The organism is Auritidibacter sp. NML120636, from assembly GCF_003185945.1.
In the GTDB taxonomy this organism is placed as follows: domain Bacteria; phylum Actinomycetota; class Actinomycetes; order Actinomycetales; family Micrococcaceae; genus Auritidibacter; species Auritidibacter ignavus.
In genome coordinates this window covers 1-56,409 of record NZ_QHLO01000011.1, presented here as the reverse complement: position 1 = coordinate 56,409, position 56,409 = coordinate 1, and the positions used below count along the sequence as shown (strand labels likewise).

The window sequence follows — 56,409 nt, the reverse complement described above, 5'->3', positions numbered from 1 at the left end:
GCGGGCGGGGACGTGAACCACGACGAGCCCCGGTTCGTCCTGCAGCGCACCAAGCACCGCGCCGTCGGGACCGGCCACTACGCTGCGTCCTTTAAAGTCCCATCCGTCTGCAGTGCCCACGTGATTGGCGTAGGCGACCGTCATCCGGTTTTCGAGCGCTCGGGTCGGAATCACCAGGTGCGGGATCTCCGGAAAATCACCGGCCAAAGCGGTGGGTACCAGCAAAACATCCGCGCCGGCGGCGGCCACCGCCCGGGCCATCTCGGGGAACTCAATGTCGTAGCACACGGCCAACCCCACCTGTCGTCCGTCGAACTCCACCACCGGTGGGGCTTGGGTTCCGGCCTGGAACGCGGCGTTCTCCTCCGGGCCGAAGAGATGAACCTTCTGATAATGCGCGCGCCGGGTGCCGGTGGCGTCCACCAGGGTGGCGGTAATTCCCCGACAGGCGGGGTCTTCATCCCCGGGCAGGCTGTAAACGAGTCCGATGCGATAACGGCGAGCAATGTCTGCCAGCTCACCGTGGGCGAAGGCAACGTCTGCGGGGCTGATCTGGTCGCGGATGCGCTGCGGTGCGTATCCGACCACGAATAATTCCGGGGTGAGTAGTAGCGCGGCATCCTGGGCTGCGGCGGTGTCGGCAGCGATCTCAATCAGTGCGAGATTGTGCTCGATCTGTCCTGGCTTAGCGGTCTGCTGGAACACGGCGATGCGCATGGTCCCATTATGCCTACCGACCGCTATAGTGCTCAGAACCCGATCATCCAACACGCCGAATTCGGCGCAGACGAGCCTCAAGGTGAACACATCGTGCGTGAAATGTCTCTGAACCGGTGCTTTGGTGCGCACTATCGTGGGATATCGTGTCACATCCGCGCTCTAGCACGCGGATCGTACCCGTTTGTCACATTGCTGAGGCCAGAAACTGCGCTTAGTATTCGAGGGAACATATCTGTGCCACACATCACACCTGCAGCTGAGGAGACGCTATGGCGACGTCGCACCATTTTGAACCGATCGGCCCCCGTGACTCATCGCAGACCCCGCGCTACGCCGGAGCGGCCAACTTCGCCCTGTTACCCACTCTCGACGAGGTCGGTCACGCCGACATCGCGGTGGCCGGGGTACCCTTCGACACCGGTGTCAGCTACCGTCCCGGTGCCCGCTTTGGGCCCTCACACGTGCGTGAGTCCTCTCGCCTATTGCGTCCGTATAACCCGTCCCAAGATATCTCCCCGTTCGCTGTGGCTCAGGTCGCCGATGCTGGGGACATTGTGGCCAACCCGTTCAATCTCGACGAAGCCGTCGCCCAGGTGGCTGATGGTGCCCGCGAACTGCTCGAGCGCGCCGACCGACTGGTGTGCATTGGTGGCGACCACACCATCGCCTACCCCCTGCTGAAAGTCATGGCCGAGAAACACGGCCCGGTGGCGGTATTGCACGCTGACGCCCACCTGGACACGTGGGATACCTACTTTGGTGCCCCGGTCACCCACGGCACCCCGTTCCGTCGCGCCTCCGAGGAAGGATTCATTGACCTCACCGCGAGCGCACACCTGGGTACGCGTGGACCGCTGTACGGCAAGCACGATCTCGACGACGATGAGAAACTGGGTTTTCAGATCACCGGCAGTGTCTACATCGAAGAACACGGCATCGCTGCAGCAATTGAGCGTCTTCGCGCCCGGTTGGGCGACCGGCCCGTCTATATCTCCATCGATGTCGACGTGATGGACCCGGCCCACGCCCCCGGTACCGGCACGCCGGAGGCCGGCGGAATGACCAGCCGCGAGCTGCTTCGGGTCATCCGCTCGCTTTCTGATCTGAACATCGTGGGCGCCGACGTTGTTGAGGTGGCCCCGGCCTATGACCACGCTCAGCTCACTGGCATCGCTGCCAGCCACGTGGTGTATGAGCTGATCTCCTCCATGAGCATGTCATTGCGCTAAGACAGTGCTCCGCCCGCTGACCGACACTCCGACCACATCCCGAAAGGCTCACCATGAGTTCACCTGCTGAACAGCCTCCGCTGACGATGCTCAGCCCTGATTTCCCGTTTAGCTATGACCATTACTTGGCCCACCCGGCCGGGCTGGGTTCCGTTCCCGAATCGGCCTACGGCACCGAGGTGGCGGTCATTGGCGCCGGGCTTGCCGGCGTGATCACCGCCTACGAGCTGATGAAGATGGGACTCAAGCCCGTCGTCTACGAAGCCGGGGCCATTGGGGGCCGGCTGAAGTCCCAAGCTTTCGACGGTAACGACGACGTCGTCGTGGATTTAGGCGGGATGCGTTTCCCCGTCTCGGGTCGGGCCTTTTACCACTATGTGGACAAGTTGGGGCTGGAAACCCGCGCATTCCCGAACCCTCTGGCCGATGTCACTCCTTCCACTGTAGTGGAGCTGAAAAACCAGACGATCTATGCGGAATCCGCCGAGGATCTTCCCGAGTTCTATCAGCAGGTGGCCCGGGCGTGGAAACGCGCCTTGGTGGAGGACGCCGAGCTCGAAGCCGTACAAACCGCCATCCGGACCCGGGACACCGCCACGCTGAAGCGTCTGTGGAATGAGCTTGTCGCCACGCACGACGACACCTCGTTTTACGGGTTCCTCGCATCCTCCCAGGCGTTTGGTGAGCTGAGCTTCGAACACCTGGAGACCTTTGGCCAGGTCGGCTTCGGATCCGGTGGCTGGGATACCGATTTCACGAACTCGATCCTGGAGGTATTGCGTGTGGTGTTCACCGATGCCGATGACCAGCACCGTGGCATCGTCGGTGGGGCACAGCGCTTACCACTGGAACTCTGGGAGCACGCCCCCGAAGACCTGGTGTATTGGCCGGTCGGCACCTCCCTGGCCTCTCTGCATGCAGGCACCCCGCGAGGTGCGGTGACCGGCATCCATCAGGCTGAGAATCCAGAACTGTCCGGGGGCATCCGCATCAAGGAGAAGTGGGGTCGCACCCGCGAGTACGCTGCCGCGGTGGTGACCTGCCAGTCCTGGTTGCTCTCCAGCCGGATCGACACCGATGAGTCCCTATTTACCGCCGATATGTGGACCGCCATCGAAAAGAGCCACTACATGCTCTCCTCTAAGACCTTCGTGATGGTGGACCGCCCGTTCTGGCGCGATGTGGACCCGCAAACGGGGCGCCCGGCGATGTCGATGACGCTGACCGACCGGCTCCCCCGCGCGACCTACCTGCTGGATGATGGGCCCGATCAGCCCGCAACGATCCTGCTGTCCTACACCTGGAATGACGACGCGTTAAAGTGGTTGTCTTTGGATGCGTCTGAGCGCACCCGGCTGATGCTACACTCGCTCCACAAGATCTATCCCGGTCTGGATATCGGATCCCACATCGTCGGGGAACCGATCACCGTCTCGTGGGAGGCAGACCCGAACTTCATGGGCGCGTTCAAGAATAACCTGCCCGGGCATTACCGGTACCAGGAGCGGTTATTCGGCCACTTCATCCAAGACGACCTGGCGGAACACCAGCGCGGGATCTTCCTGGCCGGTGACGATATCTCCTTCACCGCCGGCTGGGCCGAGGGCGCGGTGACCACCGCGTTGAACGCAGTCTGGGGCGTGGCCCACCACCTCGGCGGAGCCTGCGCCCCCGAGAACCCCGGTCCCGGGGACATGTGGGACGAGCTCGCTCCGGTGCGCCTCGACCGCATACACAACATCAACACCACTGATAACACTGATATGGCTTCGATGGCTTCCGGTTCGGCTCCATCGGGCAACACAAAGGACGGTATCCGATGAGTGAGATGTCGACGTCCACCCCCCACCCCGATGAGACGGCCCAGCCGACCCGTTCCCGGGCCTCCAGCACCTGGTGGTTCCTCCTCCCTTCGCTCCTCGGGGTGCTGATATTCATGGTTCCGGTACCCGATGGCGCCGGTTCCGTGACCATCCCGATCGCTTTTCTCTCCGATTCCCTGACCACCGCCCTCGGTGTTCTCGTGCCCTGGATCGTCGTCGCATTGGTCGCCATATCGGTGATCGGCACGTTGGTCTGGTGGACTGCGCGACCCGCCTTCCTGGATAACCACCTGGGTCGCACGCTATTCGACATCGGCTGGATGTGGATGACAGTACGCGTATTGGGCCTCGTGTTCGCGGTGCTCATCGTCCTGCAGCTCGGGCCAGAGCAAGTCTGGGGCGAGAACACCGGTATGGTGATCATGGATCTGGCCACGGTGCTGGTGTCGGTGTTCTTCCTGGCCGGCCTGTTACTACCGCTACTGTTGAACTTCGGATTGCTGGATTTTGTCGGTGCGCTGATGACCCGATTGATGCGCCCACTCTTCCGGTTGCCCGGTCGTTCCTCGGTGGTCTGCCTGAGCTCGTGGCTCGGAGACGGTTCCATTGGCGTGCTGATGGCCAACCAACAGTACGTGCAGGGGTACTACACCAAGCGCGAAGCTGCGGTATTGGGTACCACCTTCAATATTGTCTCGGTGACCTTTACTGTTGTGATCCTGGAATACCTGGGCCTACAGCACATGTTCCTGCCGTTTTACCTCACCATCGTTGTCGCCGGCCTCGTCGCCGGCGTCGTGATGGTGCGCATCCCACCACTGTCACGAATTTCCGATGACTACGCTGAAGGGGTAACTCCCCAGCCAGAAGAGACAGCTCCTCCACGGCGCGGGCTGTTGCGTCGGGCCTGGAATAGCGGGCTCAAACGGGGCTGTGAGGTGCACTTGGGCTCAGTCGTCCGGCACGGATTCTCCAACGTCTTAGAGATGTGGGTCGTGGTCGTGCCCAGTATCCTCGCGATCGGTACCGCGTCGGTGATGCTTGCCGAACACACCCCGTTGTTCACCTGGTTGGGTGCCCCGTTCATTCCGGTCCTGGACCTCATGCAGGTCCCGGAGGCCGAAGAGGCGTCGGCGACCATGCTGATCGGCTTTGCCGATATGCTCCTGCCGGCAGCGTTCGCGGCTTCGATCGACGCGGAGATGACCCGGTTCATCATTGGCGCCCTGTCAGTCACACAGCTGATCTTCATGTCCGAGGTGGGTGGCATGTTGCTCGCCTCCCGGATCCCGGTGCGCTTCCACCACCTGGTGGCGATTTTCCTGCTACGCACCCTGATCACACTGCCCGTTATCGTCGCGATCGCCCACCTGTTCTACTAATCAACACGATCCAGCGAGCGTGTCATCACCACCCCGGAGGCCACGGTGCTCCGGGGTGGTGATTGCTATCCGGCCTATCGTGGTACTCGATGTGCACCAAGTTCACGCTCGGGCGCTGGACTCCAGCTCTAATAGATACCGTTTCCAGTCCTCTCCCCCGCGATAACCACCGAACCCTCCGGAAGCGGGCACCACACGGTGGCACGGCACCAGAATCGGCAACGGATTACTAGAACAACCCGCACCCACCGCACGAGCTGCACCCCCGGCATCTAGCTGATCACGAATAGTCAGTCACGCCCCGAGGGCACATCCCTTCGGGAGGGTACCGCAGGAATGGTGGAATGGTTAAGGCCGTAATGACCCCGACAAGTTGTGCGGCACATGTGACCACGCAGACGATCGTGTCGGTCAATGCACGGACAGGAGACACCCTGATCCCCGCTCGCGCGGGGAACACCCTCAGAGATTCACGGGCTACCAGTCTCCGTTAGGCTCATCCCCGCTCGCACGGGGAACACCTTTCGTGAGTGTGTTTAGCAGGGGTGTGCGTGGGCTCGTCCCCGCTCGCGCGGGGAACACTGATCCTACGGTGGTCGATAACCGTCGGTGGCGGGCTCATCCCCGCTCGCGCGGGGAACACCCAGATGGTGTAACACCGCCGGCGTATGATCGGGGCTCATCCCCGCTCGCGCGGGGAACACTGCCCGGGGTGTCGGTTTCTTCCCACTGCCACCCGGCTCATCCCCGCTCGCGCGGGGAACACCCAGGAGATGTGGTCCCACCGGCGTATGATCGGGGCTCATCCCCGCTCGCGCGGGGAACACTCCCGCTCAATAACACCGAGTACGACACGGTTGGGCTCATCCCCGCTCGCGCGGGGAACACGAAACAGCAGTCACCGTGATTATTACCGCTGTGGGCTCATCCCCGCTCGCGCGGGGAACACCTTATCGTGTGTGGTGTCTGGCTGGATAGTCTGGGCTCATCCCCGCTCGCGCGGGGAACACGCGTGTTTCTACCCGGTCTAGTCGCGTCCGGTAGGCTCATCCCCGCTCGCGCGGGGAACACGGACCATACGGTTACACCCGGGTTTGTCTGGGGGGCTCATCCCCGCTCGCGCGGGGAACACCTGGACGGTGTTGCGTGCTTTGCGGTCCAGTAGGGCTCATCCCCGCTCGCGCGGGGAACACCTCAGGGTGGTAACGGGAAACAGGAAACAGTAGGGCTCATCCCCGCTCGCGCGGGGAACACCTACCACTATGGTGGTGACGAATGTGGATTTATCGCTCATCCCCGCTCGCGCGGGGAACACCTACGTGTCGTCAGTGAGCTGTGCGAGGGCATGGGCTCATCCCCGCTCGCGCGGGGAACACTGGGCTGGTAACACCCAGGCCGGGGAAGCACCGGGCTCATCCCCGCTCGCGCGGGGAACACGTGGAGAAAACAGCCGATATGAAGCCGTGAACGGGCTCATCCCCGCTCGCGCGGGGAACACTCACCACGCCACAGTTTAATGCGACGATGGACGGGCTCATCCCCGCTCGCGCGGGGAACACCTGTGGTGGTGTGGTGATGATTTCGTCTAGTTGGGCTCATCCCCGCTCGCGCGGGGAACACTCAGCGCATTTTGCGATCATCCGGGCCGGCATCGGCTCATCCCCGCTCGCGCGGGGAACACAGAACTGTGGCTCGAAGCCCGCACCCACGGTATGGCTCATCCCCGCTCGCGCGGGGAACACTCCTAGCGTTCAAATCCACGACCCCACTAGGGGGGCTCATCCCCGCTCGCGCGGGGAACACTTGCATGTACCGTATCCACCCGATCATGTCGTCGGCTCATCCCCGCTCGCGCGGGGAACACCGATTATGTGCCCGAGGAATTATGACACAATTGGGCTCATCCCCGCTCGCGCGGGGAACACCTGATTTCGTGGGCTAGTCGTGTGGCGGGGTCGGGCTCATCCCCGCTCGCGCGGGGAACACCCGTTATTCGTGCGCTCACGCTTAGGCCGAACCGGCTCATCCCCGCTCGCGCGGGGAACACTAAAAGAGCGGTTCCCGGATGATTACCAGAAAAGGCTCATCCCCGCTCGCGCGGGGAACACAAATATTTCGTCAGCAATAGCGTCAATGTCGAAGGCTCATCCCCGCTCGCGCGGGGAACACTGGGCTGGTAACACCCAGGCCGGGGAAGCACCGGGCTCATCCCCGCTCGCGCGGGGAACACGTGGAGAAAACAGCCGATATGAAGCCGTGAACGGGCTCATCCCCGCTCGCGCGGGGAACACTGTCTTGTGTGGTCTTGTGTTGTCTTGTGTGGGGGCTCATCCCCGCTCGCGCGGGGAACACTCGCAGAACTAGAAGAATATTCAGACCCCAACCGGCTCATCCCCGCTCGCGCGGGGAACACGGTCTTGTGTTTTGGTGTGTTGTGTTGTTCGTGGGCTCATCCCCGCTCGCGCGGGGAACACTGGTGGTGGTCTCGATCATGTCTAGTGCGTTAGGGCTCATCCCCGCTCGCGCGGGGAACACCACAGCTAGGGGCATGCCACAAATAGAGAGGAAGGCTCATCCCCGCTCGCGCGGGGAACACTGGTGCATACCCGGTGGTTGTTGCCTGTTCCCGGGCTCATCCCCGCTCGCGCGGGGAACACTGAGGCGCTCGCTCTGAGGCGAACAGACTTTCAGGCTCATCCCCGCTCGCGCGGGGAACACGCTGGTGGTGACCCTGCTAAGGCTGAGAATGCGGGCTCATCCCCGCTCGCGCGGGGAACACGGCTTCGCTCTCCACAAGGGGAACTCATTCGCGGGCTCATCCCCGCTCGCGCGGGGAACACTGGGTGACAGTGAAGGTCGCGTACCCATCGCCGGGCTCATCCCCGCTCGCGCGGGGAACACCAGCAACAGGTTGACCGGTTGAAGCGGAAACACGGCTCATCCCCGCTCGCGCGGGGAACACCGTTGGGGATTAGTAAAGCCGATTATGCTAAAGGGCTCATCCCCGCTCGCGCGGGGAACACTTTGGCCCGGCTCATACGTACAGTTACGGTGCGGGCTCATCCCCGCTCGCGCGGGGAACACCAAATCTGCGAAGACCATAGCCAACGTGCACGGGGGCTCATCCCCGCTCGCGCGGGGAACACGCGAAGTGGTGCATGTACTTTTGGTAGGGGGTGGGCTCATCCCCGCTCGCGCGGGGAACACCGCAGGACGGAAGAACAGGTGAATCATTGGGCGGGCTCATCCCCGCTCGCGCGGGGAACACCACTGTTTTGATGATTCGTTTCATCATGCGGTGGGCTCATCCCCGCTCGCGCGGGGAACACCACTGTTTTGATGATTCGTTTCATCATGCGGTGGGCTCATCCCCGCCCGCGCGGGGAACACGAACTAGAACCAAAAGCAGACTTCTACGCACAGGGCTCATCCCCGCTCGCGCGGGGAACACTGTTCGACTGTTGTTCTTCCCAGCCGGTGGGTGGGCTCATCCCCGCTCGCGCGGGGAACACTACGATCCGGCGATGGTTGATGGTCATCTCGCGGGCTCATCCCCGCTCGCGCGGGGAACACGGGGGTTATTGGTTTAAACAGGTCACCGGTGTGGGCTCATCCCCGCTCGCGCGGGGAACACGAAACATTGTATGGTGGGTCGATGTCGATATGGGGCTCATCCCCGCTCGCGCGGGGAACACGTAATCTTCGTCCAGTAAGTTTTCTCCGCCCGGGGCTCATCCCCGCTCGCGCGGGGAACACGTGGGGTTAGATGATGGTGAATCGTCGTGACGGGGCTCATCCCCGCTCGCGCGGGGAACACTGGGCACAAAGTCGAGCCCATCCTCGCCGAACGGGCTCATCCCCGCTCGCGCGGGGAACACCATGGGTTCTCCTTCCAAGGTGTGTTGTGTGGGGGCTCATCCCCGCTCGCGCGGGGAACACCAGTGAGCGTGCTCGAAGCATACCCCCACGGTGTGGCTCATCCCCGCTCGCGCGGGGAACACACTTCCTGACTAGGAAGAACTCCGTCTTCATAGCACAGATGCATTCACTTTACTCAAATTCTTTACGCCATGCAGGCCGTTTTGCTTTCTCACTCATTCTCGCAATACTCCATGATCTCTTCTCCGATCCTGTAATCTCATAAGTCTTGGGACGCTTCACGAGTTTCACCCCGTCGAAGTCCTTGACCTGCCAAGGATGACCGTGCAGCTTGAAGGCTAACTTTTGTTCTCCATCCGAGCTATGAACGAGTATCGCCTTACCTGTCCCAACGTGTTCAGTCACCCGCTCCCAGAGTTTTTCTCGCACCCTACGAGATGGGTTGCCCACATACACGCCCGGGCTAATCTCCAAAAGCCACTTGGTGATATCTCCACGTAATGACGTCGGCGCGGCCGTCAGAACAAGCACCATCATCCGGGGCTCCCATAATTAAGACCACCTGCGACCTTACGGTCAGAAATACCAGCCCAGAGCGACAAATTATCGTCCTGCATCCACTGCATATCACCTACTTCCTCTTCGAGAAGATAGGCAATATCCCGGGCGCAGCGTTCAAGCAGACGGTGAGAAACCACTGCGTTACGAATTTCTCGTCTCACGTCACCCGTGAGGTCGGCTCCTTGTCTTGAGGCAACTTCGAAGGCAATCGGAACAACGATGTCAGTTTTGTACAGATCAGCAATGTCGTACACGAACGAACGGTCATTTCCATTGTGCACAAACCCTAGACCAGGCGAGCACCCAAGCGCCACGATGACAGAATGTACTATTCCGTACATGCAGCTATTGCCAGCTGTCAGCGCTTTATTCAAATCATCCGAAGCATCAAAATCTTCCGGATCAAAAGACCGCCTTTCCCAGGACATATCGAATCGACTCGCATGCCATCGATAAGCAGAGCGTACACGAGCTCCTTCCCGCCCTCTGAGCTGTTGCATCGTTAATGAAGACACGTTTTCGCCCGGAAACCGCATGTCATACATTTTTCGGGCAACTGCAAGACGAGTTCGGCTATTTGAGACTAGTTTTGCCTGTTTCTCAAGAAGTCTGGTGGAACGGGCTAACGAACGGCCATTCGCATAGTAACGGACGCCGTTCTCCCCAACCCAGACGACGCTAACACCGCTATCTCCGAGTAGCGCCATGGCCGCATAGGACACCCGAGTTCCGGGGCCCAGCATCAAGACGCCTAAAGATGCAGCAGGAAGATGCACCACTCCTGCATTGTCCGTCGCCGTAATAGCATTTGCATCGCGGTGCACGACACAACGCTCAAGATAAATGAATGACAAGCGGTCCGACACGCGTGCAACATCGGACGCTTCTAACTTTTTCTTACTAACTGAGGCCATTCGGCTCAATTCGTCGCAGAGTCAACAGACCTCCCCCATAGGCACGGCCACGACCGATACCTTGGACAAGAACTTCGCGCAATTCACCCGCGTCTTCTACGGTCAACGATCCATCGAACTGAACGAGACGCAGAGTAATACGTTGGCGAGCGCGATTCGTCCCGGATACTCGAGACTTTGCAAAACGGTGGTCCAGCCGTTCCGTAACCGCAAGGTCCGGTATCTCACCTGCGCTGTCTTGGACATTCAGTGAGAAACCATGCTTGTGTGCGCGCTCCAGTAGCCAACGTTTCTGATGCTCAACGCCAACGTGTGGCACGATCTTGCCACGCGTGCCTTCACCTCGGCTCAGCGCTTTAACTGGGTTTGCGACCAACCGAAAAGCCCATTTTTGTCCGTTATCCAACTTGCTTAGAAAAGTTGAATAGTCTGCTGTATCCCATTCCTGACCATCCCATCCTGCTTGCTCCACGATGTGTCTCATATCTGGCTTAATGGGACTAACCACGTAAAGCGTTTGTCGGTATCTGTCTTTGTCAAGACGCCATAGCACCCTTCCTGTGGACTTATCGATGCCGTCAGGCGGAAAACAACCTTCTACAGCAGCGTGCATTGCTTGACGGTTGGTGAGAAAGAGCCTTCCCCCTCGAGTCCGCGGGTTAATGTAGATTCTGCTCAAAAACGTCATGCGTCGATCACCGCTTCCCAAAAGGGATCCTTTAGAACTGTCCCAAATTCATTTTCGACATTAACGGGTTCCGGCGAAGTCACGGTCCTCCAACGATAGTCTCGGAAAGTCTGGTCGAAACTGACCGGAATATCTCGCACTCGTTCTTCAACGATCTCGCTCTGCAACGCATCACGGTAGAGAGGAAGTTCCACGGTTTTCGGCCGGGTTTTCTTATGACGCTGTGAGGCCATCCAAGGCTGAGACCGGAGAACTTCTTCGACGTCGCCATCCCGTATACCAATAACCAAGTCAGGAGAAACTGGACAATTCCGCCTTCCCAGATACAGCGGGAAAACCGGAGCACGAACAGCATCTTCTAGACTTCTGAGAACCTGTTCCTCCCCACCAATAGAAACTACGAACAAGGCGTCAGCAAGGTAATAACGCTGGGACAGTCTCGCATTACTTTGCTTATTCCAATCGATTGCGGTTTGGTAGTCCCGAAGTAGCGAACCAGGCTGGTCCACCCGTACTCCGAAATCCAGAGCCACTAAATCCTCTAACGAATCTGACCTTCGCCGTCCTTGCGCGGCAGCAAGTAGCCCCAGCGTTCCTGATTTAGTGGGCACGTGGTGAGTCTGTCTGATTCCATATCTACTGTCTGCGCCCCATGATTGGAGAGGGCCTTTGAACTGTAATAACAAACACTTACTCATAGATAAGCATCCAATTCGAAACGCACGTTGCCGACCAATTCTGAAAGAGTCGACAATTCACCGAGTTGAGTAGCGGTCTCCGCGATCGAGCGAGCGGCGAGCACCCAAGATTTAATTGGGGACATCCCATACATTTCTTCCAGACCACGTTCTTCGTCGACCAGCCGGCGAACAGTCTCGTGTCGACGTCCTCCGTCTGCGTCCCCCAGCACGGGTTCTTCAAATGCGTTCACGTAAGACACCGGGCGGTCATTTCGAAGTGACACCACCACCAGCTCGGGAAGAGTCTGATTTGCGAAGGTGTTGATTTTCCCGGAAGGCAGCGATTGAATAAACGCCTGGATAAATGCTTCAACAGCCGCTTTCGTGACCTCTGCGTCACCAAGGTTTGCAAGCAAACTATCCACGGAAACGGTGGCATATCGATAGAGAGTTGAGGACATCATTTGCACGGTGCCGATCATGCCAGCCCCGGTCTCCTCCGCATCTTCGACCTCATCATCCACCGCAGTAAAGTAATCAAACTCCGGTTCCGAGGGTCCAACGCCTATGGCATGTGCCACCTGGACTGCTGCGTCTACGTTATACGCTGGCTCATCTGCAATCATGCGACCAAACATAGCGATATCAACAGAGTGGTCCTGATCAAGTAGCGGGTCCACCACTTTCTTGGTCCATTTTTGATCGGGGTCTTCCAAAATTGCGCGAGCAACGTTCGTGATCTGCTGGTCGCTCAAGAAGATCAAGTATCGACTTTGCGGAAGCTCTGTTAAATCTTCTTTATCTGTTTCTGATTTTTTATCTTTCTTTTCTACAGTAATTTTTCCAGCTTTGAGAATCGCCTCTGCAATTTCTCCGATGCGTTCGGCAGACCAGTCAGATTCATCCAAGCCACGTTCTACGACAAGCTCCTGTGTTCGAACGACAATCTTGCTGATCACTCTCTTGGTACGAACTCCGAGTTGGTCCTGAGGCAGCCGTTCCTTGAAATCTTTTCGAATTGCCCGCTTCCAAGCTTGCGAAGACACTCGATGCCGGGGAACACCTCCGAAGGTGGCTGTCTTTGGAGCGCCTGTCTCGTCCCTGTTGATATTGCTCGGTGGCACAGTCTGAATTGTATGAAGATCAATGTAAAGTGTCATTTCAAACCTTTCATAAGATAGGAGTAGTTAGTGTTATTCAGTTGGCGTGATCTTGTTTTTGAGGTCGCAGTGCACGCGCGTAGGAGCGCCCCCACTGAACAAGAACTGCTTGACGTCGTTTTGGGAGACGTAAGCGGATAAGATCTTCCGCCAGGCGACCATAGTCCTGCGGAATATGATGCGCGTTCAACAAGCTCACGAGCGCGCGCAGGTGGTATTGCAAACTCTTGGGATCACGAGCCACCATCAACGCATCGAGGCGCCCCTTGATCGAACCGCTCTCGGCCCGTTGAGCTAGGGTTCCTACCGCTCTACCTAAATCGATACCTGGCTCGTGCATGAGTTTGCGCTCAGATTGCTGATGCAGGGCAAACATGGAAATCGATACTGCCGCAGCCCACTCGCTGGTCGATAATTCGGGCCCCTTACCGACTGCTGACTCTGGAAGATTCATGAGAACCTCGTCCGCTATAGTTGCCCAGCTCATCGGATTCTCACCCGGTTGCTCTCCAGCAGCACGGCGTAGTCGGGCAAGGGTTGCGCGGCTATGAGATAAAGACCGCGGATTATTTCCGAGCAGTCCGGAGCCCAGCCGATAAGCTGCGAAGCTGACGGCTTTGTAAACCGTGGGCGTCGTTTCCGTTTCCTCGGAAGTACTCCGAGATTCTGTTACTTCTGTCATTATTTAGCACCTACCTTCTGCACCTCATTTTCGGCAGTTTTATTTTGTGTTTGTGTCAATGTGTTGATACGTCGTGAGAATTGATCCCAGGCTGTTACGGCGCTCTTCAACAATCCGTTCTCGTCATGCCATCCGAGGAGAGCTTTCTCACCAGCGCCACGAACGAGCACTTGTGCCTCTGGATAAACCAGTTTCCTAACGAGATCGAGCCACTGTTGTCGGTACTCTGCAGGGTCTACGTCGAGCGAAAAGTTCTCCACCCACTTCTTGAACGGCTCATTTAGCTCCGTCAAAAAGCGCTCTGTTGCTTCGGCGTTGAATGCGTACTCTCCGCCAGCGGCTTCAAGAAGGTTGCCAGCGAATTGACCTAACGAGGTTGCTACGTCCATCGTTCGTTGCGCAGCGGTTATAAGCATCTCTGATGAGGTTGCGTCCCTAGCGGCCAGAGTCGCCAACTTCATCGGAAGTTCTTCATGAATTGTCTGCTTATAACTCGAGCTTTGCGGACCGTATTCAACCCCGACCAATTCAATTCCAACAGACGCTTGTGCATCTTCTTGGAGCCCATTTTTGGGGTCGCGCAACCACCGAATGGTCTCCGGTTGCAAATCTGCAGTATTGTCTAAATCTTCTATCGCGCCCGTCCTCGTTAACAGTGCTTCGATGCCACGCCACAGAGTTCGTGACGCATTGTGGGTTTTTGGAAACCGTACAACCGACCTTTTCGTCGACTGTTGTTTGCTATACCGATATCCCGTCATAGGATCGTTAAACTGATTGCGCAGTTCGATCCGGTCACCGTTCGCGATCAAAATTCCAACAACATCTTCACCTTGATGAAATAGGCGCACGCGTCGAATCTGCCAGGTCAAGAGTTCGCACGGACCTCGAGGAATGTCTCTGCCATGTGTCTTCGCCGTATCAGGATCATCCCGTTCCCAAACCGGAACATCTTGGGCCATGCTGTCGCCGAACACCATCGTTGGAACAGTGTTGAGTAAGAAAGTCTTAGCTAGATTCGGTCCATGGATGACGACAGCCCCGGAAGCACCGCTCCATCCGGTCCCGATGGGGTACCCTTTGCCACCTTTAACGCGCGGGTCACCCACGGCACCACTTTTGATTCCTGAATAATTCCAAGCTTGCAAGAACAGCAACCAACGTGCAGCTTCGGAAGCATGGACAGAAGTTAGTTCTTCTCCAGCTCGCATGGTGAAATAGTCACTTTCAGCGTCCGGCACCAGTTTTCTGATCCCTGCTGAGTACTCATCTTTTGGCGTCCTGAGGTCATGGACCTGCATAAATGGTCTCTGAGCGTCAAAGAGGTCAAATCGGCCATGCCATTTATCCAGGTACTCATCAATGACCTGTCCGAACGTCTCCAAGGTTTCCAAGGTGTATGCCTCACGCCACCACCGGTTTTTATCTGTACCTCTAAGGCTTGTGAGCAAATCGTCATCTCTATTGGCCCGCCAGTAGATGACCAACAGAATTCGCAAGACTGCGAGGTCTTGAGCGGGGGAATCTCCTAGGACTCTCCTAATTTCTGTGACTCGCTGAAAAAGCTCTCGAATGGACAATTGCGCAGTCGTGCCGTCGAGTAATTCGACCTTGATCCAGGCGCGATCAACAAGGTTGAATGACACCGTTTGGTGCGGATCACCCATCATTTTCCTCTCTTCCGTTCCTACCCTGAGCTGTATCGTCTACTAGTCCCAGATCGATGTCGTATCGAAGTTGCCTGCCACATAATTCGGTGCGGTTTGTTTCATCCAGGTTTAATTGAAGTTGCCCTCTGAGCACGGGTGAATCTTGCCAGGCCTGGTCCGTTGCACCCTCTAATTCCGCGAGCGCTCTGTCGAACAAGTGCCAGTTGGAGAAGACATGTGGCAATCTGATGGAACTGGCAGCAATCGCTCTCGCACAGTTCTCATCGGGAGTCATCCCGTGAAACACTGGATCGAAGTCATCGCCGAAGACCTCCGTGATGAGTTCATAGCTTGCCGCGTTCACTTTTCTCGTCAGACACACTTCCAAGGACGGTTCCGTGTCACGAACTTGAGCTAAACCTGCTTCTTCGGAAACGGCATTCTTCTCGATGTCTGCAGTCTGTGTCGTCCATAAATCTCGAAAAGAAGTCGCAGACAACGGAGGCTTAAACATAAATGCCTTGGCCTTCTCCTGGGCAACTTCTTTAGCGGATAGGAGTTCTTCTCGTGCTTGTTCAAATTCCTCGGCCCAGCTTCCAGGGCCTAGGCACGACGATCCGTACGTCTGTGCCACAAGGTCAGGAATATCATCTGGTAAGGAAACCAACGGACGGTGGGTCCCACCCCTGTTTTTGAGTAGCGCCCAGGTGTTCATCAGGAGTGCTTTGTGATAGATGAGCTCCTGTGTGGTCTCGAAAACAGGTGGCTTGCTCTCATCGCCGTCGACCTCAAGTCCCCTAATTCCAATCTTGAGCTTTCTGGACCATTCCGGCCTGTCCCCTACCGGTCTCTCGTGTCGATGAACGCGACCAACTCGTTGAATAATCAGGTCCATAGGAGCTATATCGGTGACCAGAGCATCAAAATCCACGTCGAGGGATTGTTCAACGACTTGCGTTGCCACAACAATAAGACGATCAGGGCGTCCTTGCCTTCCAGTCTCCGAAGGTCCTAGAGCATCGACGAGGTTTTGTTCCTTCAACACTCGGTGGGCCGCTATAAATCGTGCGTGCAAGAGTTCGGCGTGGTCCCCAACTTTCGCACGCGCTAATCTGTATGCTTCTTGTGCACGCGTCACAGTGTTGCAAAGAACCAAGAGACAGCCTCCGTGCTCTGCCACCTGGTCCATGACCTCGCCAAGATCGTTCAATCTTTCACCAAGAGACTCAAATTCAAGGGCTCGTCCCGGACTGTTCTCTTGGTGAACCGGAAAAACCTCGATATCGTCTTTGTGTGCAACGGTTACTACCGGATAAGAGTCGCCCGACGACGTGACCGAAGCGGGATCGACAGGTTTTCCGGTCAACCCTTGCCGATAAGAAGCCATTAATTGAGCCTTCACTTCGTGGGGTAGCGTTGCCGAAAGCAATACCACTGGTGTCTGGTAGGCACCTAGCCACATCAAAACCCTGGATAAATAAGAGTTCATGTAGCTTGTATAGGAATGAACTTCGTCAATGATGACGACTTTGCTTGCAATTCCGAGATGTCTCAGCATTGCGTGTTTAGACTGTAGGCCCATCATCAACACCTGATCTACAGTGCCCACCACAAAATTAGACAAAATGCCCTTCTTGCGGCCATGAAGCCACTGATGCGCAATCACATTTTCAGGCGTTTCAGCCAGCGACGTGTGAGAATCTTTGTCGGTACTGTTGCTGTCAACACCGATCGCAGTCAGGTGTCGTTGCTTCTGTGCAAGCTCCTCTGCGTCAGGGTTTAAGTAGTTTTTTGAGTGACCAAGATATAGTGACGCGACACCGTCTGCACCAACGAAGGATTGGGCCCAACGTCTAACCCGACGGAACAACGCATCGGACGTTGCCATCGTCGGGGCAGCTACCATAACACCGCTACGACCGGTTTGAGCCGCCAAAGTTTCTGCTGCCGCGAGTGCAGCTTCAGTTTTACCGCTTCCTGTATCGGCCTCAAGCGTGATGAGCTTTGGACCTTGAATTTCGCGGGCAATCTTGACGACTGCGCGCTGAGCATTACGCGGCTTTCTCTCGGGTGGCCAAGCAAATCGTTGTTGATACCCAGCAACTACGTCGTCAGGAAAAGCCTTGGCCGGTACAGCTTCAGTCAAAGCTAATTTTGCAATGGCTTCATTTCTCCGATGCTCCGACGTTTGCTCATCCGGTGGACTCAAAGGAAAAAAGAACTGGTTCGAGGCGATCCAGTCGCTCATAATCACCAGAGCGGTCAACAGCATCTGCTGAGGCGCACCGAGACTATCGGGCTCATCTGGCAGTCCTGAAGACAGGTCGAACCCCGTTATATCAGCGATATTCTCTATCATTTCCTGCTGAACTCTGACCCATTGTGCGTCCCTAGCGGGAGCGAAGGCCTTAGCTCGAGACTCTTGTCGTGCCGAGACCGGTAATCCATGGTGAGCACCGACTATTTCTGCGACTGCCAGAACAGCTGAATCCAACAATGGGCCCTCGCCCATAGCCAACCCACCGTGGCTACTCAACTGCGACATTAGATCGTAAAATGATCCTACCGAGTGAGGATATTTGTCCTCCTTCGCTTCGGGATAATCGAGCATAAATCCCTGTTCAACGAGGCGATCGATATAACCCTGACCGTCCTGGCGCCCGAGTACCTGGGTTTGAAAGACGGGGTCCGCTTTGCCCACGTCGTGAACACCAGCGAGAAACGTCGTCAGTTGGCGAAGCCGAGACAGATTCAAGCCCGTTGATGTCGATAAGAAATCTTTAATCCCCGGCGCCAACCAGCTGTCCCACAAATATTCAGCCACAGCGGCCGAATCCATCATGTGTCGTGGCAAATTCATCCACGTGCCGGCGTCGGCGTCACCGGTCTTAGCCCAAAGAGCCCGGCTGTCAGCACTCCATTGCACTTGTGAGTCATTCAAAACTACTTATCCTGTCTGTCGCGTGAGTGAGACTACGTAATGGCTTCGCTCTTGAGCATATAGAGTCCTTCCGAGTTAATCAATAGCCCGCAACCAACAATTACCATGTTTTTTATATGAAGGAGAGGTGAGCGTCCGATTCCTGCTACCGCAGGAAGCAGTCGGTAGGAAACTACCGCAACCGCCAATAACCATTGGCTCATCCCCGACGCATCGAGGCAAAAGGACGTTCACACCCTCTGCTCCCTAGAATACCCCTCACACCGGGGCGAGGTGTGAAGATCAGTGTCTCTCAAGGCAACGGGCGACCGCCGGAGGACTCCAGCTCTAATAGATACCGTTTCCAGTCCTCTCCCCCGCGATAACCACCGAACCCTCCGGAAGCAGGCACCACACGGTGGCACGGCACCAGAATCGGCAACGGATTACTAGAACAACCCGCACCCACCGCACGAGCTGCACCCTCGGCATCTAGCTGATCGGCTACCTGCGCATAGGTCAGGGTCGTTCCGTAAGGAATATCGAGCAGGGCTCGCTGCACGCGGGCCAAAAAGTTCTCCGCTACCGGGAGCGCTATGGGGATGGTAAACGCTTCTCGCTCACCCTGGAAGTACTCCGCTAATTGCGTCTCGGCTCGGTTCAGCACGCGTGAGGATTTCCGTTCCGTCGCGCCCGGGAAGCGTTCCTGAAGAAACTGCAACACTGCTTCGGAGTCGTCGACGAATTCTACGGCCAGTACGGTCTGAGCGTTCGCCACCAGGAGTAAAGGAGTCACCGGCGTCTCGATGACGCGATAGTACTGTCGTTCAGTGGTCATGATGCGCTCATCCTTCCAACTCGGCGCGTGGTAATCATCACATTAGCCCACGCGTGGGACATCGCGTGAGTATCCGAGCACCCAGTGTCTTCGGCGGGGAAGAATTAAACGAAAAAGACCTCGGCCGGATCTCTTCTTTCCGGTCAGAGGCCTTTTCCCACGGTGCGCGAGGGGGACTTGATCTCTTGCCCCCGTCCGGACAGGCACCGACCTCAAAGGGTGGAAACCCACATGAAATCAACGGCTTTCGGGGAGGAACCTGCGTTCGCGCACCTCCCGATACATGCGAAGACGTACTCGGTGCCCCATGTTTTGCCCCATGAACCCTGCGTTCAGGGATAGGCCGGATGTCACAACACGAGAAGGGCATCCGCATGGTCTCCGTCCTCAAGCTAGCGATGCCCCCGCTTGATCCGTTGCCCTTCGACGATCAGCCAGATGCCGACGGCGAGGAGCAGGCCGAACAGCAGCGCGCCGAGCAGGGGGCTGAGCACGGCGCCGATGTCCCACCCGGCAACACCGGTGAGCGGCGCGCTCTCTGCGGCGATCGTCGCAGTGCCCTCCGCGCTCACTATCTGCTCTGAGGTCACGATGACGGCGGGTGCGTTCAAAGCCCATGACACGAGACTTTCGACACCGACAAGCGTCACGACAGGCCAGGCAGCGGTACCGATGATGTGGTGTCGCTTCTGCCAGGTCTTGGAGTTCCAGAGGAGTACGACGCCTCCGATCCATCCGAGGAGCGGGAGGGAAACCGCCGAAGGTGACCAGGAACGCTGTCAGCCAGGTGTACCAGCCCGCATCGTGGGGTCGGTTTGCAACCTCTGCTCGTAGATCGGCGGTGACGTACTCCGGTGAACCGATCTGCTCGATCCTGCTTCGAACGGCCACGTCGTCCAGTCCCTCGAACTCCTCGGTGATGCTTTCCAGCAGTGACGAGACGGCTTCGGGGTCTGTACCTTCGAGCAGTCGCCTGACACGGCGCAGGTACCCCCTCGCGGTGGTGTCGAGTGTGGTCTGTGCGGTCATGACTGGTTCCCCTCTCTATCGGGCGTGATATGGCGTGTGACGGCGGGAACGAAGTGTGCCCACTGCTGACGGAAAGCATCCAGCGCCGCCTGCCCCGCGTCGGTCAGCTCGTAGTAGCGCCGAGTCCGCCCCTCATCAGAGAGCTGATCGAAGGTGGTGACGTAGTTGCTCTTACGAAGGCGGGTCAGCACCGGGTAGAGCGTCCCGATGCCGCCGATGATCTGACCCTCGTCCACGAGGAGCTGGGACAGCTCCCACCCATACATCGCGCGCTTGCTCAACAACCCGAGAACACACGCCTCGACAACGCCGCGCCGCAATTGCGCTCCGACATCCTCGATACTCATGCCAAGCACCATATCATGCACCACCTAATATCCTTCGACGATCTCATCGGTCCGACGTCGCACATCCACTGAGAACTCCGACGTTCTCACCGCATCTCTCCCGAATGGGCGTATTCTACCGTGGTAGATACACAGGTTTCCGTACTGGAAATATTGGTGGTGAGTGTCGTGCATGGTGGCGTGATCCCGTTCCGGGGAACCGGAGCTGACGGGCGCCGCTATGTCGAAGCAGACCGTTCCCGCGCCGATGACTACTACCTCGGCGCGGGAACCACGGTCGCTGAGTTCGCCGCGCTCGATGGCGCTGGCAACGTGACGGCCGAGCTGGGCCTTGACCCGGAGACGTATGCGGGTTGGGTGGACTGAGTGAACCCGGTCACGGCAGAGTCGATGGGGAGGCCGCGCCTGCCTGGAGAGGCTCGTCAAGGGTCGCCTCGGTTTATGGAGATGGTCGTGACCTCTCCGAAGTCGCTCTCCATCGCCGCCGCGCTCCACCCCGAGGTTTCCGAAGCTCTCGATCAGGCGCAACAGGGCGCGCTTTCCGAGATTCGATGCTGGCTCGCGCAGCACTCCGTCACCCGTGTTGGCCCGCGCGGACGTCAGGAGGTCGTGCCTATCGAGCACATGCAGGTCGTTGGCATCACGCCCCGGACTTCCCGTGCGGGTGATCCGCACCGCGACCGGCAGCGACGGCCCCCACCGGTGCCGGGGATCTGATCCAGACGCGCAAGAACAACACCAGCGTTGGGGTCGCGAACCGTCAGAACTGGATCGTGCAACACGTCGAAGACGACGGCACGCTCAGAGTGCGCGAGGCCGGGAGCGGGAGGAAGCGGCAGCGCACCCTGCGCATCCCCGGCCGAGTATGTGGCCGAGCACGCGCACCTGTCCTATGCGGCGACCGCCTACGGAGTCCAGGGCGCGACTGTGGCGGGGTCGCACACGCTTCTCACTGACGCCACCAGCGCCGCGAGCGTGTACGTCGGAATGACTCGCGGCCGCAAGCAGAACTTCCTGCACATCGTCGCCGAAAGCCAGGAGCAGGCGCGAGAACAGTTCATCGCGACGATGGAACGCGATCGCGCCGACCGAGGCCTCACCGACGCGACCGAACGCGCAGCGGAAGCTGTGCGAGGACTTGTGGAGGATGGGCCGGTGCGTCTCGTGCAGACCGAACGGGCACGCCTCACCCAGCTCATCGAACGCGCGGAACAGCACGCGGCCGTGTTCGAGGACGCCGCCGCGCGATTCGTCGAGCAGAAGCAAGCGCAGCACGTCGAAGCCGGGGAGCACGCCGAACTGGTCGTCCACGCGAAGGAGCTTGCGGCGCGCACCCGCCACACGGTCACGGCCGAGGTGGAAACGCGGGCGCGGGCGGACGGGCAAGAACTCGTAGAAGCTCGGGCGCATCTCCACACCGCCCGAGAAGAGGTGAGGGCGGCGAGGTTCGGGCGTAAGCGCACCGCCGCCCGGAACATCGACACCGCGAAAGAGTCGGTTGAGAAGATCGAGCAGCACATCACCCAGACCTGGGGCACCGCACCGTCTCTCTTGCGACCCGTCACCGAGTGGGCGCAGACCATCGCAACAGGACAGGCCGATGCCCATCCCGAGGTGCGGGCGGCTGAACAGGCCCTCAGCGAGGCGGAGGCCGCGAAGCGGCAGACCGCCGAGTGGCAGGCCGTTGAGCGGGATCGCCTCGCCGTCCAGGTCTACGGGGCGGAGCAGGCGCGGCAGATGCGAGGCACGTTCCGCATCCCCAACCCGACAGCCGACGCCGAACGCGCCAGGAAGCGCGCCGCCACAGGGCGGCGCATCATTGCTGAACTGTATGCGCGCCCCGTCGCGGAGGCCGCTGAATGGCTCATTCAACGACGCGAGCAGCAGCGAGCCGAGCATGAGGCTCTGCAAGCCCGCCAGGAAGGCTTGGCGCGCCGCAGTGCTGGCCTGACAAGGACTGGCCCGGATCAGCAGCCAGGGGCACTGGGCATCGGATGGTGAAGCCTCAGACGGTCCGCACAGTCGGGAGGGTACGCAGCGCGAGCGCCTGGCTACCTGCGAAGAGCGCGATATCGACCACGACGGCCAGAACCCCGACCACCGCGAGCAGCGTTCCCGCCGCCATCACGCACACCGCGACCAGAAGTGCGGCGAGGATGTTCACGCCCATCACCATGCGCAGCGCGGTCTGGATGCGCAGCTTCAGCAGCATCCACAGCACGAGGCCCGCCCACAGCACGACCGTGACACCCGCAGCCGCGATCAGCAGTTGCGGCAACGCGACGACCTCGGCGATGGGCGCAGCGAAGAGCGCGACGGACGCGCCAAGGAGCGTGCAGTAAATCGCGTCAAGGCGGAGGCTCCACCTACCGAGCTTGTGCCCGTTGATCCGTTTCATGCCGTCCTCCTACGCGCTGGCGCTGTAGCGCTGGCGGGCGGCCTCGCCGCTGGTGCCGATTGCCTCACCGACCTCGCGCCACGACAGCCGCTTCTCCCGCGCCGCACGCACTGCGTCGGCCAGTTCACGCTCGGCAGTGTCGCGTCGCCAGGCGGCGAGCTTGACGGCCATGACGGGCGAGATCGGGGCGTCCTTATCGCCGGGCTTGGGGTCGTAGTTCTCGAAGGCGTCCGCGAACTCGTCGGCGCGGGCCTTGATGTCTTCGATAGAGCGTGGAGCCATGATGTTCACCTCAGATACTTGGGTCGGGCCGGACGCATCGCGTGCGCGATCGCGATGATGCCGTGCCATTCGATGACGCCGACTTCAACCAGGGTGCCGGTCTCGTCGGGGCCGATGAACATGGTCATCGCGTCGTCTTGCACGAAGTGCCGGACAGGGAAACGGAGCGCATGAAGCATCGCCGCATCCGAGACGCCGTGCCGGTGGGCACTGTCCAGGATGAGCGGTTCCGACTCCATGCTCACAAGTTTACTTGCCACAAGTTATCTTGCCAAGCGGGGCAACAAAGACTTGCGCGGGGGTGCCGAATCGGCACCGCCGTATCCGAGTGTCAGGACTCGCCGGTATCGGTCACGGCATCTGCGAAGAGGGCGAGGAACTTCTCGCGGGGGATCACGATGCGCCGCCCGAGCTTGACATGCGGGATCGTGCCCTCGTTGATGCTCGTGGTGTTCGTGCGGGGATCGACGCCGAGCGCTTCGGCGGCTTCCTTGCTGGTGATGACGAGGCTGCGCCGTTTGCGGAGGTCGTCCATATCGAGGGTGCTCTGCCACATGTCGCACCGTCCGTTCGTGTCAGCGCCGAGAAATGTGGTTCATCCCACCGTAGAGAATCGCACTTGTACTGTCAAGCATTGCGTTGTAGTTTTCTACTATGGAAACAGAGAGGGTGCGGGGCAACCCCGCAGGCATCACGAACACGCACGTCGCTCAGAACATCCGCGCGGCACGTCAAGCGATCGGCATGGACTTGCGCACCATGTCCGACGGGCTGAAAGCCGCCGGGCGCAAGCTCTCGACTTCGGGGATCAGCAAGCTGGAGGCCGGGGATCGCCGCGTGGACGTGGACGACCTCACCGTGATCGCCTACCTGCTACGCACCACCCCCGCAGCCCTCCTGACCCCACCGGAGGAGCAGACGACACTCACCGGGGTGCCGGAGGGGTATGAGCCGGAAGAGATCGACAGGTGGATACGCGGGGAACTCGTCCTCACCGATGAGGGACTGTTCAACTACTGGCAGCAGGAATGGGTGGTCTGCACCGACCGCATCCACCACCTCGAAACCACCCTCGCGGGCATGACCGCTCCAAGCAAGGACGACCCCGAGAAGACCAGCGCGCACCCGAAGACCATCGCCGCCTACCAGGAACGCCTGGATCACGCGCGGGCACGCGCGCGCGTGATCCAGGAGCGCGGCGTGCAGGTCGATCCGGAGGGGCGCGTGTTCAACGCCGCCGACTACATCGAGAACTATGGGAATACTCACCGGCCTGGCAAGACCACGGCGAGGAGCATGCTGTCATGACCAGGAAACAACAGCCCGCGGAGCAGGGTGGCGGGGGTGAGAAGCAGCAGCGGCGCTCCCGTTCCCGGCAGCCGGGCTCGATCCAGGCCTACGACACCGACACGGGGATCGCCCGCCACTACCGCGACCTAGAAGACCACGGCCGCAACGACGAATACGGCAAAGGACAGCCGCTCTCGGCGAACTCAGTTCACAAGGTGCATGTCGTGCTCGGTGCGATCCTCGATGCCACGATTGACGACGGGCACCTGACCGTGAACCCGGCGAAGAAGAAGCGCACCGTGAAGCCCCCGAAGTCCAGCGACGTGCGGGCACAGAAACCCGAGATCGCGACCTGGACGGCCGAGCAGTTGCAGACCTTCCTCACCTGGAACCGCGACACCCTCGAAGACGAACTGTTCCCGCTGTGGCGACTCATCGCCTACACCGGCATGCGCAGATCAGAAGCCCTCGCGCTCCGATGGTCGGATATCAACACAAAGACGATGCGGGTCAGCATCCGCCGCGCCGTCGACACCGACGACTGGACGAAGACGAAGACCACCAAGACCGGGCAAGCCCGCGTCATCGACATCGACGCCGAAACCCTCAAGGTGCTCGCCTCCTACAAGGTCGCACGAGCCGAGGTGTCGTTCGAGCTGGCGAAAGCCGACGCCTACATCTTCGGCGACGATGATGGGAAGCTTCGCTCGCCCGACGCGATGACCAGCCGCTGGGATCGCCGCTTGAAGTGGGCGACTGAGAAGTTCGACTCTCTGCACCGGGTGACGATCAAGGGACTGCGTCACACCCACGCGACCCTGCTGCTCGAACTTGGCGAGCACCCCAAGGTCGTGCAAGAGTGGTTGGGTCACTCCACGATCACTACGACGATGAACATCTACTCCCACGTCACCCCGACCATGCAGCGGTCGGCAGTAGACCGCTTCGCCGCACACCTGGGTTCGTAACCGACGCCGTAACCCAGTAAGCAGACAACTCGGAGCTCTCTGCGTTCGGGCCAATGAGGTCTAGCTTCTCCGAATCAACATGCGCGCGAGTGCCTGGCACCCCAGCGCAGCAGGGAGCAGGAGCGCAGCCCCGACAGCGTAGTCTTTCGCGCGAAGTGGCCCGCCGAAGTCGCGAAGCTCCCGACGAGCGGACTCGGCACCGGGCAGCATGACCGGAAGCGCGGTTGCAACGCCAGCCGTGTACCGACGTTGCAGCACCGAAGCCAACAGATGCGTACCAACGTGTGCCTGAAGTCCCGCCACCATCGCCCGATAGAACCGCGAGCGGCCATTCGATACCGCGCCCCGGCGACAGGCAAGAGCGACAAGAACTCCCATCAGGCCAACAGCCAGCCATGACTGACGCTGATCCATGCGCAACGCCTCGATACCAGTCCGATCAGCCAGGGCATCGCAGGTGCTCGGAAAAGCCACCGCCTCCTCGACATCGTGAACAGCCCACGCGATGAAGAGATGAGCGGGGCCACGGGCGTGCATGCCATAACGCTACCACGAACGCTGCTTCGAGACCGTTGCGGCGCACACGCCCCCGAGGGTAAGGCAACATCGAGCCCCGCACAGAAGCCTCGGTGATTGGCCTGGTATGGCAGCCATTAGCACTTTTTCTAGCACTTCCGACGCAAATGACCCCCAACCTGAGAGATAAAATCCCAGGTCAGAGGCCTTTTCTCACGGTGCGCGAGGGGGGACTTGAACCCCCACGATCTTGCGATCACTGGCACCTGAAGCCAGCGCGTCTACCAATTCCGCCACTCGCGCAAATCATGGTACTGTTCCACAGCGAGTCACCACCGTGGGTTGCACAGCGAAAACTATCATAATCATAGGGAGCTCGATTCACCTAATCGTGAAGCCTTTCGTAGAGAAGCATCACAACTGAGCCACGTTTTTCTCGCATTTCCGCTTGAAAACAGGGTGTATGGTCGAGGAAGTTGTGACCCGTGTAGCCCAAAGATACGCAAGGGCATTACACTTTAGTACTCTGACGTGAGGAGAGAACACCTCCTCGGCCTGTTAGGTCATGTCCGAGGTGTGTTCATGTTCATCTCCTAAAATTGACCCATAATATTGACGAAGGGGGTGCCTCGGTGGGAGTACTCGACAATCTCGAACGCGGCCTCGAACGTGCCGTGCGAACGGTCTTCACCGCCGGTGGCGCTCGTAAGGTCAAGCCCGTTGAGATCGCTAACGCGCTACGATTGCACTTGGATCGCGAATCCATCTCACTACACGAGGGCCGGACTCTGGTGCCCAATGTCTTTTCGATCTCGTTCTCACCCCAGAACTTTGAACAGATTCGACACTGGGGTTCAGCATTGGCTGAAGAGCTCTGCGATGAGGTCATCCGTCACTCTTCCGAGCAGGGCTATACGCTCCAGGGGCCGGTGCGTGTGACCTTCCTGGAAGATCAGAACGTCTCCCGCGGTGATATCTCGATCGAATCCGAAACGCAGGCCGCGCAGTCCACCCCAGCACCGGCACCGCGACAACAACAACGCGCCCGGCAACCAGCGCCTGTTGCGCCCACCCAACTCCAACCGGTTCTCGAAATTGACGGGACCACCTACTCCTTCACGTCTCCGTCTATCGTGATTGGTCGCTCGTCCGAGGCTGATATCACGATCCAAGATCCCGGGATTTCTCGTCGCCACCTGGAGGTGCGCGTGCACGGAGACAGCGTAACCGCCGTCGACCTGGGCTCCACCAACGGCTTTTATATCAACGGGCAGAAGGCCCGAGGCTCGGCCGTCTTGCGCCACGGGGATACCGTGACCGCCGGACGCACTCGGATGACCTTCCGGATGGTGCCGAAACAACAGTCCCGGCAGGGAGGGTTTTAATGAGCGAACTCGCCGTCGCTGCCCTTCGTTTGGGTCTGCTGGCCGCCCTATGGGTGTTGATCATTGCCATCGTCGCCTCGCAGGGCCGAGATTTGATGGTGGGCCGTCGTAATAAAGTCCGGGGACAACAGGCCGATGCGATTGCCGTCTCCCCCGACGGAGCCCCGGCCAGCCAAGGACCCCGCGCTGATGCCCCGAGCGCCCCTCCACGCGCTTTGGCCACCCAGTTGGTAGTCACCGAAGGGCCCCTGTCCGGACATATCGTGGATCTACAGGGCGCGCCACTGATGATGGGGCGCGCCGCCGAATGCGACCTGGTGCTGGATGATGATTATGTCTCCGGGCGCCATGCTCGCCTGTTCCCGCAGGGTACCCGCTGGTTCCTCGAAGACCTCGGATCCACCAATGGCACCTATATCAACGGCGCGCAACTGGCGCGAACCCTCGCTGTGGAGCCCGGCACCCCGATTCGCATCGGTAAAACCGTGCTGGAGCTGAGGCAATAACAATGGCTTTAATGCTGAATTTTGCCGCCCGATCCGATGTGGGTAGAGTCCGCGCCAAGAACGATGACTCAGCCTATGTGGGTCGTTACTTCGCGGTGGTCGCCGATGGAATGGGCGGACACGTCGGGGGCGATGTCGCCTCTGCCTCAACCGTGCTGGATTTGGCACCATTGGATCGGCCCGATCAGCAAGACCCCGAGAATGTGCTGGCCGATGAAATTCAATCCGCCAACCTGATTCTCAACGACCTGGTCAATACCAACCCCAAACTGGCGGGAATGGGTACCACCTGCACCGCTTTACTGGTCGATCACGACCAGTTGCACATGGCTCACATTGGTGACTCTCGGGCCTATCGCCTGAAAAACGACACCTTTGAGCAAATCAGTAAAGACCACACCTTCGTCCAGCGGCTGATCGATGAAGGCCGTCTCGACCCGGCCGATGCCGAATCTCACCCGCATAAAAACGTGTTGATGCGCGTGCTCGGCGACGTTGATGCCTCCCCCGAACTGGATGTGTCCACCTTTGCTGCCCAGCCCGGCGAACGCTGGCTGTTGTGCTCCGACGGACTCAACGCCGTGGTGGCCGACAACATCATCGAAGAAAAACTACGTTCGGCCGACGACATTGAGCAGGCGGTCGAGGAATTGGTCGACCTGACCTTGGCCGGAGGATCTCCCGATAACGTCACCGTCGTGATCTTCGAAACCGTGCCCGAGGATGAGACCAGCCGTCTGGCCCCGGTGGAAGAAGACACTACCGAGCTGACCCGTTCCGCCCGGGAGATCTCCGAATCCGACCCCCAATCCCCGGTTTCTGCGGCGCTATTACGTCACGATTTGGGCAAACGTCCGCACCTGCTGGTTGGTGCCGCCGCGCTGGCCACCGACACCGACCAGATTCCGATCGTGACCCGCTCATCCTCGGCCAAACGAGCCGCCGCGCTGTTGCACGGCACCCCGCAGGCCCTGGATGCCCCACGAGCTGAGAAGACGTACCAGCCGATCCCCTACCGCACGCTGAATGGCACCTCCGAAGACTTCTCCGACGATACCGACACCTCGCGCCCGCGCGGACGCAACTGGCCATTGATCGCAGCATTGCTCACCATCGTGGTGCTCATTGTCGGTGGCGGGATCGCCGGCTACTTGTGGTCCCAGAACCAGTACTACGTCGGTGTTGATGGCGACCACGTGGCCGTATACCGTGGTGTCGCCCAGGATCTGGGCCCGATCGAGCTCTCCCAGGTCGAAGAAACCACCGATATCCCCCTAGACCGACTCCCCGGCTACACCCGGCAACGGGTCGAGTCCGGGCTGACCGCCCAGGATCTCAACCACGCCCACGATATTTTGGAAGATCTGCGCAGCTCCATGATCCCTGAAGCACCGCCGGTGGAGTTGCCCTCCCCCCAACCGACCGACCCCGATATTCCCGAGGTCAGCAATTCTCGCGCATCGGGTGCCGTCGCTGGCGCCACCGGCGGAGCGATTGGAGGTACCGGATCATGACCGTCGTCTCCCCCTCCCGTCCCCGCCGGGCCACCGAGCTGCTGCTGATCATCCTGGCCCTAGCCATCGGCATCGCCGCTAACGTACTGGCCGGTATCGGCATGGAAACCCCGATCACCAACGACTACTGGATCCAGGCCGGGGTGATGACCGTGTTGGCCTTCGCCTTCCATGTCGTGTTGCGCGTCAAAGCGCGCTACGCTGACCCCTACATTCTGCCGATCGTGCTGACCCTGAACGGTCTGGGGATCGCGATGATCCACCGGTTGGACCTGGCCAAAGACCCCCAAACCCACTTCGCCAGTTCCCAGCTGGTCTGGACCACCTTGGCGATGGTGATCGCCATGGGCATTCTGTGGTTCCTCAACGATCACCGCAGACTACGCAACTGGACCTACCTGTTCTTGGTTGCCTCCGGTGTGATGCTGGTGTTGCCACTGATCCCCGGGCTCGGCATGGAGATCAACGGTGCCCGCATTTGGGTCAACCTCGGCATCGGTCAATTCCAGCCCGGTGAAATCGCCAAGATCACCCTGGCCATCTTCTTCGCCGGCTACCTCTCGGCCAACCGCGACTTGATCCTGTTGGCCGGGAAGAAAATCGGTCCCATGGCATTCCCACGCGTGCGCGACCTGGCCCCGCTGGTCGTTGCCTGGCTGATCTCGATGGGCGTGCTGATCTTCCAGCGCGACCTGGGTTCAGCGGTTTTGTTCTTCGGCCTCTTTCTGGCCATGATCTACCTGGCCACCTCCCGGCTGTCCTGGATCATCCTCGGTCTGCTCGCGGTGGCAATCGGCGGTACCTTCGCCGTCTCGACTTTCGACCACGTCCAAGCCCGCATCAACGGCTGGCTGAACGCCTTCGACCCCGAGGTCATCAACGCCCAGGGAGGCTCCCACCAGGTGGTGCAGGGCCTGTTCGGGTTGGCCTCCGGGGGTCTGCTAGGCACCGGACTGGGTGGCGGTCGGCCGGACCTGGTGTATGCGGCCAACTCGGATATGATTATCGCCAGCTTCGGTGAAGAAGTCGGCTTTGTCGGTCTGGCCGCCATTATCCTGCTCTTTGTGTTGCTAATAACCCGGTTCATCCGCGCTGCTCTGGGCGCCCGCGACTCCTTCGGAAAACTGTTGGCCGCCGGGTTGGCGGTCTCCATCGGGATCCAGTGCTTCGTGGTGATGGGCGGAGTCTTACGCGTCATTCCGCTCACCGGCCTGACCACACCCTTCATGGCCGCCGGTGGTACCTCAATTCTGGCCAACTGGATCATTGTGGCCCTGGTGCTGATGGTCTCCCATGCGGCCCGGCGCCCAATCATCGTCGGCCCCATGGTCAACGCCTCCGGAGACGGATCCGGTACCGGTGACCGCGCCCATGCCGAAGGTGCTACGCCGAGCACCCCACAGTCGGTCAGCACCCAGCCGTCCAGCACCCCTCCGGCCACCGCTGGTGGTGGTCACCAGTGAACCAATCAATCCGTCACGCCTGGATGGTGTTGGTGGCCATGTTCGTGGTGCTGTTGGCTGCCGCCAGCTATGTGCAAGTCATTGGCGCCCAAGAGTTGAACAACAATGAAGCCAATACGCGCCAGCTGTACCAGCAATTTGGCTCCAACCGTGGCCCGATTCTGGTCGATGGCGAACCTATTGCTGAATCGGTCCCGGCCGACTCAGATAACTTTGACTACCAGCGCGTCTACCACGAGCCCGAAAAGTACTCGGGCCTGACCGGCTTCTACTCACTGACCTACGGGGCCACCGGACTGGAAAATAAACTGAATGCCGAACTGTCTGGAACCGCCGACGGGATGATTGCTGACCGGCTGAACAACTTGTTGACCGGTGGCGAGCAACGTGGCGCCCAGGTCGAGCTCACCATTGACCCACAGATGCAAGAGATCGCCTATTCGGTGCTTCCCGACGGGATTAAATCCTCGGTGGTGATCTCCGATCCGGCCACCGGCGACGTTCTGGCCATGGCTTCCAAGCCCAGCTACGACACCAACCTGCTGGCCACCCATTCCGGTGCTGAAGCACGGCAGAATATGGAAGAGATCACCTCCCAAGAAGGGCTCTCCCCCTATCGCACCGCCGCCACCCAAGAGGCGGTGGCACCGGGCTCCACCTTTAAGCTGATCCAGGCCTCGGCCATGCTCGAGTCCGGCGACTACGATCCCGATACCACCTTAGATCTGCCAAACTCCATTACGCTGCCACAGACCGACGGTCTGCAGTTGCGCAACTTCGAAGGTGGCCTCTGCAGTAGTCCTAACCAGGCTGATTTCCGCTATATCTTCGCTCAGTCCTGTAACACTCCGTTCGCCACCGCGGCCATGGAGATGGGACAGGAACCGATTGTGGAGATGGCAGAGGCCTTCGGCTTCAACGACACCTTTGACATGCCACTAACGGCGACTAATTCCAGCTTCCCCACCGAGCAGTTACCCGACGCCACCCTGGCCCAGTCGATTCTGGGTGCGGTGGATGTCCGCGCCACCGCTTTGCAGATGAACATGGTGGCCGCCGGTATTGCAAACGACGGCACACTGATGAAACCCCAGCTGATCGATACGGTGCGCGGTCCCGATCTGAACTTGCTGGAGGACCCCGAACCCGAGGTCTACTCCGAGCCGATCAGTGCCGAGACCGCCAACGAGCTCACCGGCATGATGCAGGAAGCCGTGCAATCTGGTACCGCGATCTCGTCCCGATCCAATCAGGTTGATATTGCAGCCAAGACCGGTACCGGTCAGATCTCAGACTCCACCGGTGCCGATACCACAGTGCACTCCTGGATCACCGGCTTTGCTCCGGCCGATGATCCCCAGGTGGCGGTCACGCTGGTTTACGAAGACGTTCCATATGACACGGGGCACCAACTGACGGTAGATAATATGAAGAAGATCATGGAGGCGGTGGTCGAGCAGTGAGACCAACATCCGGGATGACGCTGGGCGGGCGCTACCAGCTCACCGATCGCATCGCCATTGGCGGTATGGGTGAAGTATGGAAGGCTCGCGATACGGTATTGGGTCGCATTACCGCGATCAAAATCCTCAAAGAGGAATATACCGGTGATACCAATTTCCTACGCCGGTTCCGTGCCGAGGCACAGCACACCGCGCTACTGAACCACCCCGGGGTGGCCAATGTCTTCGACTATGGGGAAGAAGAGGGCTGTGGCTACCTGGTCATGGAGCTCGTTGATGGCCCACCGCTGAGCGCCATCTTGGAGAAGGAAAAGGTCCTCTCCGCCGATCGGACCCTGACCATCATTGCCCAGACCGCCCGGGCACTGTCTGCCGCTCACGCCCAAGGTCTGGTCCACCGTGACGTTAAACCCGGCAACCTGTTGATCACCGCCAATGACCGGGTGAAAGTCACCGACTTCGGCATCGCTCGCCTGGCCGACCAAGTCCCGCTGACCGCCACCGGCCAGGTCATGGGTACCGCCCAATACCTGGCCCCGGAACAGGCCACCGGCCAGCAAGCCACCGGATCCTCCGACATCTACTCGCTGGGGATTATCGCCTATGAGTGCCTAGCTGGGCACCGCCCCTTCACCGGCGAATCCCAGATCGCCATCGCCCTAGCCCAGGTCAACGACGCCCCGCCGGAATTGCCGGAGTCCATTCCGGAACCGGTCCGCGCGCTGGTGATGTCGATGCTGTCCAAGGAACCCGAAGACCGGCCCCAAGACGCCAATGCCCTGGCCACCGCAGCCGAAGCACTGCATCGTGATGACACTGACGCCGCCGTCGGTGCGGTGCCGGGGATGATTCCCTTCCTGTCCGGCTCCGCCGCAACCGGTGGCGACGAAGATACCGCCACCCAGGCCATACAGACTCAAGCCATCGACACCCGTGGTGAACGCACCCAGGCTCTGGCAGCCGAGCAGACCAACCCAGCCACCGCCGCCTTGCCGCTGACCGGGGCCGGGGAAGGAACCCTGGACGAGGACGCTGAGCCCGGCCACGAACCACTCAGTGTGGACGAAACAGGCGAAGGTGACTCCGACTCACCGGGCAAACGCAAGCGTAGCCCCTGGACCTGGCCACTGATCGGGTTGATCATTTTGGTGCTGTTCACCGTGATCGGAATGTGGATCTCCTCGGTACTGAATAACGACGAGGAGCCCGATCCCGAGCCCACCGAATCCGCTTCGGAAGCCTCCGTGGAGGTCAATGCCGACGACTACGTCGGCCGTCAGGTTGACGAGGTCGAAGAAGAACTGACGGATTTGGGCTTTGAGGTCACTACGCAGGAGCGCGAAGATAGTGCTCCAGCCGGTGAGGTGCTCTCGCTGAACCCCACCGGAACGGTGGCCGAGGGGAGCGAAATTACCGTGAACTACTCGAATGGTCAAGGTGGCCAGCAGCAGAACCCCGGCACCCAACAGCAACAACAGCAACAGCAGGCACCGCCACAGAACCAGCAGCAGCCCCAGCAAACCCAACAACAGCAACAGGCACCGCCGCAGAACCAGCAGCAACAACGCCGGCAACAAACCCACCAACCACGACCCCAACAGACCCAGCAGGACCAACCGGAACCCACCCAGCAACCGGAGCCAACTCAGCAACAGCAGACCCCGGACGAACAGCCCGGCAACGGTCAGGGCAATGGTCAGGGCAACGGCCAGGCCAACGGTGGTGGCCAAACCCAGCAGGGTGGCCAACAAAACCCGGGTCAGACAGCGACCAACGGGCAGGGTGAGCAGAACGGTAACGCGCAGTCTCAGCGCAACGCCGAACTTCACGACCAGGCACCGCAGAACCGTTCCGAACAAAATCACCGGGAGACCTCCAGCCACGAAAACCGGTACTCACACGACAATTCCCTGCTCGCCTAGCGGTTCGGCCGTCCTGATAGGATTCTCCACGTGTCAGAACAGCAAGTACTCAACAATCGGTATGAGATCGGCGAGCTCATCGGTCGCGGCGGAATGGCCGACGTCTACCTGGGCCACGATCAACGCTTAGGTCGCCAGGTGGCGATCAAGATGATGCGCCCGGATCTGGCACGCGACCCCCAATTTCAGACCCGGTTCCAACGCGAGGCCCACTCCTCGGCTGCCCTGAATCACCCGAATATCGTGGCAGTGTTCGACACCGGAGAAGAGCGCCTGCCCGATACCGATCACACCGGGGTATCCTGCCCCTTTATGATCATGGAGTACGTCTCCGGCTCCACCTTACGCACCTTGTTGCGCTCCAGTGAGGTCAGCATCGATGACGCGGTGCATTGGATGTCAGGAGTTCTGGCTGCGCTGAACTACTCGCACGAACACGACATCGTGCACCGCGACATTAAACCGGCCAACGTGATGGTCACCGAGACCGGCGATGTGAAGGTCATGGACTTCGGGATCGCCCGAGCCCTGTCAGATTCCTCCACGACCATGACGCAGACCCAAGCGGTCGTCGGCACCGCCCAGTACCTCTCCCCCGAGCAGGCTCGCGGCGAGCAGGTCGATTACCGCTCCGATCTGTACTCGGCCGGTTGTGTGCTGTTCGAACTGGTTACCGGCCGTCCCCCGTTCGTGGGCGAATCACCGGTCTCGGTGGCCTATCAGCACGTGCGGGAAGACCCCCCGATGGCCTCGACCATCAACCCAGACGTGACCCCGGCCCTGGAAGCGGTGATCACCAAAGCCCTGTCGAAAGATCCCGATGATCGGTTCGATACCGGTGCCGACTTCGCCCAAGCCTTGGAAAATGCCCACTACCACGGCATCTTCCCCGATCACGACGAAGAAGCCACGACCCAGCACACCACGGTGCTACCGGCTGCCGTCCCGATGGCCGGCCCCGGGTCGGAGGCCGAGGCCACCCAGGCATTCTCCACCGTCTCGGCCACCGAATCCGAGCAGGACCCCCTGGATCCCTTTGCCCCGAACCACGACGACGAGGGCTACGTGGTCGAAGATCTCGACGAGCCCCAACCGCGCAAGAAGAAAAAATCTACCGCGTGGATCTGGATCGTGGTCCTGTTGCTCTTGTCCGGTGCCGGCGTGGCCGGCTGGTGGTTCTATCAAGACTGGCAGCAACAACAGATTGAACAATCTCAGGTCACCGTGCCGGACGTGGCCGGGATGTCGCAGACCGATGCCCAAAATGCATTGACCACCGCCGGATTGCGTCCGGTGATTGAGAACGTCCACGACGACGAAATTGCCGCCGATATTGCGGTGGGCACCGACCCGGCTGCCGGCGAGACGCTGCAGGAATATGATGAGATCACCTTGAAGATCTCGATGGGTCCCGAAGAGGTCGTCTTGCCCGAGGATTTGGCTGGTGCCTCTGAGGCGACCGTGCGCGATACGCTGGAAGGTCTGGGCCTGCGGGTCGACGATATCAACTACGTCAATTCGGCCACGGTGGATCGTGACCGACTGGTCAATACCAACCCGGAGCTGGGTTCAACGGTCTCCTATGGGGCAACGATTTCGTTGCAGATGTCCAACGGTCAGGTCGAAGTGCCCGATGTGATCGGCAGATCTCAGGCCGATGCCGTCCAGGCCCTGGAAGCTGATGGTGTGGGACTGTCGGCCAATGTGGAGACCGAAGAGACCGATGAAGCCCAACCCGATACGGTCATCAAACAGTCGGTGACCGGTGGCAACACCGTCGATCAGGGCTCCACCATTACCATCACGGTGGCCATTGAACCACCAGAACCCACCCCGACCGACGAGCAGACCACAGCCGAGCCCTCGCCGGAGGAAGATACCACCAGTCCGGAGGAGTCCGAGCCGGAGGAGACCACATCCACACCGGAGGACGAGAACTAACCCGCAATGCCCGGCACCGCCCGGCAACCCCGGGTAGATGCGGCTAGAGTGTGTTCACCCAGTTGCGGAGCATCTCGTGGCCACCTTCAGTCATCAGTGCCTCGGGGTGGAATTGCACTCCCCAAATCGGCAGGTGGCGATGCGCAAAGGCCATCGGTACCCCATCCGCTGTTGTGGCGGTGACCTCCAAGACGGTCTCATCCACGGTGTCACGTTCGGCTGCCAGGGAGTGGTAACGGGTGGCGGTAAAAGGATTGGGCACCGCCTCAAACATCGGGTGATCGGTGTGGGTCACGCTCGAGTTCTTGCCGTGGAGCTGTTGGGCAGCGCGGGAGATCCGGGCCCCGTACACCTCACCGATAGCCTGGTGCCCCAGACACACACCATATAGTGGCTTGGCCTGCTCAGCGGCCCAGCGAATCAGGTCCATGCTCACCCCCGCCGAGCTGGGATCACCGGGACCCGGGGAGATGAGCACCCCGTCAGCGGCCTGCGCGCGTTCCACGAACTCCTCCCAGCTCAGCGCGTCATTGCGCAACACCTCAACCTCGGCACCGGCATCGCGCAAATAGTTGATCACGGTGAACACGAAGCTATCGTAGTTGTCAATCACCAGAATGCGGGGGGACCTGGAGATCACTGCTCTGTCTCCAGGGTGGCATCGGAGAAGAACCCGAATTCAGACATCCACGGGTAGACGAACTCCATCAGCACAAACACGATCAGGGCAAGCAGGACGAGCACTTCGATCCACTTCAGCCAGGTGGGCCCGGGCAAGATATGGAAAAACCAGGCGTACATGATGTTCTCCTTTACCGTGCAGCAGCCTCAGCTGTTTCGGTTTCACGCTGGGTCTGGGTCGCGTGGTACTTTTCGTAGAGGTTTTCCATGGTCACCGGAGCCAGCTCGTGCATGGTCTCTTCGAGATCAGGATCGATCGTGGTGGCACCGGCGGGCATACTCTCCGCGGCCACCTCGGCGATTTCCTCCGGAGGACCGTCGGCCAGTGGAACGAACTCCACCTTTTCGGCGTGGGTCACCATCCGCTCTCGCGTGGTGTACAGCGGGTGACAGGTGGTAATGGTCAACCACTGGCCCGATGCCGGTCCACCGGGATCCAACGGGTTGGGGTCCAGGACCTCAATGGCGGTGGGAAGCACAATGTGGTTTTGTTTCACCTCGTAAACCCACCAGCCGTTAGCGGTTTGCAGATACATCCGGTCGCCTTCGACCACCTGGTCCATATCCCACAGGATTGAGCCGTGGGTTTGACGGTGCGCAGCCATGGCCAGGTTGCCTTCTTCGCCAGGACGGGGAGAATCCGGGTAGCGCCCCAACACGCCCTGATCGATGACCTCCGGACTAACCCCATCAAGCACCGGTGAGGACCAGTCTGAGCCCAGGCGTGGCACGTAGAGAATGCCCCACGCCTCTGCGCCGTCACCAACCTCGGCCGGCACCGCTGGATCCGGACCATCGCCGGTAAACATCCCGTCGTAGTTGCGTTGGAAGTCGTCGATGACCTGTTGCTGGTGGGCATCAGCCTGCCGATTGGCATCCAGGTTGGTCCAGTACAGTTCCCAGACCACGAATAGCAACAGGAACACCCCGGCGGTCACCAGCAGTTCACCTAAGACACTGACCACTGTGGGTTTGGCTGGACGCAAGGACCGACGCATCTTCTGATAGCTACCCGGGTGATAGTAGCCACCTGAGGGCTGACCGGACACGTCATCGTGGAACCGGCGACCGGGGCGAGGCAATCCGCCTCGGCGGGGGTGTGTGGCGTGTGTGCTCATGTTCTTCTCTCTGACCAGGCGAGCTCAACCAGTAGGTAGAATGTCGTCCTGGACCATTCTATGTCCGACCTACCACACTGTCCGCAATATCCACGTCAGGAAGTCCTGTGACGAACTCAGATCCAACTCGCCGTGAAGTGCTCGGAGAAGACATCGAACCTGATCCGCTACCGGTTTGGTACAAGGTGATCATGTTCGGACTGATGATCATCGGTCTGATCTGGATTATCGTGTATTACCTATCCGGAGCCACGCTGCCGATCCAATCCATCGGCGCCTGGAATATCGTGGTGGGCTTTGGGATCGCCATTATCGGTTTTTTGATGACCACGCGCTGGCGCTAAACCCACCGGTCGTTATCCACAGTGTGGATAGCATCTGTGGAGAATCACAGGATTGTAATTACACAGCTGGTATTTACTCCACATCGGTGGACAACCCTGTGGATAAATTCGCTCGTTACAATGTGATGGACAGTGCGCCGACCCAGGTCAGCACCACCAGCACCACGAAGACCGCGGCAATGGCCAGCCAGGTGCCCAGCTGAGCCACCGCGGTCGCGGATAGACCGCCGGAAACGTTTGGCAAGGTGGGGTCAGCCATGCGCTTGCTGAAGAGTTGGTGCAGACCCAGCATCAGTCCGGCGGTAAGACCCCCGGTGATGAGTCCACCAATGTGGCCCTGCCAGGAGATATTGCTACCCACGAAGGAAATCACCAGGTTCAACACGATCAACGCGGTGATCGAAGCCAGCTGTCCTCCGGACTGGCGTAGCAGAATGAACATGGCGGCAAACAGGCCGTAGACCGCACCGGAGGCACCGACAACTGGAACATGAGGTTCAGAGAGAAACAGCACGGCCACCGAGCCGCCGAAAGCGGACAGTAAGTACAGACCCAGGAACCGTACCCGGCCCAGGGCCGGTTCCAGCGCGCGTCCCATCATGTAGAGCACCAGCATATTCATCAGCAGGTGTACCGGGTTGGCGAGGGAGTGCACAAAGGCCGAGGTGATCATGCGCCAGGGCTCAAAGGGGAGCCAAGGGTATTCCAGTGCTACCGCCGAGGTATACACGCCGGCATATTGGAATAACTGAGTCACGCCCTGCGGTTGCGCGACAGTCACCCACTGCAGGATATAGACCACCACACACAGTCCCATCAGACAATACGTCACCCAAGGCGTATCACTGCGCCGAGTGGTGCGGGCACCCTGGTTCTGATGCACGCAATCGGCGCACAACACGCCCACCTCGGTGGGTTGTTGGCATTCGCCGCAGGCCGGTCGGCCACAATTCTTACAGCGGACATAACTGACCCGGTCCGGGTGCCGGTGGCAGACCGGTTGTGGTTCGGAGGCAGAAGAGCCGGGCGAGGCACCATATTCCGGCGGGTTCGAATCTGAGGTGGTCATACCGGGAGTCCTTGGGTGGGGTCGTTGTGGTCACAGCACAACACCGCCGATTCCACCATCAGCGCGGAACCGGCGGTGTAAGCTCATCAGTGATCGGCTGGATTTAGAGCTCGGTGATCTCGATCGAGGAAATCACCACATCATCAACCGGCTTGTCGTTCCTGCCGGTGGGTACTGCGTTGAGTTGGTCGACAACCTGCTGGGAGGTGGGATCGGTGACTTCACCGAAGATGGTGTGCTTGCCCTGCAGCCAGGTGGTCGGCACTGAGGTGATGAAGAACTGGGAGCCGTTGGTGCCCTTGCCGTTACGGATACCGGCGTTGGCCATCGCCAGCTGATAAGGCTCGTTGAAGGTCAGTTCGGGGTGAATCTCATCGTCGAACTCGTAACCGGGACCACCGATCCCCTGACCCAGCGGGTCCCCACCCTGGATCATGAAGTCCTTGATGATCCGGTGGAAGATGGTTCCGTTGTACAGCGGGGTACCAGATTTGGTCTCACCACTGGCCGGGTCGGTCCACTCCTGCTCGCCGGTGGCCAGGCCCACGAAGTTCTTCACGGTCTTTGGAGCGTGGTTACCGAACAGCTCGACCACGATATCGCCGAGATTGGTATGGATGGTCGCTTGGTGCGTTGCAATTGAACTCATGGTTTCTATTCTTTCATGACCGAGGGATTTCGGGGCGATATCCGCGGTGAGAAAAACCCGGTTTACGATCCAGCCGTACTGGAGCACATTCACACCCGGCTAACACACCGCAGTCAGAGTATCCTGTTTCCTGTTGTCATTCATGACTTGTCGCGACATCTTTCGTGGCCACGCACTCACACAATAGAAGACTGCGAGATTCCCGCGTAGGCTAGGGATGAAGCTAGTGTCCCTAATGGAGGCGAGACCACGATGTCGAAACGTTCTACTCAAAAAGCCGCACGTCAGGCCGAGAAGAAGCTGAAGAAGGCTTCTGGGTCGGTCCAGTCGACTTTGGCCGATAACTTCGAAAACGCCAAAGAGTGGGCGGCTCCAAAGGTGGAGAACGCCCTGAACTGGGCGGGAGAAACCTTCCAGGACGGCGTGGAGAAAGCCACCCCGCTGGTTCAGCGTGGTGTGGATAAAGTCTCCGAGGCTCTTGAGGCCGCTCGGACCAAGGTTGTCGAAGACTACGCACCAGCTGCCACCGAACAGCTGGCTCAGGCTGCCGAGAAAACCGCGAACGCCGTATCCGACCACGATGTTCCGGCACCGGTGCAGAACGTGCTGGAAACCGTCACCGGCGATAAGAAGGCCTCGAAGAAACTGAAGAAGGCGCTGGAGAAATACACCAAGTCTGCCGAGAAGACACTGCAGAAGCAGCATAAGAAGGCCAAAAAGGAAGCCAAGAAGTCCAAGGCTGGTAACAAAGTCTGGATCTTCGTGGGTCTGGCCGTGGCCGCCTCGGGTGCTGCTTTCGCCATCTACCGCTTGACCAAGCCTGTCGAGGATCCCTGGAAGAACCCGACCCCACAGCCGATCGCTCAGGGCACTCCCGCTACTCCGGGCGCACAGCGCTCCGGGCGGAACGCCGAGCAGAAGCCGGCCGCTCAGCCGGCTGTCACGTCGGAGACCGGCTCGAACGAGCAGGATCAGAACACCACCGACGTGACGATCGATACCTCCGCGTCCTCCCAGCCCTCCGGCGCTCACGCCGCCGAGAAGAAGTAACACTCACGGCGCAGTAAGTACCTAACCCCACAGTGGGGGCTATGCTCCACCCCCACTGTGGGGTTAACGGCCGGATGTCGCCAATGGTTGATAGGTCTCCAACCCGTCCGGCATGGACCGCAGATACGCGACCTTGAGATCGGGGAGTCGGTGCTGGTAACGCTGATGCATCACGCTGATAGCATCGGGGTTTTGATCAATCATCACGAAATGACGTCCTAAGCGTCCGGCCACGGCACCGGTGGTGCCGGACCCGGCAAAGAAATCCAGCACAGTATCTCCGGGTGCTGAGGAGGCCTGAACGATCCGGCGGAGGATGCCTTCTGGCTTTTGGGTGGCGTAGCCGGTTTTTTCTTTCCCCGTCGGAGAGACAATAGTGTGCCACCACACGTCAGTGGGTAATTTACCTCGTGCTGCTTTTTCAGCGGTCACCAGTCCCGGGGCCATATAGGGTTCCCGGTCCACCTCTGCACTGTTGAAGTAGTACTGCTGGGGGTCTTTGACGTAGACCAGAATCGTGTCGTGTTTGGCCGGCCATTTCTTCTTACTGCGGGCACCGTAGTCATAGGCCCAGATGATCTCATTGAGAAAACAGTCCCGCCCGAACAGAGCATCCAGCAGCACCTTGGCGTAGTGGGCCTCACGGTAGTCGAGGTGCAGGTAGAACGTACCGGTGGGTTTCAACAAGCGCCAAGCCTGTTCCAGCCGGGGCACCAGGAATTCCCAATAGTCCTCAAACTGATCGTTATAGGCATACAGGTGACCCTTGATGGTCTGGTAACGAGCGCCTTTAAATCCTCGGCGGGTGCCCTCAGCCGACCGCGTGGTGGCCATATTCTGCCGGACTTGGCGTTTTCCGGTGTTAAAGGGTGGATCGATATAGATCAGATCGATTGATGCATCGGCCAGTCTTTGCAGTAGCCCCAAATTATCCCCCAGAATCACGGCGTGAGGATGCTGTAGGGAGAACCGGTCGGCGTTTGTCATGCCTCCAACTCTAACGGCGCCGGCTGTAGCCTAGAGACAACTGTCACGTTAGCTGGCGTGTTTATCGCGTCCGAAAGGAGCCATGGTCATGTACTTCATTGTGGTCCGTCACGAAGTCAAGCCTGAGTCTGTTGAGAAGTGGCCTGACATTGTGCAGGAGTTCACCGAGTCCACGCGCGCCGAAGAAGGGAACCTCTTCTTCTTCTGGTCCAAATCATTGGAGGCCGATAACGAGTTCATCCTCATCGAAGGGTTCACCGACGACGGTGCGGCCCCACATGTGAACAGTGAGCACTTTGCCAAGGGGCTGGAGACGATGCGTCCGCATCTGCTGTCGACTCCGAAAATTATCTCCCGCCAGGTTGAGGGCAACGGTTGGGACGAGATGGCTGAGCAAAAGATCGAGGGCTAACCTCTTGTCCGGTTACTGGCCGGAAACGTAAGCTGTGCCACATGAGCAGATCGAGTCTGCGTCGGGCTCTGCGCAAAGCCTCCCGACGCCTGCGCGGAACCGGTACCCGCTCGACGGTCACCCGTGACGACGACGAGCTATTGCCGTTGCCGATCAAGTCGGCCCCGATCAATATTGCCCGGCAAATCGCGTTGCGCGCTGCTAATGTTGGGCTCACCTCGCTGTACAGCATTTACCGGCTGGACCCGGCCCTGTAGCGGCTGACCGCCAAGAACTATCATCCTTGTCTGGAACGGTTCGCCAAGCTCAACGCCTGGATGATCTGCCAGCATGCCTCCCTGGACGTACCGGCCTACCAGGATTATTTGGTCCGCAACGACTATGAATTCAGCTGGTGGGATCTGGCCTCGTATCCGCCTACCTCCAAAGACGACTATGTCAGGGCCTATGGTGAAGCCAGTCGGTGCTGGGACGGTGAAATCGAGGTGGCCGGCACCGTCGTCGATGAGTCCTCAGGTTCTACGGGGACCCCGTTCAACTGGATGCGGTCCAAGGACGAAACCGCAACGGTACATAAGAATGTCGCCGGCTATGTGACCATGCTCTTTGGTGGCAAGAACTTGTTCTGCATTAATGCGTTCTCGATGGGTGCCTGGGCGACCGGGACCAATACCGGTCAGGCCATGGCCAAAATTGCGATGGTGAAGAACACCGGCCCGGACCTGGAGAAGATCCTGGATACCCTGCGCCACTTCGGACCACGATTCACCTACCTGATCAGCGCCTATCCACCGTTTTTGAAGCATCTGAAAGATCTCCTCGATGAGTGCGGAGACGAATTCGCCGAGTACACCATCAACGGGTTCGTTGGTGGCGAGGCCATGACCGAAGGGCTCCGGGATTACGTACTGGGCACCTTCGACCGGGTCTATTCCGGCTATGGTGCCTCCGATCTGACCATCGGCATGGGTGGCGAGACCGATCTGAGCATCACCTTGCGCAAAGAGTTGATCGCTAATCCCGCCTTCCGCACCGCGCTGTTGGGCCAGAACGAGACCAGAACCCCCATGATTTTCCAGTACAACCCGCTGGAAACCTATATGGAGACCACCGACGAGGGTGAATTGATGGTCACCATCAATTCCTCGGCGGTGATGAGCCCGCGGTTGCGGTACAACATTGGCGACGAGGCGCGGATCCTGTCCTTCCCCGAGATGGTGCAGATCACCAGCGCCTTCCCGCAACTGGTCTCCCGGCTCAAGGAGGCTTACCGGAATCAGCAGATGAAATTGCCGTTCCTGCTGCTGTTCGGGCGGAAAGACTCCACGATCTCCTATATGGGCGCCAATATTTATCCGCTCGATGTGCAAAACGGGCTGTATCGAGACCCCGAGGCGGCCAAGGTGATCGATTCTTTCCAGATTGAGCTGATGGAAATCGGCGATTTCGAGCACCGGCCCCGCATGCACATTCAGCTCCGCGATCCCGAGACCTACCCGGCCGCCCGGTTGGACCAGGTCGCCAAAGATCAGCTGGCCGATCAGCTCTCCGAGCAGGTGTTGGACCACCTGGCTTCGGTCTCTCGCGATGTAGCGGTGTCGTTGACCGAGGATGCCTCGGCGGCAGAAATCCGGGTGGTGGTCCACGACTTTGGGACCGGCCCCTTCAGCGACCCGAACACCAAGATCAAGAACGTCTACCTGACCCGAACCCAGCACGACGAGAGACAAAGCTAATGCGCACTCGAGATTTTTCAGCCTGCAAAGCCCCCAAGCCCGGACCGGTTGCCTGTTTCTCGGTCAGAATGAGTACCGCAATGTCGCTGCCTTGATCCAACAAATTCTGGTCTGGCCGCCCCTGGGACGTCGACTGCGCAATGCGCCGGGCTATTTGTGGCACCGTAGCTATTTCGAGTTCCCGCTACGTATCGGTCTGGTGGTGGCCTTCGAGTCCCGGTCGGCCCTGATGGACACTCCGGCCACCTACCCAGCGGTCCCAACGCTAATCCGGTGGTGGGCGGATTCATTCGGATTCTTGAGGCCGACGACATCGGATACGCCAATGGCACCTGGTCGGCCGAGCATGACCAGCTGCAGGTACTGACCGAGTGGTCCCGCCCGGCCCCCGGGGAGACCCCACCACCGGTGCTGTCTCGGGCTGCCCGCGCCACCATTCAGGGCGTGGGGATCGCGACTTCCCTGGCCAAAGCACTGGTGGGCTCCGGGGTCGACACCATTCAGCGCCTGCGGGACCGCCGTGACGCTACGGTGTGAAGAGCTACTCACCCCGCACCGGGAGCTGAATCAGCTGGTCGCCGACCCTCCCGTCGGTGCCGGCTGGCGAGACAAGATGGTGCCCGTCCTCGCCGATGACCTGCGCGCCTGGCTCACCGGACACCACCCCGAGGTGGATTGGTGCCGGATGCTGGTCGTCCGAGAGGACACCACCGGCCAGATCCACGCCCACGCCACCATGCACGCCTCACACACCGTGGATGCCAAGCTGAGCGGTTCGGGCTTGCTGAGTGGTGGACCGGCCCTATATTTCGGGGCGCTACTGTACCGGAACCGAGCAGCACTCCGAGCGCTGCTGACCGGGATCCACGCCCGGGCAGAACAGCAGGGTTTCCGCCAGATTTTTGGGCCGGTCAGCCTACTGCCGAACCAGACCGGCGGGGCCGTGCTCTCTGGATTTGAGCACCCTGGTTTCTTCGACTCGACCTACAACGACCCCGTCCTAGTGGATGTGGCCGAAGAGTTCGGTTACACCACGGTGTATCCGGCTGCCACCTGGGAACTTCCGGTCGCAACCATCCCGGACCAGTACCGAACCCCGCCCACGGTCGAGGAGTACCGGCGGGCCGGAGTGCGCCCGCGGAAAGTCACCCGCTGGAATCTACGGGGCCGATCCGGTGTGGTAGAACACCTGCGGGCCGGGCACAATGCGGCCTTTGCCCAGCTTCCCTACTACACTCAGATCTCCCCGGCCCAAATGAGGGCTCAGGCGGCCGGCTTAGAAGTACTGATGGATCCCCGGCTCGTTGTGATCCTCGACCACGACCTGTCCCCGTCCGCATCAACAGGCCCGGCCAGTTTTGCGCTGGTGGTCCCCGATCCGGTGAGTATCCTGCGCTCCCATAACGGCCGTCTGGGCCCTCGCCAGCTGGCCGAGCTAGCCGGAGAGAAACTCCGCCCGGTTCCACACCGCACCAGTTCGTTGCGCGATGCCGTGTTGATCACCCAGGGCACCGACCGCAGCTTCAGGGACGGGGACTGCTCTCCTTAGTCTCCCGCCAGTTATTTGCCCAGCTCTCCGCTGCCGGCTACCGCACCCTGCGGGTCACCGATATCGGTGAGGATAACCCGGCGTCGGCCGAGGTGTTCCGCCGGGCCGGTGGCTACCGACTCCACGGCATCGGTTTCCTCACCACCTCGGTACAGGCCATCACCCAGCCCGACAGCTCCGGCTGGGCCGATCGACTCCAGGGCTGGATTCAGATCGCTGGTCGGGCCCCCTCAGCCCACAACACACAGCCCTGGAACCCCCTTGTTGACGCCCCCAAGAAAATCATCAACCTGGGCGTCCACCCGGAACGGCGCTTAATCTACGGTGACCCCACCGACCGAGACCTCTATCTTGCTCTGGGCTGCTGGATTGAATCCCTGAAAATTGCAGCCAGCCAGGACAGTGAGAACCCACACCGGCTCAGCATCGAATCTGTCACTGGCTCGGGCGCCAACACCAGCATCCGGCTCCGGCTACAACCCCTCGCCGCACCGACCGATGACTTCAGTGCCGAGGATGTGCTCTCCCGTCGGGTCTATCGTGGCATGCTGACACCAGCGTCGGATGTTGTGGCCACGGCGCTCGCTGAATTCCCCCAGGCGGTCGAATTCACCGACCCCCGCATCAGCGACCTGGAAACCATCGCCTCGAGACATTTGAGCTCCTCGCCCGAGCTGATCCGCGAACTCACCGGATGGTTACGCCTGGATCCGCACCATCCGCGGCGTCACCTCGACGGGCTCGACGGCGGTTGCCTGCTGCTACCACCGGCAGTGCAACGCCTGGCCCGGGTGGCACGCACTCCACTCGCCGACATCCTGGCGACACCGCTCTCGGCCACCTCCCGGATGCTAGCTAGGGTTCACACCCGCTTCAGGTCCCCCGGCACATCCACCGCGGAACATCACACCCAAACCCGTGGCACACCCGTGCTGTTTTCTGCCTCCGCCGAGAGTCCCGCCCAGATCATCGACGCCGGCAGAACCTTGCACAGGTTGTGGTTACGGTTGCACCAGCTCGGGTTATCCGTGGCACCGGCCACCGAAATGATTGACGCACCGGCCACCGCGTCCTATCTCCACCGCTGGGTCACATCCCACGATCAACAATCCCAGCACAACCACCGACCACTGTCCTATTTCCGGGTGGGAGTTCCCGCATCCACGCCGCCACGTTCCGCACGGATGACCGGACGCTAGAGGAACCGGTTTCAACAAACTTGGACACCTCCCTACCCGATTGGCTGCATCGCTTACGCGCCATCGACGTGCCCGGCCTCATCACCCCGCGACATACCCCACCCTGGTGATCCAACACCAGTGACGCAAATCGCCCGACGATATTGTCGATCTCCTCGAGGACCACCGCCGGCACGCCCGGAGGAAGTGCTGACATTACCCTGCCAATGACCCTTGCGAGGCTAAGGAGCCAGCGGCACCACCATGGGGCTACCGGATTGCGGATCGGGGAAAATCTCGCACTCCAAGTCGAAGACTTCATGCACCAATGCGGCGGTGAGCACATTGTGGGGTGCCCCGGTTGCGACAATGTTCCCGCCGGCTAAGACCACCAGCTGATCGGCGTAGCGGGCGGCTTGATTCAGGTCGTGAAGCACTGCCACCACACTGCGACGTTCATCGCGCATTCGGCGACAGATCGTCAAGACCTCGATCTGGTGGGCTAGATCCAGGAAGGACGTCGGCTCATCGAGGAGCACGTACTCGGTGTCCTGGGCGAGAATCATTGCGATCCAGGCACGCTGACGCTGGCCTCCAGACAGTCCTGCGACCGGCTGGTCGGCCAGGGCAGTCACGTCGGTGGCGGCCATAGCCGTTGCAATCTTTCCGTCGTCACCGGCCACCCATTGGCGCAGTGCCGAATGGTAGGGGTGGCGTCCTCGAGCGACCAGCCCACGGACCGTGACCCCATCGGGGACCACCGGATCTTGTGGAAGTAATGCCACACGACGGGCAATCTGTTTAGAGCGGTACCGGTCCAAGGGGCGCCCATCCAGGCTCACGTGACCGGCGGAGGGGGTCAGGGTCCGGGCCAAGGTTTTCACTAACGTGGATTTGCCACAGCCATTGGGCCCTACGATCGCGGTGAATTGTCCGGCAGGAACCTGGAAGTCCAGATTCTCTAAAACCGGTGGCTTCCCGCCATAGCCCACCGTGATGCCCGTGGCCTGTAATGATGCCTCTGCTAGCGATGAGGTGCTCATCGAGTGGACCTCCTCCACGTACTGATCAGCAAGTATCCCAAATACACCCCGCCGACACCGGTGGTGATCACCCCCACCGGGAGCCCGTCAAATAGCGGGACGTGTTGAACCAAGAAGTCAGCGGCCAACATTATCAGTGCACCCACCAGGGCGGACAGAAACAGGTGGGGGCCCGGGGTGCGCGTGGCTTGGCGTGCAATATGTGGCGCCGATAGCGCCACGAAGGCAATCGGTCCGGACACAGAGACCGCCATGGCGGCCAAGATGACCGCAAGCACAATCGCCCAGGCGCGCGTGCTGGTAGCCGAGCTACCCAACGTATCGGCCAGTTCATCGCCCATATCCATCGGAGTCAGGTGGTGGCTGAGGGCGATGACCGCCGGGATCAGCACCAGCAGGGCGATGCCGATGGTCGTGGCGTGTTCCATATTTCGTGCCCCCAGTGACCCAGCAAGGTAGGCGGCGAGCTGGGAGGCAGAATCCCGCACATCCACAGCCACCACGTAGTGGGTGATCGACAGCGACATCGCGGCCACACCGATTCCGGTCACGATGACCCGAGAGGGGGAGGCAAAGCCCAAGCCGGTAGAAATCCACACCAGTCCGACCGCGACGGCCGCGCCGATGAGAGAACCCACCGATGCGGAAACCATCCCGGGAAAGAACATGGTCGCCACCGCCACTCCAGCACCAGCTCCAGCGCTCAACCCGATCACATCGGGGCTACCCAGCGGATTACGGGTGACCGTTTGGAACAGCGCCCCGGCGAGTCCTAAAGCAATACCGACGCCGATAGCGACTAATACCCGGGGGCCACGGAGGCGTTCAAGCACAAAGATCGTGCTGGGTTCAGCCTCCCCTCTCAGCAGCGCGCTCAGTTCGGCCGGCCCAAGCCCCATCGGCCCCCAAGCCACAATGCCCGTTGCCAAGACCAGAATAACCAGAATCGACACCACGGCCAGTACAGCGCTCCGGGGGCTGTAGGGAATGGCCACAATGTTGCCGAGGGTCAACATGTTCTCGCCACGTCGTAGCGTGGGGCGTGAACGGGATGGTGCGGTGGTCATACTGCCACCTTTCCGCGGCGTACCGCCACCAAGAGAAAGGGAGCACCCAGAAAGGCGGTCACGACACCGACCATGAGTTCTTCGGGCCGGGTGATCACCCGAGCCACGACGTCGGAGGCCAATAACAGGGAGGCTCCCAGCAGAATGGCAACGGGTACCTGCTGCCGAAAGTCACCACCAACCAAGGACCGCACCAGGTGCGGGGCTGCCAACCCGATGAATGCGATAGGTCCCACCGCCGCGGTGGCGGCTGCTGCCAACAGCGTGGCCGCCAGAATTCCTCCGGCACGGATGGCAACGACTGGGGCCCCCAGCGACACCGCCACCTCATCACCCAAGGCCAGGGTGTTCAGCCCCGGGGCAAGGATCACGGCCAAGAGCAGTCCAAGGATCACCGCGGGCAGTACGGCCCACAGGGTTTCGAATTGGGCTCCAGCCAAGGAACCAACTACCCAGTGCCGGTAGGAGTCGAAAACCTGTGGCCGCGTGAGCACCATGGCTTGAATATAGGCGGTCAGCACCGCCGAGACCACGGCCCCCGCTAGAATGAGGGGCACCACCGATTGGCTTCCGGACGACCGGCTGAGGACGTAGACCAAGACCACCACGACGATGGCCCCGGGTAATGCGACCAGCACCGTGGCGGGCCCGACCGTAGCGGAGAACCCGAAGAACGCAACCGCGGTGACCACAGCGGCTGAGGCCCCCGTGGTCACACCCAGCAGACCGGGTTCACCCAGTGGGTTACGCGTGAGACCTTGGATAATCACACCCGAAACGGCCAGGGAGGCACCGACGGTGGCACCGACCACGGTGCGTGGCCAGCGAGCTGCCAGAACCTGTTGTAAGTGGGCGTCACCGCCACCGCGCAACACGTCAATTACCTCGCGGAGGTCATTCTCCCGAGACCCGTAGGCGATTGATGCGGCACTGGCTAGCAGCAAAAAGAATAGGCACAGAACAGGTGCGATCCAGGCTTTCACTCGGCGTCGTCAGCGGAGCCTTCACCCTCCACATTCTCGACCGCTTCATCGATCATCGGCTCGTAACGGTCCAACACCCAGGGCACCGTCAGCGGGCTAATGATGGAGGATGCGGTTACAAAGGATTGGTCGGTCGGTGCTACCACGGCACCGTTGTCGATCGCCGGAATTGAGGCGTAGAGGTCCTGTCCTTCCGTCTCTTCGCGATTGTCCTCATCGGAATACCAGGTGAAGATCAGATCGGAGTCATTGAGCATATCAGCGTTTTCGAGTCCGATCATTGCCGAGTCGGTCCCTTCGACCTCGAATTCCTTCATGTCCTCAACTGCCGGATCCACTTGCAACCCGAGCTTGCTCACCATCTGGACGCGCTGCTCTCCGGGGAAGAACACGCCGAGCGTTCCTGGTCCATCGTTGTAAATATAAGAGAACGTGTAGTCAGACCATTCCTCGTGACTATAGTCTTCGAATTCCTGCTCGATCTGATCAATCAGCTCCGGGGCCCGTTCTTTTTCGCCCAGTGCGGTAGAGACGGTCTCAATCTGTTCTTCCCAGGTGATGGTCCAGGGCAACTCCGGATAAGCTACCGTCGGTGCGATATCGTCGAGCAGGTCGTACTGCTCCTGGGTAATACCTGACCACGGTGCGAGGATGACGTCGGGTTCAAGATCAACAATGGCTTCGATATCAAGTTCTGTACCGCCGGTGAACTGTTCGGGCAATTCATCACCGACCTCTTCCACGGCTTCATGGATCCAGGGCAAGTAGCCGGTGTCATCAGCACCCCATGGGTATTCCTCAATACCCACCGGGGTCACACCTAGGGCAATGGCCGTCTCCGTCGAGCCCTGACCAAGGGTCACGACGCGCTCGGGCTTGTCCTCAATAATTGCGGTACCCAGGGCATGTTCAATCTCCACGGTTTCGAATGCACCGTTGTCCTCTGCCTGGTCATCTGGCCCGTTCTCACCACCGCAAGCGCTGAGTGTCAGAGCTAAAACAGCAGTTCCTGCCACAACAGTTATTCCGTGTCGGGTCTTCTGCCAATGATTCATGAAATCCCTTTCTAGGTAGTCAAGGCCAAACAGCGCTTGCTGAGGACACCTCATCGAGCCCACGGTGTGTATCTACTCGACCTTAAAGTTTAGGGTACACTTACTTTGTTATGCAACATCAATTGGATGTTAGAAAGGTCGGCAGAACTCAAGCTGGCGACGATGTCGATCTGCACTCACAGCCACGACCATCACACACATCAAAGCGGCGATCACCACACGGGCGATCGCCTCTTAAAAACAGCCGGATTAGCTGTGAAACTCAGTTGCGCTGCGCAAGCTCCTAACGCAGCACCTGAATTTCCTGGCGAGTACCAGCGGTATTCTGCACGGTGCGAATCGTCGCGATGAATAGCTCCAGCACCACACGGAACAACACGAGCTGAATGACGGGAAAGATCCACCCAAACAGCAACCACAATATCCCGAACGGCGCGGCATCTGTCCCCATCATGCTAAATGCTGGCACCAGCCAGCCAAAGATCAGCGACATGGCGACCAGAACGATCATCAAAATTAAAGATAAACTTCGTGAATTTGATGGTTACAAAGCTATCGACCGACATATCAAACAGAAAGGCAAAGACGCCTCTGTCTTCCACGGACGTTCGCGAGTTAGGGGGCTTAGGGCCGGACTGGCCCGGGGTGGACTGGTGGGCCGCCCCCTGCGGGTCACCTATATCGGTGAGGATAACCCGGCGTCGGCCGAGGTGTTCCGTCGGGCCGGTGGCTACCGACTCCACGGCATCGGTTTCCTCACCACCTCGGTACAGGCCGTCGCCCAGCCCGACAGCTCCGGCTGGGCCGATCGGGTCCGGAGCCGAAACCCAGATTCTGTTGGCGTGTGAACCCACTGGCGTGGCCGAACCGGGGGAATTCACCGGCTGGTTACGCCTGGATCCCCATCACCCGCGACGCTACCTTGACGGGCTCGACGGCACCTGTCTCATGCTACCCGAACCGATACAACGGATTGCCCGACTGCTACGCACTCGCTGGGCGGATTCACTGGCCCCGGCGGTGGCAACCCTGAGTCGAGCCACCGCGCATCTGCCCCGTTGCGCCGGGAAACCTCAAGCCGGTACCCCGGTTCTGTTCTGCGATCCCGCGCAAACCCCCGCCGAGATCATCGTGGCCGGCCGGAGACTGATGCGCCTGACCGGGCGGTGACCGGCCCGCCCGGACTGAGGGAACACGACAGATGGGGCCTAGAGAACGAGCGTGGCAGCCGCGAGCGCTCCGGCCAGACCCCAGCTCGTCAAGGACCCGATGAGAAATTCTTCCGCCCGGGCCCCGATCCGACGATCGGCGGAAATTTCGGGAAAGCGCACAATCCCTTTGGCGGCAATCAGGGCTGCCACAATGCCTTGGGCACCCGTCAAGGCCAGCACATAAATGATGATCCGTTCCAACGGACCGATGATACGACCACCTCGCAGTGAGGAGGCTGTGGAGCCTTCCTCCTCCGGGGGCCGGTGTTGGCCGGGCATCTCGTGACGCCCGGTAAGTTCCAAAACACTGCGCACCACTTCATTGCCGGTACTGGATAAGAACACCAACGATCCGGTCGCCATAACGATCGGGCTGGGCTCGTGATCTCCAGTCGCCCACGTGACACCGAAAACCACGGCCAGTAGCACGACCAGCACTGGACCACGCCAGATCAGGTGGCGTTGGCTAGCCACCATCCAGACGAGAGCGAGCACGACCGCCACGGCTGCGTGCCACCAGTGGGTCACGACCGTGGCACCAATGAGGGTCAGTAGCCACCACACCGTCGCGATCAGCCACCGGGCCGGCATCCGGCGGATGAACACGGCCAGTAGATCACTGACCCCGATGACTAGCAGGGCACAACCAAACATCATGATGTCTCCCCCGCCAACTCGCGATCTAACCGTAACAGCATAGCTGCCCCAGACCGATGCACGGCTTTGGAAACTGCCGCCTGGCTGATTCCTTCGGACTGGGCGATCTCCCGTTGGGTCACCCCGTGCAATAAGGCTCCGGCCATGCGACGTTCGCGGGACTTGAACCGGGCCAGTACCTGGTCAACGGCCAGAAATTGAGCGTTAACCGCCGCCGCCAGGTCGGCATCCTCCCCGCGCAGGCGGTGTCTGACGGCAGGTAAGGATTGCTGGAGCACCTCGGCTTCGTTAAGGGCTTCCCGGGCTGCGATCCAGCCGGGCCCGTCATGAATTGGCCCGGTGACGCTACGAGCAATCGTCGTGATACGTCCCATGCCCACTCCAGCACGTACCTGGACCTCTGCCGGCAAGAAAAGATGCACACGGTACAGGCTTCGCACCGCGTCCTGCCACGAGAAGTAGACCGCTTGGAACTCGTCGCCCACTGTGGCCCAGGCCGGATGGTCGGGCACAATCTGCTCTTCGATACGGGCAAAAGCATCCATGATCACAGAATGGGCCACGACACGATCGGGAAGATCACGGGACCCCACGATGTCGAAAATCACGGGAACGCTCGTCATGTATATAACCATAACAGTTATATAGAGGCTAGTATAACTATTTTTGAGGTGAACTTCTCGGTGCGTTCTGCGATCGGGCGCGGGTCAGGGAAGATCTCACACTCGGGGCCAAAGACCCGGTGGACCAACTCTGCGGTGAGGAGCAGGGCGGCGGGATCTTCGGCAATGAGTTTGCCATGACCGAGAAGCACCGCGGGCAGTATCGCCCAGTGGGTGTCAAACCATGCTCCGGCCAGGCTCAGCGGTACGACCGATTCGCTACCGGAGGACCGACTTAGCACCGAGACCAGGATCACCACGGCGATGGCACCGAGTAATGCGAAGAAGGCAGTAGCCGTTTACCACCGCGACGCAGGCCCCGGTGGGCATCCGGGGTAGCCCTGGCCCTTCCAGCGGGTTGCGGGTCAGCTCCTGGATAAACAGCCAGAGTAGCACCGACCACTGCCCCGACCAGGGCGGGTGGCCAGCGGGCTGCCAGCACCTGCTGTCAGGAGGCGTCGTCGCCACCGCGCAGGACAGGTGCGAACTAGTGTTTTACTCGGCGTGGTCCGCGGAGCCTTCGCCCTCAGCATTCTGGACGGTCTCATCGATCATGGGTCTCGTATCGGTCCAGCACCCAGGGCACAGTTAATGGGCTCATAATGGAGGATGCGGTCACCAAAGACTGGTCGGTGCCACCACAACACCGTTGTCAATTGCCAGAATCGAAGCGTAGAGATCTTGGCCTTCGATCACTTTCCGGTTTTCCTTATCGTCATACCAGATAAAACTCAGATCGGGATTCTTGAGCATATCGATGTTCTCGAGTCCGATCAGCGCCGAGTCTACGGTCAAACCGAATTTGCTCTCCATCGGGACGCGCTACTCTCCAGGAAAGAGCAGGCCCGGTGTGCCTGGTCCCTTCTGGTATATACGAGAAGGTGTCGTTGGACTATTCCTCCTAGCTACGGTCGTGAAATTCCTGGTCGATCTCTTCGATCAGCTTCGGGGCCTGGTCTTCTTCCCCCAGAACGGTGGCGACGGTGTGAATCTGTTCTTCCCACGTGATGGTCCACGTCAACTCGAGACAAGCCGCTCTCAGACCGATATCGTCCAGCAGGTCGTACTGCTTCTGGGTCATACCTGAGCGCGGTGCCAGGATCACGTCGGGGTCGAGATCAACAATGGCGTCTCCGCTGAGCTTCGGACCCACTCATAGCCCCCGAAGGCGCTAAGTGTCAGAGGCACAACAGCGGTTCCGACCAGAGTGGTGAGTCTGTTCCGGGTCTTTTCCCAACGATTCATGGGATCTCCTTCGAGGTAGCCACGGTGGGACGGTACCGGTGCCACCTCACGACACCTTGTCGACCTTACAGTGTGTGAGTACTCGACAACACATCGACGGCAAGTCTTATATCGTTATGCAAGACCAATAGATAGTTATCAGGTATCCCGAGGGAATCGCCGTGACCGCAGAAAATAATCACATCCACCACGAACGGTGCCGGCACACTGCCAGCGACGGGCAGGTTAGGATCCTGCCCGCCGCATCACCGCACAATTAGTTGAGTGAAACGTGCCGATTCCAGGAACGGTGGGTGCGCCACATGACGATGACAAGCGTGAGGATCGTTCCGACGAACACGCCGAGTGGCATGATGGCGCTGTCACCATCGGCAAAGGCGATCTCGAGGGTGTTGATGACCACCAGCTGCGGTGTTCCATCGTCACTAACAACAGTGAAGTCGAATCCCAACGGAATAGCCAGTATCGCAAGAAAGATAATGGCTTGGCTACCGACGTAGGTGATCACGGCCATCAAAACCAGGCCACCAATGCCCATTCGACCGAATGGACCCTCGCTACCGACAGAGGCGATGAATGCGTACATCACCGGCCAGGTGAAAAATATGAATAGCACCACGATCGGCAGGTACACTCCGAGGAGCAATGGTAGCGGGATGAAGTCGCTGATAGCCTCTAGTCCCGAGCCCAACGCCACGAACAAGTTCGGCTCCTCAGGGCCCAAACCAGCAGCGGTTGGTGAGCTCGCAAACGTGAACCAGGCGGCCCAGAACAGCAGGAATCCGATGATCAATACGACCGCCGTCGCCAGCATCATGTGCAATAACTTCGTCCAGAAGATAGTTGCGCCTTTCACCGGAATCGCGTGAGTGAGGTAGCCTCCACTGCGAAACCCTGAACACCAAAAGTCGATGGCGAGGGCGATTTGAGTCGCGGGCACGAGCGCCACGATCGGTAACACGATCAGTGGTGGCCCGAAGTGACTCACGACTGGCAGATTGATCCACATCAGCAGCGTGCCTAAAGCACTCGCCGCGAGGGCGCCACCGATGATGATCGCAAGCAGAACGCGGGTGCGGATGAACTCGTGTTTTAAGAGTGTCAGTGTCATCGGAATACCTTTCGGAAAAGCTGGTCGATACTCAGACCGTGTTCAGCGCGCAGATCGTCGGCGTTGCCGGTGAGCGTGATACGACCGTGGCGCATGAACACCACCGTGTCGATAGCAGGTTCAAGGTCGTGGATGAGGTGAGTTGACATCACCAACAGTGAGTCGGGAGCCAGGTTGTTGAGGACGGTGTCGAGGATCTCGTCGCGCGCGGCCGGGTCGATACCGCTGATCGGTTCATCAAGCAGGTAAAGCTTGGCCCGGCGGGACATGGTGAGCGCGATCTGGATCTTCTCGCGCATACCCTTCGACATTTCGCGCAGTTTCATGGCTCTTCACAATCGAGGGTGTAGACGGGGCTTGAATCCTCCGCTCTCGAGCAAGGACCTGGCGATGTAGTTGGTGAGATTCCGGAAGCCCAGGGCGGATCCGCGCAGGTGTTCGAGTCGTCCGTTG

General features: G+C 59.8%; 61 protein-coding genes, 1 tRNA gene and 1 CRISPR repeat array (1 of these 63 only partly in view). Of the genes, 26 read left to right on the top strand and 36 right to left on the bottom strand.

Annotated elements, in window-relative coordinates; translation table 11 throughout:
* Positions 1-870: the 5' portion of a nitrilase-related carbon-nitrogen hydrolase gene (locus DCC25_RS09505; protein WP_233488055.1), read on the bottom strand. It extends 120 nt beyond the left edge of the window; only the first 870 of its 990 coding nucleotides appear in the window; its start codon is at positions 868-870; the stop codon falls past the left edge of the window.
* Between the two features lie 119 nt (positions 871-989).
* Here DCC25_RS09505 and speB point away from each other — a divergent pair, with 119 nt between their 5' ends.
* Genes speB through DCC25_RS09490 form a run of 3 tightly spaced genes read left to right on the top strand, consistent with a single transcriptional unit; the run spans position 990 to position 5,154 of the window.
* Complete coding sequence (gene speB, locus DCC25_RS09500; RefSeq protein WP_110101487.1) at positions 990-1,949, top strand: agmatinase; 960 nt, start codon at positions 990-992, stop codon at positions 1,947-1,949.
* A gap of 53 nt (positions 1,950-2,002) precedes the next feature.
* Positions 2,003-3,772, top strand: a complete 1,770-nt coding sequence (locus tag DCC25_RS09495) for an NAD(P)/FAD-dependent oxidoreductase (RefSeq protein ID WP_233488053.1) — start codon at positions 2,003-2,005, stop codon at positions 3,770-3,772.
* Positions 3,769-5,154, top strand: coding sequence for a YjiH family protein (locus DCC25_RS09490; protein WP_233488051.1), 1,386 nt, complete (start codon positions 3,769-3,771; stop codon positions 5,152-5,154). The genes DCC25_RS09495 and DCC25_RS09490 overlap by 4 nt, the downstream gene beginning before the upstream one ends.
* A 102-nt stretch (positions 5,155-5,256) precedes the next feature.
* On the opposite strand, the gene DCC25_RS09485 is transcribed toward DCC25_RS09490, so the two are convergent.
* The 10 genes from DCC25_RS09485 to DCC25_RS09440 all read right to left on the bottom strand — a co-directional run bounded on the left by DCC25_RS09485 (position 5,257) and on the right by DCC25_RS09440 (position 19,125).
* Positions 5,257-5,442 (bottom strand): methylated-DNA--[protein]-cysteine S-methyltransferase, encoded by a 186-nt coding sequence (locus DCC25_RS09485; RefSeq protein WP_370443926.1) that lies wholly within the window; start codon positions 5,440-5,442, stop codon positions 5,257-5,259.
* Positions 5,443-5,586: 144 nt separating this feature from the next.
* A CRISPR array of direct repeats spans positions 5,587-9,155; the repeat unit is 28 nt; unit sequence GGCTCATCCCCGCTCGCGCGGGGAACAC.
* A gap of 49 nt (positions 9,156-9,204) precedes the next feature.
* Positions 9,205-9,570 carry a type I-E CRISPR-associated endoribonuclease Cas2e gene (gene cas2e, locus DCC25_RS09480; RefSeq protein WP_110101485.1) on the bottom strand — a complete coding sequence of 122 codons (366 nt, stop codon included), beginning with the start codon at positions 9,568-9,570 and terminating at the stop codon, positions 9,205-9,207.
* On the bottom strand, positions 9,567-10,508 hold the full coding sequence (gene cas1e, locus DCC25_RS09475; RefSeq protein WP_110101484.1) for a type I-E CRISPR-associated endonuclease Cas1e: 942 nt from the start codon (positions 10,506-10,508) through the stop codon (positions 9,567-9,569). The genes cas2e and cas1e overlap by 4 nt, the downstream gene beginning before the upstream one ends.
* Positions 10,495-11,196, bottom strand: coding sequence for a type I-E CRISPR-associated protein Cas6/Cse3/CasE (cas6e, locus tag DCC25_RS09470; RefSeq protein WP_110101483.1), 702 nt, complete (start codon positions 11,194-11,196; stop codon positions 10,495-10,497). The genes cas1e and cas6e overlap by 14 nt, the downstream gene beginning before the upstream one ends.
* Complete coding sequence (cas5e, locus tag DCC25_RS09465) at positions 11,193-11,894, bottom strand: type I-E CRISPR-associated protein Cas5/CasD (RefSeq protein ID WP_110101482.1); 702 nt, start codon at positions 11,892-11,894, stop codon at positions 11,193-11,195. The genes cas6e and cas5e overlap by 4 nt, the downstream gene beginning before the upstream one ends.
* Entirely contained in the window at positions 11,891-13,036 is a 1,146-nt protein-coding gene (gene cas7e, locus DCC25_RS09460) for a type I-E CRISPR-associated protein Cas7/Cse4/CasC (protein ID WP_110101481.1), read from the bottom strand. Before cas7e ends, cas5e begins: the two co-directional genes overlap by 4 nt.
* Positions 13,037-13,073: 37 nt before the next feature.
* Positions 13,074-13,718 carry a type I-E CRISPR-associated protein Cse2/CasB gene (gene casB / locus DCC25_RS09455; protein ID WP_110101480.1) on the bottom strand — a complete coding sequence of 215 codons (645 nt, stop codon included), beginning with the start codon at positions 13,716-13,718 and terminating at the stop codon, positions 13,074-13,076.
* Complete coding sequence (casA, locus tag DCC25_RS09450) at positions 13,718-15,388, bottom strand: type I-E CRISPR-associated protein Cse1/CasA (RefSeq protein ID WP_110101479.1); 1,671 nt, start codon at positions 15,386-15,388, stop codon at positions 13,718-13,720. The genes casB and casA overlap by 1 nt, the downstream gene beginning before the upstream one ends.
* Positions 15,378-18,308, bottom strand: coding sequence for a CRISPR-associated helicase Cas3' (gene cas3, locus DCC25_RS09445; RefSeq protein ID WP_146206451.1), 2,931 nt, complete (start codon positions 18,306-18,308; stop codon positions 15,378-15,380). The genes casA and cas3 overlap by 11 nt, the downstream gene beginning before the upstream one ends.
* Before the next feature lie 292 nt (positions 18,309-18,600).
* Complete coding sequence (locus tag DCC25_RS09440; RefSeq protein WP_110101477.1) at positions 18,601-19,125, bottom strand: methylated-DNA--[protein]-cysteine S-methyltransferase; 525 nt, start codon at positions 19,123-19,125, stop codon at positions 18,601-18,603.
* Positions 19,126-19,472: 347 nt separating this feature from the next.
* On the opposite strand from DCC25_RS09440, the gene DCC25_RS09435 reads away from it, so the two are divergent.
* Complete coding sequence (locus DCC25_RS09435) at positions 19,473-19,709, top strand: hypothetical protein (protein ID WP_110101476.1); 237 nt, start codon at positions 19,473-19,475, stop codon at positions 19,707-19,709.
* 441 nt (positions 19,710-20,150) lie between these two features.
* On the opposite strand, the gene DCC25_RS09430 is transcribed toward DCC25_RS09435, so the two are convergent.
* Positions 20,151-20,501: a PadR family transcriptional regulator gene (locus DCC25_RS09430; RefSeq protein WP_110099283.1), complete on the bottom strand. Its 351-nt coding sequence runs from the start codon at positions 20,499-20,501 to the stop codon at positions 20,151-20,153.
* Between the two features lie 120 nt (positions 20,502-20,621).
* Here DCC25_RS09430 and DCC25_RS09425 point away from each other — a divergent pair, with 120 nt between their 5' ends.
* From DCC25_RS09425 to DCC25_RS09415, 3 genes are all read left to right on the top strand, one after another.
* Positions 20,622-20,867: a hypothetical protein gene (locus DCC25_RS09425; RefSeq protein WP_148707532.1), complete on the top strand. Its 246-nt coding sequence runs from the start codon at positions 20,622-20,624 to the stop codon at positions 20,865-20,867.
* The gene (locus DCC25_RS09420) at positions 20,868-21,218 is read left to right on the top strand and encodes a relaxase domain-containing protein (protein ID WP_110099222.1); all 351 of its coding nucleotides are present in this window, start codon (positions 20,868-20,870) and stop codon (positions 21,216-21,218) included. It abuts the gene before it with no gap.
* Positions 21,219-21,368: 150 nt separating this feature from the next.
* Positions 21,369-22,502 carry a hypothetical protein gene (locus tag DCC25_RS09415; protein ID WP_110099221.1) on the top strand — a complete coding sequence of 378 codons (1,134 nt, stop codon included), beginning with the start codon at positions 21,369-21,371 and terminating at the stop codon, positions 22,500-22,502.
* 4 nt (positions 22,503-22,506) lie between these two features.
* Here DCC25_RS09415 and DCC25_RS09410 read toward each other — a convergent pair whose 3' ends face one another.
* From DCC25_RS09410 to DCC25_RS09395, 4 genes are all read right to left on the bottom strand, one after another.
* Positions 22,507-22,899, bottom strand: a complete 393-nt coding sequence (locus DCC25_RS09410) for a hypothetical protein (protein WP_110099220.1) — start codon at positions 22,897-22,899, stop codon at positions 22,507-22,509.
* A gap of 9 nt (positions 22,900-22,908) precedes the next feature.
* The gene (locus tag DCC25_RS09405) at positions 22,909-23,181 is read right to left on the bottom strand and encodes a hypothetical protein (RefSeq protein WP_110099219.1); all 273 of its coding nucleotides are present in this window, start codon (positions 23,179-23,181) and stop codon (positions 22,909-22,911) included.
* A gap of 5 nt (positions 23,182-23,186) precedes the next feature.
* A complete protein-coding gene (locus tag DCC25_RS09400) occupies positions 23,187-23,420 on the bottom strand; it encodes a hypothetical protein (RefSeq protein WP_110099282.1) in 234 nt (77 codons plus the stop codon).
* A 92-nt stretch (positions 23,421-23,512) separates the two neighbouring features.
* Positions 23,513-23,737: a helix-turn-helix domain-containing protein gene (locus DCC25_RS09395; protein ID WP_110099218.1), complete on the bottom strand. Its 225-nt coding sequence runs from the start codon at positions 23,735-23,737 to the stop codon at positions 23,513-23,515.
* Between the two features lie 98 nt (positions 23,738-23,835).
* On the opposite strand from DCC25_RS09395, the gene DCC25_RS11365 reads away from it, so the two are divergent.
* Together DCC25_RS11365 and DCC25_RS09390 are read left to right on the top strand one after the other, a co-directional pair.
* Positions 23,836-24,489 carry a helix-turn-helix domain-containing protein gene (locus tag DCC25_RS11365; RefSeq protein WP_158278528.1) on the top strand — a complete coding sequence of 218 codons (654 nt, stop codon included), beginning with the start codon at positions 23,836-23,838 and terminating at the stop codon, positions 24,487-24,489.
* Positions 24,486-25,439, top strand: a complete 954-nt coding sequence (locus tag DCC25_RS09390) for a site-specific integrase (RefSeq protein ID WP_158278527.1) — start codon at positions 24,486-24,488, stop codon at positions 25,437-25,439. The genes DCC25_RS11365 and DCC25_RS09390 overlap by 4 nt, the downstream gene beginning before the upstream one ends.
* A 60-nt stretch (positions 25,440-25,499) precedes the next feature.
* Here the strand turns inward: DCC25_RS09390 and DCC25_RS09385 are convergent, their stop codons facing one another.
* Both DCC25_RS09385 and DCC25_RS09380 read right to left on the bottom strand, forming a co-directional pair.
* Positions 25,500-25,976 (bottom strand): HXXEE domain-containing protein, encoded by a 477-nt coding sequence (locus tag DCC25_RS09385; RefSeq protein ID WP_110099215.1) that lies wholly within the window; start codon positions 25,974-25,976, stop codon positions 25,500-25,502.
* Between the two features lie 198 nt (positions 25,977-26,174).
* Positions 26,175-26,258, bottom strand: a tRNA-Leu gene (locus DCC25_RS09380).
* A gap of 296 nt (positions 26,259-26,554) precedes the next feature.
* Between DCC25_RS09380 and DCC25_RS09375 the strand changes: the two genes are divergently transcribed.
* The 7 genes from DCC25_RS09375 to pknB are packed head-to-tail and all read left to right on the top strand — an operon-like array spanning position 26,555 to position 36,149.
* Positions 26,555-27,340 (top strand): FhaA domain-containing protein, encoded by a 786-nt coding sequence (locus DCC25_RS09375; protein WP_370443924.1) that lies wholly within the window; start codon positions 26,555-26,557, stop codon positions 27,338-27,340.
* Entirely contained in the window at positions 27,340-27,846 is a 507-nt protein-coding gene (locus tag DCC25_RS09370; RefSeq protein WP_110101473.1) for an FHA domain-containing protein, read from the top strand. The genes DCC25_RS09375 and DCC25_RS09370 overlap by 1 nt, the downstream gene beginning before the upstream one ends.
* A gap of 2 nt (positions 27,847-27,848) precedes the next feature.
* A complete protein-coding gene (locus DCC25_RS09365; RefSeq protein ID WP_110099213.1) occupies positions 27,849-29,360 on the top strand; it encodes a PP2C family serine/threonine-protein phosphatase in 1,512 nt (503 codons plus the stop codon).
* Positions 29,357-30,823: an FtsW/RodA/SpoVE family cell cycle protein gene (locus DCC25_RS09360; RefSeq protein ID WP_110099212.1), complete on the top strand. Its 1,467-nt coding sequence runs from the start codon at positions 29,357-29,359 to the stop codon at positions 30,821-30,823. Before DCC25_RS09365 ends, DCC25_RS09360 begins: the two co-directional genes overlap by 4 nt.
* Positions 30,820-32,286 carry a penicillin-binding transpeptidase domain-containing protein gene (locus DCC25_RS09355; RefSeq protein WP_110101472.1) on the top strand — a complete coding sequence of 489 codons (1,467 nt, stop codon included), beginning with the start codon at positions 30,820-30,822 and terminating at the stop codon, positions 32,284-32,286. Before DCC25_RS09360 ends, DCC25_RS09355 begins: the two co-directional genes overlap by 4 nt.
* Positions 32,283-34,208 carry a protein kinase gene (locus tag DCC25_RS09350; RefSeq protein ID WP_110101471.1) on the top strand — a complete coding sequence of 642 codons (1,926 nt, stop codon included), beginning with the start codon at positions 32,283-32,285 and terminating at the stop codon, positions 34,206-34,208. The genes DCC25_RS09355 and DCC25_RS09350 overlap by 4 nt, the downstream gene beginning before the upstream one ends.
* 30 nt (positions 34,209-34,238) lie before the next feature.
* The gene (pknB, locus tag DCC25_RS09345; protein WP_168186111.1) at positions 34,239-36,149 is read left to right on the top strand and encodes a Stk1 family PASTA domain-containing Ser/Thr kinase; all 1,911 of its coding nucleotides are present in this window, start codon (positions 34,239-34,241) and stop codon (positions 36,147-36,149) included.
* A 43-nt stretch (positions 36,150-36,192) separates the two neighbouring features.
* On the opposite strand, the gene DCC25_RS09340 is transcribed toward pknB, so the two are convergent.
* From DCC25_RS09340 to DCC25_RS09335, 3 genes are read right to left on the bottom strand one after another with little or no spacing between them, the layout of a single operon-like run.
* Positions 36,193-36,786, bottom strand: coding sequence for an aminodeoxychorismate/anthranilate synthase component II (locus tag DCC25_RS09340; protein ID WP_110099280.1), 594 nt, complete (start codon positions 36,784-36,786; stop codon positions 36,193-36,195).
* Complete coding sequence (locus tag DCC25_RS11460; protein ID WP_166769954.1) at positions 36,786-36,950, bottom strand: hypothetical protein; 165 nt, start codon at positions 36,948-36,950, stop codon at positions 36,786-36,788. The genes DCC25_RS09340 and DCC25_RS11460 overlap by 1 nt, the downstream gene beginning before the upstream one ends.
* Positions 36,951-36,961: 11 nt before the next feature.
* Positions 36,962-37,948: a class E sortase gene (locus tag DCC25_RS09335; protein WP_110101469.1), complete on the bottom strand. Its 987-nt coding sequence runs from the start codon at positions 37,946-37,948 to the stop codon at positions 36,962-36,964.
* A gap of 107 nt (positions 37,949-38,055) precedes the next feature.
* On the opposite strand from DCC25_RS09335, the gene DCC25_RS11705 reads away from it, so the two are divergent.
* Positions 38,056-38,292 carry a cell division protein CrgA gene (locus DCC25_RS11705; protein WP_233488049.1) on the top strand — a complete coding sequence of 79 codons (237 nt, stop codon included), beginning with the start codon at positions 38,056-38,058 and terminating at the stop codon, positions 38,290-38,292.
* Positions 38,293-38,407: 115 nt separating this feature from the next.
* Here DCC25_RS11705 and DCC25_RS09325 read toward each other — a convergent pair whose 3' ends face one another.
* Both DCC25_RS09325 and DCC25_RS09320 read right to left on the bottom strand, forming a co-directional pair.
* The gene (locus tag DCC25_RS09325) at positions 38,408-39,361 is read right to left on the bottom strand and encodes a rhomboid family intramembrane serine protease (RefSeq protein ID WP_233488047.1); all 954 of its coding nucleotides are present in this window, start codon (positions 39,359-39,361) and stop codon (positions 38,408-38,410) included.
* 103 nt (positions 39,362-39,464) lie between these two features.
* Positions 39,465-40,010 (bottom strand): peptidylprolyl isomerase, encoded by a 546-nt coding sequence (locus DCC25_RS09320; RefSeq protein ID WP_110099277.1) that lies wholly within the window; start codon positions 40,008-40,010, stop codon positions 39,465-39,467.
* Positions 40,011-40,262: 252 nt separating this feature from the next.
* On the opposite strand from DCC25_RS09320, the gene DCC25_RS09315 reads away from it, so the two are divergent.
* Positions 40,263-41,060: a hypothetical protein gene (locus DCC25_RS09315; RefSeq protein WP_110101468.1), complete on the top strand. Its 798-nt coding sequence runs from the start codon at positions 40,263-40,265 to the stop codon at positions 41,058-41,060.
* A 63-nt stretch (positions 41,061-41,123) separates the two neighbouring features.
* On the opposite strand, the gene DCC25_RS09310 is transcribed toward DCC25_RS09315, so the two are convergent.
* Complete coding sequence (locus DCC25_RS09310; protein ID WP_110101467.1) at positions 41,124-42,047, bottom strand: site-specific DNA-methyltransferase; 924 nt, start codon at positions 42,045-42,047, stop codon at positions 41,124-41,126.
* Between the two features lie 88 nt (positions 42,048-42,135).
* Here DCC25_RS09310 and DCC25_RS09305 point away from each other — a divergent pair, with 88 nt between their 5' ends.
* The 6 genes from DCC25_RS09305 to DCC25_RS09285 all read left to right on the top strand — a co-directional run bounded on the left by DCC25_RS09305 (position 42,136) and on the right by DCC25_RS09285 (position 46,943).
* Positions 42,136-42,459 (top strand): putative quinol monooxygenase, encoded by a 324-nt coding sequence (locus tag DCC25_RS09305; RefSeq protein ID WP_110101497.1) that lies wholly within the window; start codon positions 42,136-42,138, stop codon positions 42,457-42,459.
* 41 nt (positions 42,460-42,500) lie between these two features.
* Entirely contained in the window at positions 42,501-42,716 is a 216-nt protein-coding gene (locus DCC25_RS11700; protein ID WP_233242951.1) for a hypothetical protein, read from the top strand.
* A 60-nt stretch (positions 42,717-42,776) separates the two neighbouring features.
* Positions 42,777-44,195 carry a phenylacetate--CoA ligase family protein gene (locus DCC25_RS09300; RefSeq protein WP_233242950.1) on the top strand — a complete coding sequence of 473 codons (1,419 nt, stop codon included), beginning with the start codon at positions 42,777-42,779 and terminating at the stop codon, positions 44,193-44,195.
* Between the two features lie 276 nt (positions 44,196-44,471).
* Positions 44,472-44,732 (top strand): hypothetical protein, encoded by a 261-nt coding sequence (locus DCC25_RS09295; RefSeq protein WP_110099204.1) that lies wholly within the window; start codon positions 44,472-44,474, stop codon positions 44,730-44,732.
* The gene (locus DCC25_RS09290; protein ID WP_110099203.1) at positions 44,716-45,744 is read left to right on the top strand and encodes a hypothetical protein; all 1,029 of its coding nucleotides are present in this window, start codon (positions 44,716-44,718) and stop codon (positions 45,742-45,744) included. The genes DCC25_RS09295 and DCC25_RS09290 overlap by 17 nt, the downstream gene beginning before the upstream one ends.
* 92 nt (positions 45,745-45,836) lie before the next feature.
* Positions 45,837-46,943, top strand: a complete 1,107-nt coding sequence (locus DCC25_RS09285; protein WP_110101465.1) for a hypothetical protein — start codon at positions 45,837-45,839, stop codon at positions 46,941-46,943.
* Between the two features lie 221 nt (positions 46,944-47,164).
* On the opposite strand, the gene DCC25_RS09280 is transcribed toward DCC25_RS09285, so the two are convergent.
* From DCC25_RS09280 to DCC25_RS09260, 5 genes are all read right to left on the bottom strand, one after another.
* Positions 47,165-47,965 (bottom strand): ABC transporter ATP-binding protein, encoded by an 801-nt coding sequence (locus DCC25_RS09280; RefSeq protein ID WP_110101464.1) that lies wholly within the window; start codon positions 47,963-47,965, stop codon positions 47,165-47,167.
* Complete coding sequence (locus DCC25_RS09275; RefSeq protein ID WP_183145630.1) at positions 47,962-49,032, bottom strand: iron chelate uptake ABC transporter family permease subunit; 1,071 nt, start codon at positions 49,030-49,032, stop codon at positions 47,962-47,964. The genes DCC25_RS09280 and DCC25_RS09275 overlap by 4 nt, the downstream gene beginning before the upstream one ends.
* Positions 49,029-49,976 (bottom strand): iron ABC transporter permease, encoded by a 948-nt coding sequence (locus DCC25_RS09270; protein ID WP_233242920.1) that lies wholly within the window; start codon positions 49,974-49,976, stop codon positions 49,029-49,031. The genes DCC25_RS09275 and DCC25_RS09270 overlap by 4 nt, the downstream gene beginning before the upstream one ends.
* Before the next feature lie 35 nt (positions 49,977-50,011).
* Positions 50,012-51,070: an iron-siderophore ABC transporter substrate-binding protein gene (locus tag DCC25_RS09265; protein ID WP_110101462.1), complete on the bottom strand. Its 1,059-nt coding sequence runs from the start codon at positions 51,068-51,070 to the stop codon at positions 50,012-50,014.
* A 283-nt stretch (positions 51,071-51,353) separates the two neighbouring features.
* Positions 51,354-51,563: a DUF4282 domain-containing protein gene (locus DCC25_RS09260; RefSeq protein ID WP_158278488.1), complete on the bottom strand. Its 210-nt coding sequence runs from the start codon at positions 51,561-51,563 to the stop codon at positions 51,354-51,356.
* On the opposite strand from DCC25_RS09260, the gene DCC25_RS11245 reads away from it, so the two are divergent.
* Both DCC25_RS11245 and DCC25_RS09250 read left to right on the top strand, forming a co-directional pair.
* Entirely contained in the window at positions 51,562-51,918 is a 357-nt protein-coding gene (locus tag DCC25_RS11245; RefSeq protein ID WP_110110713.1) for a hypothetical protein, read from the top strand. The two genes, DCC25_RS09260 and DCC25_RS11245, sit on opposite strands and share 2 nt — an antisense overlap.
* 10 nt (positions 51,919-51,928) lie before the next feature.
* Positions 51,929-52,240: a hypothetical protein gene (locus DCC25_RS09250; RefSeq protein WP_110101459.1), complete on the top strand. Its 312-nt coding sequence runs from the start codon at positions 51,929-51,931 to the stop codon at positions 52,238-52,240.
* Positions 52,241-52,278: 38 nt separating this feature from the next.
* Here DCC25_RS09250 and DCC25_RS09245 read toward each other — a convergent pair whose 3' ends face one another.
* The 7 genes from DCC25_RS09245 to DCC25_RS09215 all read right to left on the bottom strand — a co-directional run bounded on the left by DCC25_RS09245 (position 52,279) and on the right by DCC25_RS09215 (position 56,282).
* Positions 52,279-52,938, bottom strand: a complete 660-nt coding sequence (locus tag DCC25_RS09245; RefSeq protein WP_110101458.1) for a hypothetical protein — start codon at positions 52,936-52,938, stop codon at positions 52,279-52,281.
* Complete coding sequence (locus DCC25_RS09240; RefSeq protein WP_158278489.1) at positions 52,935-53,561, bottom strand: SatD family protein; 627 nt, start codon at positions 53,559-53,561, stop codon at positions 52,935-52,937. The genes DCC25_RS09245 and DCC25_RS09240 overlap by 4 nt, the downstream gene beginning before the upstream one ends.
* A 17-nt stretch (positions 53,562-53,578) precedes the next feature.
* Positions 53,579-53,860, bottom strand: a complete 282-nt coding sequence (locus tag DCC25_RS09235) for a hypothetical protein (protein WP_110099198.1) — start codon at positions 53,858-53,860, stop codon at positions 53,579-53,581.
* A 355-nt stretch (positions 53,861-54,215) separates the two neighbouring features.
* Positions 54,216-54,413: a hypothetical protein gene (locus DCC25_RS09230; RefSeq protein WP_110099197.1), complete on the bottom strand. Its 198-nt coding sequence runs from the start codon at positions 54,411-54,413 to the stop codon at positions 54,216-54,218.
* 88 nt (positions 54,414-54,501) lie between these two features.
* A complete protein-coding gene (locus DCC25_RS09225) occupies positions 54,502-54,753 on the bottom strand; it encodes an ABC transporter substrate-binding protein (RefSeq protein ID WP_110101456.1) in 252 nt (83 codons plus the stop codon).
* Between the two features lie 348 nt (positions 54,754-55,101).
* Positions 55,102-55,956: a hypothetical protein gene (locus tag DCC25_RS09220; protein ID WP_110099195.1), complete on the bottom strand. Its 855-nt coding sequence runs from the start codon at positions 55,954-55,956 to the stop codon at positions 55,102-55,104.
* Positions 55,953-56,282: an AAA family ATPase gene (locus DCC25_RS09215; protein ID WP_110101455.1), complete on the bottom strand. Its 330-nt coding sequence runs from the start codon at positions 56,280-56,282 to the stop codon at positions 55,953-55,955. The genes DCC25_RS09220 and DCC25_RS09215 overlap by 4 nt, the downstream gene beginning before the upstream one ends.
* Positions 56,283-56,409: the final 127 nt, after the last annotated feature.

Coding starts and splice junctions, on each gene's coding strand:
- DCC25_RS11365 (WP_158278528.1), top strand. CDS start 23,836: ATGGAAACAGAGAGGGTGCGGGGCAACCCCGCAGGCATCACGAACACG.
- DCC25_RS09245 (WP_110101458.1), bottom strand. CDS start 52,938: ATGATGTTTGGTTGTGCCCTGCTAGTCATCGGGGTCAGTGATCTACTG.
- speB (WP_110101487.1), top strand. CDS start 990: ATGGCGACGTCGCACCATTTTGAACCGATCGGCCCCCGTGACTCATCG.
- DCC25_RS09310 (WP_110101467.1), bottom strand. CDS start 42,047: ATGACAAACGCCGACCGGTTCTCCCTACAGCATCCTCACGCCGTGATT.
- DCC25_RS09495 (WP_233488053.1), top strand. CDS start 2,003: ATGAGTTCACCTGCTGAACAGCCTCCGCTGACGATGCTCAGCCCTGAT.
- DCC25_RS11460 (WP_166769954.1), bottom strand. CDS start 36,950: ATGTACGCCTGGTTTTTCCATATCTTGCCCGGGCCCACCTGGCTGAAG.
- DCC25_RS09385 (WP_110099215.1), bottom strand. CDS start 25,976: ATGCACGCCCGTGGCCCCGCTCATCTCTTCATCGCGTGGGCTGTTCAC.
- DCC25_RS11700 (WP_233242951.1), top strand. CDS start 42,501: ATGAGCAGATCGAGTCTGCGTCGGGCTCTGCGCAAAGCCTCCCGACGC.
- DCC25_RS09320 (WP_110099277.1), bottom strand. CDS start 40,010: ATGAGTTCAATTGCAACGCACCAAGCGACCATCCATACCAATCTCGGC.
- DCC25_RS09240 (WP_158278489.1), bottom strand. CDS start 53,561: ATGACGAGCGTTCCCGTGATTTTCGACATCGTGGGGTCCCGTGATCTT.
- DCC25_RS09325 (WP_233488047.1), bottom strand. CDS start 39,361: ATGACCACCTCAGATTCGAACCCGCCGGAATATGGTGCCTCGCCCGGC.
- DCC25_RS09390 (WP_158278527.1), top strand. CDS start 24,486: ATGACCAGGAAACAACAGCCCGCGGAGCAGGGTGGCGGGGGTGAGAAG.
- DCC25_RS09405 (WP_110099219.1), bottom strand. CDS start 23,181: ATGGCTCCACGCTCTATCGAAGACATCAAGGCCCGCGCCGACGAGTTC.
- DCC25_RS09230 (WP_110099197.1), bottom strand. CDS start 54,413: ATGGAGAGCAAATTCGGTTTGACCGTAGACTCGGCGCTGATCGGACTC.
- DCC25_RS09300 (WP_233242950.1), top strand. CDS start 42,777: ATGATCTGCCAGCATGCCTCCCTGGACGTACCGGCCTACCAGGATTAT.
- DCC25_RS09280 (WP_110101464.1), bottom strand. CDS start 47,965: ATGAGCACCTCATCGCTAGCAGAGGCATCATTACAGGCCACGGGCATC.
- DCC25_RS09395 (WP_110099218.1), bottom strand. CDS start 23,737: ATGTGGCAGAGCACCCTCGATATGGACGACCTCCGCAAACGGCGCAGC.
- DCC25_RS09265 (WP_110101462.1), bottom strand. CDS start 51,070: ATGAATCATTGGCAGAAGACCCGACACGGAATAACTGTTGTGGCAGGA.
- DCC25_RS09275 (WP_183145630.1), bottom strand. CDS start 49,032: ATGACCACCGCACCATCCCGTTCACGCCCCACGCTACGACGTGGCGAG.
- DCC25_RS09410 (WP_110099220.1), bottom strand. CDS start 22,899: ATGAAACGGATCAACGGGCACAAGCTCGGTAGGTGGAGCCTCCGCCTT.
- DCC25_RS09400 (WP_110099282.1), bottom strand. CDS start 23,420: ATGGAGTCGGAACCGCTCATCCTGGACAGTGCCCACCGGCACGGCGTC.
- DCC25_RS09305 (WP_110101497.1), top strand. CDS start 42,136: ATGTACTTCATTGTGGTCCGTCACGAAGTCAAGCCTGAGTCTGTTGAG.
- DCC25_RS09220 (WP_110099195.1), bottom strand. CDS start 55,956: ATGACACTGACACTCTTAAAACACGAGTTCATCCGCACCCGCGTTCTG.
- DCC25_RS09440 (WP_110101477.1), bottom strand. CDS start 19,125: ATGACCACTGAACGACAGTACTATCGCGTCATCGAGACGCCGGTGACT.
- DCC25_RS09335 (WP_110101469.1), bottom strand. CDS start 37,948: ATGAGCACACACGCCACACACCCCCGCCGAGGCGGATTGCCTCGCCCC.
- cas7e (WP_110101481.1), bottom strand. CDS start 13,036: ATGACACTTTACATTGATCTTCATACAATTCAGACTGTGCCACCGAGC.
- DCC25_RS09430 (WP_110099283.1), bottom strand. CDS start 20,501: ATGAGTATCGAGGATGTCGGAGCGCAATTGCGGCGCGGCGTTGTCGAG.
- cas2e (WP_110101485.1), bottom strand. CDS start 9,570: ATGATGGTGCTTGTTCTGACGGCCGCGCCGACGTCATTACGTGGAGAT.
- DCC25_RS09490 (WP_233488051.1), top strand. CDS start 3,769: ATGAGTGAGATGTCGACGTCCACCCCCCACCCCGATGAGACGGCCCAG.
- DCC25_RS09370 (WP_110101473.1), top strand. CDS start 27,340: ATGAGCGAACTCGCCGTCGCTGCCCTTCGTTTGGGTCTGCTGGCCGCC.
- DCC25_RS11245 (WP_110110713.1), top strand. CDS start 51,562: ATGGCGACCAGAACGATCATCAAAATTAAAGATAAACTTCGTGAATTT.
- cas6e (WP_110101483.1), bottom strand. CDS start 11,196: ATGACGTTTTTGAGCAGAATCTACATTAACCCGCGGACTCGAGGGGGA.
- DCC25_RS09215 (WP_110101455.1), bottom strand. CDS start 56,282: ATGAAACTGCGCGAAATGTCGAAGGGTATGCGCGAGAAGATCCAGATC.
- DCC25_RS09435 (WP_110101476.1), top strand. CDS start 19,473: ATGTCACAACACGAGAAGGGCATCCGCATGGTCTCCGTCCTCAAGCTA.
- DCC25_RS09360 (WP_110099212.1), top strand. CDS start 29,357: ATGACCGTCGTCTCCCCCTCCCGTCCCCGCCGGGCCACCGAGCTGCTG.
- cas5e (WP_110101482.1), bottom strand. CDS start 11,894: ATGAGTAAGTGTTTGTTATTACAGTTCAAAGGCCCTCTCCAATCATGG.
- casB (WP_110101480.1), bottom strand. CDS start 13,718: ATGACAGAAGTAACAGAATCTCGGAGTACTTCCGAGGAAACGGAAACG.
- casA (WP_110101479.1), bottom strand. CDS start 15,388: ATGATGGGTGATCCGCACCAAACGGTGTCATTCAACCTTGTTGATCGC.
- cas1e (WP_110101484.1), bottom strand. CDS start 10,508: ATGGCCTCAGTTAGTAAGAAAAAGTTAGAAGCGTCCGATGTTGCACGC.
- DCC25_RS09365 (WP_110099213.1), top strand. CDS start 27,849: ATGGCTTTAATGCTGAATTTTGCCGCCCGATCCGATGTGGGTAGAGTC.
- DCC25_RS09260 (WP_158278488.1), bottom strand. CDS start 51,563: ATGTCGCTGATCTTTGGCTGGCTGGTGCCAGCATTTAGCATGATGGGG.
- DCC25_RS09315 (WP_110101468.1), top strand. CDS start 40,263: ATGTCGAAACGTTCTACTCAAAAAGCCGCACGTCAGGCCGAGAAGAAG.